The sequence below is a fragment of the Paraburkholderia bannensis genome, from assembly GCF_014200455.1.
In the GTDB taxonomy this organism is placed as follows: Bacteria; Pseudomonadota; Gammaproteobacteria; order Burkholderiales; family Burkholderiaceae; genus Paraburkholderia; species Paraburkholderia bannensis_A.
Map to the genome: position 1 here is coordinate 1 of NZ_JACHBW010000031.1, position 57671 is coordinate 57671.

Here is a 57671-nt window from a genome sequence, read left to right on the forward strand (position 1 = left end):
CTCACTCGCCAACATAAACCGCGCGACCGGCCTCTCCCTGACCTTCAGCGCCGGACCGTAGCCCCTACCGCGCGAGCGGTTTAGTCCTGCGACCCACTGCGGACAATCAACTTACTCCGCAGCGGACGTTGCTTATTGATTGCAAGGACGCGAAGAATCGCCGAAAGCAGCAACGCTCGATTTATTCCGAAGAATACGAGAGGGATGAAGACAACTCGCGGTGAGCATTCGCCTGAGCGAGCAACGTATTCGCCTTGCCCTCAAGGGCCTCGACAGCGTCCGCGCCTGCGGCGAACCGCGCTGGAGGCTCATGCTGTGCAGTCAACTCCACTAGCGCTGCGGCAAGCTTGGCAGGATCGCCCCCCTGCTTGCCGTTCATGCCCTTCCACGCGGCCACGGTCTCAGCGGTGCGCGAGGCGTAGTCTTCGATCGAAAGCTCTGCATAGGTAGTTGAGTCTGCGCTCAGGAGATCTGTTCGGAAAAACCCCGGCTCTACCAGCATAGTGCGAATGCCAAAGGGAGCAATTTCCTGTGCCAGCGACTCCATCCATCCTTCAATGCCAAACTTCGCAGCAGCATATGCGCTACAGAAGACGAGGCCCGTAATCCCAGCCACCGATGAGAGCGTGACCACGAGGCCAGAGCGCTGCTTGCGCATCACCGGCAACACGGCTCTCGTAACGTTCATCGGACCGAACAGCAGTGTTTCCATCTGGCTACGAACCTGGCCTGGGCTAAGCTCCTCGAAGAAACCACCATAGAAGTTGCCGGCATTGTTGACCAGGACGTCAATGCGCCCGAACTTTTGAACGGCAGATTCGACGGCGGCGTTGGCGTCGGCCGGACTGGTCACGTCAAGGGGCGCAATCAATAGATTGTCATGATCGCCGATAGCGTTCCTAACCTTTTGAACATCGCGGCCAGTCGCCACAACGTAGTAGCCGGCCACCAGCGCAGCCTTGACAATCTCTACGCCCATGCCGCGCCCGGCGCCGGTGACAAGCCAAACTTTCCTGGTATTCATTGCACTGATCCTTTTGTGTGTTTGATGCCGAACCGGAACTCAGGCATCGGGATAGGAAATTCAATTCGACAGGTCCAGTGTCGCGCGTATGAGCTCGGGGAGGTTGCCGAAAACGCCGCTCTTCTTGCCTAAACTGACGAAGTACGCGCAAAACTTCGAGGGCGCCGCCCCATTGGAGTAAAGTGATTCGATCTTATTGGCGGGGGACATTTCTCATGAACCAAAGGACTTCCGATCCGTTTAATGTGCCAAAGGTCCGCACGGACGGCCTCGCGCAAGCAATTGCTCGCTTTGCCCAGTCTGACGGCGACTACGCCACGGCGATATCAGCCCTTTCCCTTCACCGCAGAAAGAGGCCAACGGAGCCATTGCATTGCATCTTCAGTCTAGGATTGGGCGTAGTTGCACAAGGTCATAAGCAAGCGCTGATAGGAACGGAGGTAGTGAACTACGGCCCCGGTCAGTCGATGCTGGTGAGCATCGACCTGCCAGTGATCTCACACGTCACCGGCGGTAGTGCTGAAGAACCAATGCTCGGCCTGATGCTCACGCTGGACAGCAGCCAGATTGCGAAGACAGCTGCGGAAATGCAATTGCCGGATCCACCTCGAGCACCCGCTTTCACGCCCATCACGATCGAAACGCTTGATGCCGCGATGGTTGACGTACTTGTTCGCCTGATCGAACTGCTGGATCAGCCGGTTTTGGCTTCACAACTAGCGCCGCTCTATCAACAGGAGATAGTCGTCCGACTCCTCGCTGGCCCGCATGGCCCTCAACTGAGGCACCTTGCAGCCAATGGATCACCGAGCCAACAAATCGCAAGGGCGGTTGCGTGGCTGAAGCAGAATTTTTCGAAGGATATGCGGGTAAATGAGTTGGCCGCTCACGCACACATGAGTCCCTCGACGTTCCGTCAGCACTTCAGAAGCATCACCGGAACAAGTCCGTTGCAATACCAAAAGCAGCTGCGGTTGCAGGAAGCGCGGCAGCTGATGCTCAGCTTGGGTGTCGATGCGGGAATCGCCGCGATGCAAGTTGGCTACGAAAGCGCCTCGCAGTTCAGTCGCGAGTACAGCCGGCTGTTCGGCGCGCCTCCACAGCAGGATGTGAAGCGGTTGCGCCTACAGTAATGTGCTTGTTTGTAAATTGCAGGGTGCAATTGTTGACGATCTCGCACATGCTCTCGAACGGCCGAAAGTGGCCGGAACGGGGCAAACGCCAATGGCTGGGCGAATGCGATCCGATGACGACTGTACGTTAGGTCGGTCGAACGCGATTTCGCTGCCCAAGAAAGCGTCGTGAGTGGACTATTTATCTATGTTCGCCCTGCGCCACGACGCGGCCTTTGCAGTTCGCGCGGCATGCCATCCGATGGAAAGGTCTGCCAATTCAAGAATCGTGCTGTCGAGCTCCAGTATGTTTTGCAAACTCACTACGACTGCATCGCTTTCTTGAGTGGGTTCCGATCCGGATCCGTGAAATTGCCATGCTCCGTCCTCGGCATCATGCGAGACGTATGAGATCCAATCGCCAGCAAACACGACTCTCCGGCTTGCTATCACGGCCACGTTTGACGGGTCACTGAAAGTCGACATTTCGCTTACATTGCCTTGAACATTCGGACGCAGATTGTCACCGATTCACGGCCCGCAGTCGACCGGCCGGTTGTGGCCGACGCCGGAAGTCTTTTCGAGGCGGTCCGTACTAGATCATCCGTGTCGCCAGCGATCTCCCGAGTCACTGAACTACCCCAGTTCGCTAAGCGAGGAAAGTGTAGTGATCGGCGTAGGAGTCCAAGGGCGCAATCGGCAGCCATTGTTGAGGCAGGAAAGGCGAATCGATTGTGACGTGGTAGCCATGTCGCCATGCGATCTTTGCGTAAATCACCGCGGGGGTGGAGATAAGGTCCGCGGTGAATCCACTCTCGTCGTTCGATCGAGCTGAGACCGCCCTGGGCGCGACGATCTGGCGAATAGCATCCTCCATGGCGGGAATATCGCCCAGTGCGAGCGCTAGATAAAACTGATGGTCAACTAGATATTTCTTTTCCCCACTTGCTTTTGGTGGTTCTGCAAGAACGCGCTCGCACCGATTTTTCAACCGCTGCCAGTCCCCCTGAATGGCAATGATTGCCTGATAGGCCCAAAAGTCGTGGGTCTTGTGATTCTCGGCTCGGCGCGGATCATAGGCCGAATCAAAATTAGCGAACCAATTCAGCAGGAAATCGTTGTCGGACAATAAAGGTTGGAGCAGCGTTAGCATTTTCGCACCGGGAGAAAACGTGTCACTGACCATTCGATAGGCCGTCCGGGTCAGGTTGCCCGCGACATAAGACCATTGTTTCGTTGCAGTCAGATCCTGATGGCGAAACCAGGCAACCATTGCGTTGGCCGTTGCATGCGACCCGAGAAACATCAAACACGCCCGCGGATCACCGGTGTCGGTCTCGATAAAGTGAGTCAACTCGGGTAAATTCGTGGCCATGGCGTCTATATGCCGCTCGATATGCACTAGCCTCTTTGATCTTGCCTCAAAATCACGTGCGGTCACTCCGCTCTCCGACTAATTGAATATGCTTCGCTGGGGTTCTGAAATAGACCCTTGTGCGCCACTTCGCTTTCCGCATCGCCGTTCGATCCCAAGCGCATGAAACGGTACTGCGGGAAAACCCAGCCGACGATTCGCAAGGGCGCCCCGATTGTCGACAATTCAGATGAAGTTGTCGAACGACTGATGATGGCCGTTTGTGTGAGGTCGCCAACGGCCGCTTACTGACATTCCAGTCCGCAAATTTGAAATTGACTGACTGACCGGTATGGAGCAAATTGTCTGACCGGGGGGGGCGATTTCTGCCAGATGGGCATCATTTTGCTCGGGACGTAACCTCGAGAGGCCGGGCCGGCCCACTGGTGACGATCGCCTCTGGCTAACGTGCTTTATTTCCGTTTTCTGAAGCGCCCCCTGGGTGGACCGTTTGGAACGGGGGGCATCAAAGTGCCCAGAATCGTACGATCTCGAGTGCGTACATCCTGCGCTTGCAGACCGCGAACTCGCGAGCACAAGCGACGATCAGCCGTGATTGTCGCGCGTCGATGCGCGGCAAGATGAGGATGCAGGATACTTGCTTGGCGAAAGCCCGCCCAATCTCCGGGTTGCCTGGGGCGAAGCTCGTGCCGCGCCTCGGCCTAGGGATTGACGGCCGCCAGCGCCTGGCTGTTGTCCGAGTACAGCAAATTGACGAGATGGTCACACATCTCACGCAGCTGCTCCGGATCGTGGTTGATTCGCTCCATCACCGCGAGTCCGCGCGTGAAGGTAATTATCATTTTAGCCGTCGCTTCAGGGGACTGGGCAAGCGATGCGCGGATCTCGTCCCGCGACAGCGCCTCGACGATCGCATTTTCCAGATTCTTGAGCAGACCGCGGACACTGTCCTGAATATTGTCGGCGGATGCGTCCGCTTCGATCGCACTCCTGGTCGTCAGGCAGCCGCGGGGCGGGACATGCGCGGTCATGCTGGCAATTGAACTCTCGAAAAACTGCTGCAGTGCGGTATGCGCAGATGGCGCATTCAGTGCCGCGCGCGTCTCTTCAAGTACCCGTGTCGCATATCGATCGAACGCAAGCTGGAAGAGCTGCTCCTTGCCGCCATAAGCGTGGTATAGCGAGCCTCGCTGAACATTCGCTGCTTCTGCCAAGTCAGCCATGGAGGTCGCTTTCCAGCCCTTTATCCAGAAGATTTCCAGAACCCTCTCGAGTACTGCGTCTTCATCGAATTGCCGAGTCATTGCCATAGGTCCGTCGCCTCCTTAAAAAAATCGTTGACCTGGGTGTCAACGTTGACTATTCTGACAATTATAGTTCAAATCGCGACAGGTCAAAGGCCAAGTTCGCGGACAACCCGGTGGTGAGTTGGAAGGTCGAGCAGACCAGCACTTCTGACCAACGGTCGACCGACGAAACAAATGAACGACAACAAATAAGCAATCCTCAAATTCAGCTTTGTAGTGAACAGAGAAGACTCTCGAGAGTCAACAGGCGTTCCTGGTCGCGTTGCCACCCGTTCCTCATCAAGAGTGACGGACGTGAGCGGTGAATGTCGATTGGGCGAGAGTCGGTTCTGTGTGCATGGAAGTTCGGCAGTCGGCACGTATTGGGCAACTCGCAGCTTCGTGATGTTCTTCTTTTTATTTACATTCATAAGGAATGCATATTATGACGAACGCAGTCGAATCGACAGTCAACGCAGACTCGAAACGTGACCACACACCGTTGGCAGACTTCGATGCCGAGATTGCTGCGTGCCTCGAGGCATCGCATCTGACGACGGAAACGAACCGCTTCTTTGTGGAAGCCAAGGCGGTGAAGTCGATCGAGCCGTTGGCCGCACTGGGTATCGCGCACGGTTGGCGCGAGATCACCAAGGCGTTCATGTTCACGTCGCTTGCAGGTCTGGGCCTGATGGCGTCCCAGGCCGATGCCGAGGCCCATCCGAACACCAATCTCCTGACTGCGATCCAGACCGTATTCCAGGTCATTGGTGACGACCTGTCCAACGTCATGTCGGTGTTCAAGGAAGTTGCCCCGGCCGGGCCGGCCGGCATGCACTACGCATGGTGGGAAAGTGCCATTGTCGATCCGCTCAAGGCGACGTTGGGCGATGGGGCGAATGATACGTCGAACCTGCTCGGACCGGGTGGGAAGCGACTCATCGAAAATATGCGCCAGCTCGCGCATGACCCGCTCGGTGCTGCCGTGCAACTGCGTGTCGTGGAGGCCATCGCGCTGGATATCACGGTGGCGTTCAAGCGTGTTTTCTCCAGAGTCGACGTTGACGGCGGTCGCCTGTTCTCCCGGCCGGAACACTTCCAATGGATGGATTCCCACATCCACGCCGAGGTCGAACATCACAAGGCAGTGAGCGACGACGATACGGGCACCACGGCAATCGCCGATACCGCGGAGAAGCAGGCGCGCATGTTGCAGCTCACCCGCACTTATGCAGCGTACTGGAATATCGCACTGAACGAGTTCGCCGATTTTCTCCACCTGTCCGGAGCACGAGCGCCCGTCGCGGCTGCCGCGTGACCATCGCCGTCCTGCCGACGGGGTGCGGAGTCGAAGTATCCGTTATGTGAATGGCAATCGGGCCGTGCGCTACACCTGAACGTTTCACCGACGACGTGTCGATAGAAGGCATGGTCGCAGGACTTTGATGTCCGCCCCAACCACAATGCGAAAACAAGTACTGGAGCATGACGATGCAGAACGCTACCTTCAAGCAGCAGTTTCTTGATAAAGGGTACTTTACCGTTCCAAAAGTAATCGACGCTGCCGGGCTGGACATTATCCGCAAGGCGGCTGACGACTGCATGAATGACACCACGGATCCGGGGCGCGTGACTGAAGTGGATGGCAAGACGGTTCGCGGACTCCACGGAGCCCACCTTCGCAACGAAGCGCTCGCAACGTTGTGTCGGCACCCGACCCTTCTCGGGGCGGCGAAGTTCGTCCTGGGCGAGGACGTATACGTCCACCAGTTCAAGCTCAACATCAAGGCCGCGTTCGTCGGCGATGTGTGGGAATGGCATCAGGACATGACGTTCTACCATCGCGAGGACGAACTGCCGGAACCGCAATTCCTGACCGTCGCCGTGTTTCTGGATGATGTTACCGAGTTCAATGCACCGCTGACCGTGATACCCGGGTCGCATGTGGACGGCTTCAAGGAGAGCATCAAGCATACAATCGACACGTACGACAAGCAGAGCGATTGGCTTAGCAACACGACGGCCAAGCTTCGCTACACCGTCGATCGAAACGTGCTGCGCGAGATGGTGCGCCTGCATGGCATGGACGCCCCGAAGGGGAAAGCGGGAGACATCGTCGTTTTTCACGCGAATCTGTTCCACGCGTCGGGCGTCAATATCTCTCCGTTCGACCGGCGCGTCGCATTCATTTCCTATAACAGCGTGAAGAACCTGCCGGTTCAGACGCGTCCGCCGCGCCCGGAGTTTCTTGCAGCGCGTGATTACTCGCCGTTGACACCTCGTGAGCTCAGTGATCTGTCGCCGCACCGGGACTGCCCGCAAGACGGTCGTGTGCCCGCGGAAGTGGCTAGCTGAGATAGAGAGGGCTGAACCATTGCCCGACGATGAGCCGATGGCCTCGGACTCGTGCGTCAGGCTGAATATAGGGTGACGTGTCCCGGAGTAGTGCATGGCGCGTCACGTCGGCGAATCGGATGCCAGTCAATATAGTTAGGAAAACGAATGACTTTGCCCAAATCGCTAACCAACGAAGGTGAGCTTCCTCGAATATCCGTACGAGCATCGTACCTGCGCTTCCCGAGATGGACGCAACCGCTCTGGACGCGCTTGACTGGCAAACCTCTCCCGAATGAGCAGGCGTGGTTCAGGCCCCATCCGGCGCTCTCCCTCAGCATGGATGTCCTGTTGGCGATCGGGACGTGCGCGGTGCACTTGTATCTTTTGACGTCTTCCCGAGATTGGCTTCGCATCCTGGGTTACGTCGTTGCGCCGATGGCGATGGTGTTCCTGGTCGGATTGCTCCGGAAGATTCAGGTCGTGTATGCGCATCATGCAATACACGAGACGCTTTTCAAGCGTGGGAGCAGGATGAATGGCCTTGTGTCGAAAGGCCTGACCATCTTCGTCCTGGCGCAGAACGAAATCGAGTACGAACAGGAGCATCTCGACCATCATCGGCGTTCGGTCTTCACGACGCGGGATGATGCGGATGCGTCCTTGCTGCTCAACTTTGGAATCCGTCCGGGGCGTTCCATCGCCGAACTGAATCACAACCTGATCAGCACACTTTTTTCGCCGGTCTTCCACCTCTGGTTCCTCAACTCTCGTGTCATATCGAACCTGAGGCGACCACTGATCGAGCAGTGTGTCGTGGTCGTGTGGCTTGTCGTGCTCGTCGTCGTCATGCCCGCGTGCTTTGGCGTGAATGCAACCGCGATCGCACTGTGGCTCCCGTTGACTGTTCTGCATCAAATGAGCGCGCTGCTGCAGTTTTCGACGGAACACGTCTGGCTTGTGGGTGCCGCGCCAGGCGTCCAGCAGGGCGTCTACGCGGAACGCTGCCATGGGCGTTTTTGCGGCGAATGCGTTCCCGGCGTGGATGGCGATGTCCCCTCGACCCGGGTGTGGCTTCGGTGGTGGTGCAGAACATTGTTCGTGCACATTCCCATGCGCGTCGGCGTCCTGGTCGGCGACCTGCCGGCACACGACTGGCATCACCTGGCGAGTGCCGTGGGTCACAGCCACAGGAGTTGGCCTGACGCGATATTCGAACGTCAACGCGCGATCGATAGCGGAAATTCCGCTGGCATGGAAGAGCGCGAGCTGTGGGGCATCGAAAACATGATCGCGCATGTGTTTGTCCACATGTCTCAAGCGTCGGAGTTGCCCGCCGAATCGGAGTTGGCAGCCGGCACGTCTCCCGAAAATGGTTCTTGAGCAGTCGAGGCCGCTAGCCCGTATCGAAATTCTCGTATCAACCCGATTCAAACGACAGGTCGAAAAAGATGGCATACGCAGACAACGCAAGCAAGTTCGTGGCGGTGATCAACCGCAAGCATCCGGCTCCGGTCGTGCTGAATGCGCTGGCGCACACCGCATTTGGCCTATCCGGCATTGCGGGTGTCGGCAATCTCCTGGAGTACCAGAACGTCGTGTGTGATTTCGCAGCGAAGATCGACGAATCTCCGTTCATCATTCTCGAGGCCAAGAACAGTAACCAGCTTCGTGTGCTGCTTTCCAACGTGAAGGAAACGTCGAGCACAAGCATCGCATACAACGTTTTCACGACCTCAATGATTGGCGCATCCGCCGCAGCACAGATGGAAGCAACGCGCACGGCGCTCGAAGAGGCACTGGACTTCGTCGTGGTGGTGATCTTCGGCGCGCGAGAGGGGGTGGAGGCACTCACGAAGCGATTCTCGTTGTTCAAGCAGTAACCATGAAGCGTACCGACACACGTCGGATCATTTGATTACACATAGTGAGAACGACATGGGATCGATAAAGGCGGTACCGGCGGCTTCAGGTTATGCGGCAGACCTGGATGCAAAGAAAGGGTGGGCGATGGTCCTGGCTGCCGCTACGTTGTGGGGAACCACCGGGATCATCTTCAACATACTCGGAACGTCGGCCGGGGCCAATGCTGTTTCGATCAGCTTCTTGCGACTGGCGTTGTCGGTGCCGTTTCTGTTCTTGATGGGACGGGTCCATTTGGGAACATGGTTCATTAGATTGACGCCCAAAGGCCTGATTGTGCTTGCGGGACTCGGTCTGGGCATGGCGTTCTACCAGCTGACGTACGTGCTTGCGATCGAGCGGGTCGGCGTGGCGATCTCGGTGCTGATCAGCATCTGCGGCGCACCGATTTTCGTTGCCTTGATCTCGGTCGCCTGGCTGGGTGAACGATTCAATGCGCAAACGATGATTGCGCTGGTCCTCGCTATCGTGGGCACGGTGTTTCTGGTCGGTCTTCCCTCGGACGTCGTTCAGGATGTTCGGCAATTCTGGATCGGCGTCGCGATCGCGGTTGCCTGTGCGGTATGCCAGGCCTTTTATGTCCTGGCTGCCCGGGCTTCAGGAAAGATCTGCAGCCCCATGCACGCGGGCGGGATTGGATTTGCCATTGGCGCATTGGCGCTGTTGCCGTTCGGTCTTCACGAAGGGCTGCAACTCAATTACACGATGAACGGCTGGCTGATGCTGCTTTATGTGGCCGCGGTGCCGACGGCGATTGCACAGACCCTCTTCCTCGGCGGTCTCAAGGGGACGGGCGCCGTCGGTGGTGCGATCGCGAGCTTGCTGGAGCCGCTGGTTTCCACGGTATTGGCCGTTTTGCTGCTGCACGAGCGGATGACCTGGTACAGCATCGTCGGGGCCGTGATTCTGTTGAGTGGGATCGTGATCATTCAGTGGACACCAGCGGAGCGAAAGCCCGTGCCGAGACATGTCGAGTGAACGATTTTCGAAGAGCGAGCGTAAACGTCAGTCGGATGTCCACGGGAGAATCGCGATGAGTTTTTACGACCGTCATGTCTTCGTCTGTACGAATGGGCGCGAGAACGGGGAGGCGTGCAATGACCACGGGGCATCGGAAATTTGCCAGTATGCAAAGAAGCGGCTGGCAGAGGCTGTTTCCCAGCACGCCCCCAGGATTCGAATCAATCGTGCCGGTTGCTTTGCGCGGTGCAGTGATGGTCCGATCGTCGTGATCTACCCGGAAGCTGTCTGGTATACCTACGTCGATAAAACCGATATCGATGAGATCGTCGACGAGCATCTGGTCAACGGTCGAGTCGTCGAACGCCTGCGAATCGACCCGTAACACGATAAGCAAGCGAGTTCGGTGCTGGTCGCGTATCGGGATGTGGATACCGTTACGAGTCGAGTCGTTTGCTTTTTGTGGCGCGCTGCTTCAGCAGGATCGATACGATGGCAAACACAGAGGGCATCTTCTGGATGTCACGATCCTTGAGGTCGACAAGGTCGTCAATCGATTCGGTCGAGCGATGTTCGTCAGCATCCTGTTTGATGCCGCCTTCCTCCAGCAATGTTGGGGATGCCAGACTATCAATCGCCATAGCCACGCGAAATTCCGGGCGTCCCGGAGCACTCCGCGGGGCTTATTCAACGCCTGCCCGCACGCGCCGCGGCAAACTCGCGACCATGTGAATGAGGGCAGACGTCCAATAACCCTTAACGACACCGGAAGTTCGCTGACGGCGACGACGTACTGGCCACTGCCGCGTGACAGCTTCGCATTGACGGCGCTGCGACGGGGTCGCCCGCGGTGACTCAATACTGGGCGGCGTCTCCTTATCGGGCCGGTACAAGATTTACTTCTGGAATGGAACACGTTTCATTTCGTCGGACGAAACGCAAGTCTGATAATAACAATTATCAGACTTGACGATGTTCGCAAACGTTTAGAAATTCGCGCGGAACGGATCTGGATCGGGCGAGGGCAGGGCGGCGCGAGTTGCCGCCCTGAGACGCCGTCCTGCGTGCGCCGGTTTCCGATGGCGGCCACGGCCCGCCAGGGGGGCTCGGGAAAAATATTTTCAGTTCGCTCTTTCAATAGCGTCCCTTCTGCCGATAACAACAAAACCTGACAAAAGGAGCCACATCATGCCGTCTGCTGCCGACCCATCCACCGGGGTGCGCCCCGCCCGTCCGTTTGCGGGTTTCACTATCCGGCGCGCGGGAGCGTCCCGCAGGCGTACCGCACCGGCGGCTGACCCGTCGGACGCGCGTCGCCGGCGACGTGAAGACGAAGCGACAAAACTCCCGGTTGACCCGCCCGTTCAGCCAACGGGCAAGCTCCGACGCCTCGCGCAGCGGCTTGTGATGCCCGTCACAATCGCTGTGTCTGTGGCGATGGTCTGGCTCATCTGCTGGCCGCAACTTGACGGGCATTACACGGGCGCCGGTCATACCGTCGTCGACGTAGTCCCGGACGGGCACGAAACGCAGGTCACGTTCGCTGCAGACGGCCTCGCGCAGTCGCCGGTGCCGACCGGGCTCGGGCATGCCGGGCGCCAGGAGGGGGTCGCGCGCGGTTTTGCCGCAGTGAAATTCGGACAGGCTATTGACGGCTATACGCTGGAGTTCCGTCCATTGCATGGCGCTGGGTACGAACTGGCAGGGGGCTGCCGCCGGATCGCGCTCTCCAAACGTTCCCCGCTCAGCCTGTTTGTCGGCGCGCACCCGTACCTGACGATCCTGCTGGCCACGGCAGGCGTGCTTGCGATCGTGGGCTATCTGCTCAACGCGAAGGCGGAGCACGAGCCCCAGATCATCGCGCCGATGTGGCTCGCGTATTTCGGAGCCATGTCCGCTTCAGTGGGCGTGCTGCTCTGGGCCGGGCAGGCGGGCATCTTCGGCTTCGATGGCGAACCGCAGACAGCGCTTGCGCGCTGGATTCTCACGGCCGCCGACGCCCTCATCGACGTCAACGCGGAGGCGACCTACCTGCTGGGCCTGATGGCGATCGTTGTCGTGCCCCAGGCGCTCGCATACCTCGCGGCCGGGGTGCTGAGCGGCGCGGCGCAGCGCCCGCGGTACGTTGTCTTCACCTGGCGGTACATCTCGCTGTTCATCGCCAAGGGCTTCTTCAGTGCGTCGGCGGTATCGCTGGCCGTCGTCATGGCTGGCAGCTGGAACGGCTGGCTGGGTCCGGACATCCTGCACGTGTTCGGCTACGCGCTGGGCTCGATGTGCCTGCTTCTGGTGGGCGTGCTGGTTTTCGCCACCGTCCCCGTCACGCAGCCCGAGCCTCGGCCTGTCTCCCGCGTGGTCCGCAAGGTCCACAAGTGGATGCGACGCAAGCTGCGCAAAGGCAAGGGCGACGTCGCCCGTCAGCTCGAACGCGAGGCGCGCAGCGTTGCACCGGAACAGCACGGCATTCTGGCGGCTACCCGGCGCGCGCTCCGCCGCGGCCGGTGAGCGCGGGCCGCGTCGTGGCGCAGGTGTCCTCTTCGCGCGCGACGCGGACGCTAGAATCGGGGCGTCGCCGCCGTAGGACGCAACAAAAATGTCACAGCAAAGACCAAGACGTGGCGGCGTTGCGCGCCACTGAGGTGACATTGCTTCCACTCCGAGCGCCATAGAAGCGTCACTTCGACTCAGTCCGCATTAAATTCGACACTTGACATCGCCGCGAGGATTGCCGAAGGTTCTGAGCCTTGGTCTGCACGGAAGCAGTTTCGTGAAAAAACGCAGCTATATCGCTAACACCGGTTAGCGACTGGTCCGCACTTTGGGGGGCGATGTCGACGCGTGCATGCCACCGTGAGTGGTTGCTCTCGGACGCAACGTCAGGCGCTAGCCGGCCATGAGCGGTCGTTCGCCATTGCGCTGTGTTGGACATTCGAACGTCGGCTATATCTGAAGTCCCGGTCGTTGAAATACCGGATGCAGGCCTATCGCTAACCCATAGTTCGGCCGTTGGAGTCAGCGTATCCGATCAGGGTGGCCTGCCCCATCGGCGGAGAACGTCCAGAATCAATTCCATAGGACACACACTGTTGAAGCGCTGGTGATCGCGGTGTGCGAGAAAAAAGTAGCCCGTTACCTAGTTTTGCCATGACCGGCTACCAGAACGGGTTGTTTGAGTTGCTCGGTAATCTTGAACTGCTTGAACGCCAACCGCGCTTTGCGGATCTCCACGTCATGGCCTAGTTCTCCAATCCACTCAGCGACTTGTCGTTGTGAGGTTTCGCAGCGCACCCCAATGACTACTTCACGCAGCATCAAAAGCTCGCCAAAGTCGGCGTAATATCGCCCATCCTTGTCCTTGTCTTGCAGTTCTGCCATGACCCGATATTCGTTTTCGTACCGCCACGCCTCAAACTTCGTGAGCAGCATGGCCTTCACCATCTCTGGAGTGACTCCGGCGTTGGGCGCCGAAGGGTCAATGTTGAAGTCGAGTCGATTCGGCTCATAGCTAACCCGCATTGCGAGTTCATCAGGAATGTCGAACCCGAGACAGATGCCATAGTGTTTCGCGCCGTAATGCGCCCACATGACCGGATTTTGCCAGTCGGTCGAAAAACAAATCACGCCACGCTGAGTGGACAGATGCCTGCGCAATACTTCAGCAACCTTTCGATGCTTCCGGGTTGGCAAAATATGAGGTACCAGCTCGAATGGATCATTCAATTCCTCGAAGAGCGAGATTTTCAAGCGGCGCTCCTCGATGCTCTTCTTTGCCCACTTTTCGGCCGTCAGGTAGTAAAGCCGCATGCAGGGCCTCCCAATAGTGGAAAGTTCGTGGATTGTCGCAACTTCTGTAGGTACAAATGTCGCTTACGGCAAGACGATCAAATGTTAAAAATCCATATCTGCAGCACGATCCCAAGCCGATTGTTCATGCTCTATGAACGCTTTCATGTCCTCGGCTGAGGTCATCGCGGCCGCGTAGGTTCCATCGGCTGCGTAGGTCAGGATGATCGGCAATTCGGTATCATGCAGATACACCCGGGCAGGTTCGCGCTCATCAGACCAAACATAATCAATGAACAAATCGATGAGGATAAGGGCATCCTCTTCTCGGAATGCAATTCCCGCCCCTAGTCTGTATTTTCGGCTTCCTGCCTTGTGAGGCAAAAATACAGGAACTGCTCCTGCGCCTGAGTGAAATCGATATGCCTCGCCCCGCTTGCCAAAAGCACCATGTGCCGTGAAGTTGCGCAGCTCGTATCGGACTTCGCTCAATTTGTCGAAATACTGCTTCGCTTGTTTCTCGTTCAGATTGAAAACTGCTTTGTACTTCGCCGACCATTCTGCCTGAGCCAAGACGGTGATTTCGTCAGCTGTCGTAACACGGCCTAAGAGGATTGCGATGTGGATGAAGACGTGCTCCGTCCAACTATAGAACGCGTCAATTGCTGCAAGCGCAAGCCATCGCGCCTCTCGCCGTAACTGCGTGCTAACGTACATCGGCCCAACATAACCCACCGCTCCCGGTTTTGTAGCAATACGTTCATGGGCTCGCGCTTGTGCCGCGGCCGCTTTTGCCTTGAAGGTGTCAGCTAAAAATTTGTAGCGCTCAAACAGTTCGCTACTATTATTCGTCACATTCACGGCGGAGCGCGCGAGGGCCTGATTTGCCAGCCATTCAAAATAAGGCTCAGCCTTTTTTATGGCTTTTTGAATCCGAATAACGACCTCGCGAATCACATCTTCTTTGCTCTCGACGTCATCCGCGAAAACACCCAATCCCATTTTGCGATGCTCGATCAGGAACACGTGGCCCTTATATTCAACCGGTATCGACCACGCCACCTTGTCACCCTGTCCAAGGTTATGAAAGCCGAGCAATCCGACGAGAAGAAAATAGACCAGATAGTATTCAGGTAATGCGCGTCCGGCGTTGGATCGGCTACCACCATAAAGAGCGCGAAAATCGGTGATCTGTCCTGGTCGAACTTCGCCCAAAGCTCGACGAGCTGCGTCGCGTACAAGAACAAGGTCGGCCGAAAGCGTATACTCGTTGGTCATGGCTTTAAGTGTGCTGGACAATCTCTGCAAAACTATACAGCGTGATTCTCCGCCTGAGGCCGTATAGAAGTTTTCCTCGGTTCACGCGTTGTTATACCTTGATTCGGTGTGTGAATCGTCGACAGTTTTTGACGGCCAGAGCGGCAAGGTATCGGTCGGCGAACTCACGGACGGCCGTAAGGCCTCGGAAGTCGCCGTTGCGTGCGATCAAGGGTTACCGGCTGCAGTGGGTCGACAACGGCGGTTCGCGGGCAGCAGCGAACGTGCTGGCCATGGCCGCATCTCGGGCTTCACATTCACAGGACCGCGCCGGGTCCGGCGCGCGGTGACGCAATTATTGTCGCAACGTCCAGTATTAGCGTGAACTAGGCAATATGGGTGCGGTAGTTCCGCCGACGATCATCGGCTAAGGATTCCGAACCCAAGGCATGCTCCTTGCGGCTGTGGGCATCGTAAGGGTCGGTGCTTCCTCATAGGTGCGCTGCGGCAGAGGCGCACGATTCGAAACTCGACAGGCACCCGCATCCGCATGAGCATGCCGACAAGGGAGGTTGAGCGATGTCCACCGCCAGGCGACAGAGGTCCGCTTCTGCCGGGACAGGTAAAGTGGCCGATAGCGACTCCATGCTTGCGCGATACGCTCAAAAACGCAACTTCGAGACCACGCCCGAACCCGCTGCCCATAACCAGCCACCACGCCGGAAAAAGGGCGCACCGTCCTTTGTGATCCAGAAACATTGGGCCAGCCATCTGCACTACGACTTCCGGCTTGAAGCCGACGGCGTTCTGCTTTCATGGGCCGTACCGAAAGGCCCGTGTTTCGATCCCAAGGTAAAACGCATGGCGGTCCATGTGGAGGATCACCCTGTCGAGTATGCGGATTTCGAAGGTACCATCCCGGCGAAGCAATATGGCGCAGGTACTGTCGTCATCTGGGACCGGGGGACGTGGGAGCCGCAGGCAGACACCCAGGCGGGCATGGAGTCCGGAAAGCTCGTCTTCCAGCTTCACGGCGAAAAGCTCGCGGGCCTGTGGGAGCTGGTCAGAACATCGAAGCCCGGCGACCGGCAAGATAAGTGGCTGCTGTTCAAGAAGCGCGACGAATGGGCGCGGCCGCTGTCCGACTATGACGTCGTCAAGGCGCTGCCCGACAGTGTGGTGACGCACCCCTTAGGACTGCTCGAGGATCGTGAACCAAAAGTGACTGCGCCCAGCAAGGCTGACGCGGCGCTGCCCGAGCTCCCGGCAGCGGCGAGCGCTCCTCTGCCGGCGAAGCTTGAGCCGCAGCTTGCAACGCTGGCTGCGTCGCTGCCCTCAGGCGGTGACTGGATCACCGAGACCAAATTCGATGGCTACCGGCTGCTTGCCCGCATCGACGGCGGGGACGTACGGCTTTTTACCCGCGGCGGTCACGACTGGGCCGCGCGGTTTCCCGTTCTGGTCAAGGAGCTCAAGGCGCTGGACGTAAAGGGGGCGTGGCTCGATGGCGAGATCGTCATGCTGAAGGACGGCCTGCCGGACTTTTCGGCGCTCCAGAACGCGATGGACGCCCGCACGAACCGCGACATTGTCTATTTCCTGTTCGACCTGATGTATCTCGACGGCCTGGACCTCAAAAAAGTGCCGCTGTGGGCGCGCCGTGCCTGGCTCTCGGCGCTGCTTGAGAACGCCGGCGATCACCTGCGCCTGAGCGAGGCGTTTGACGCGCCCGCTGCTGCGGTGTTTGAAGCCGCATCCGGCCTCGGCCTGGAAGGATTGATGCTCAAGCGACGCGATGCCCCGTACGAGTCGGGCCGCTCGCAGTCCTGGCTGAAGGCCAAGGCACGTCTGCGTCAGGAACTGGTAGTGTGCGGCTTCACCGCGCGCGGCGGCAAGGACGGCGAGATCGGCAGCCTGCTTCTGGGCTATTACGACGACGCCGGAAAGCTGCACGACGCCGGTAGCGTTGGCACCGGCTGGAATTCCCGTACGGCGCGCGACCTCTGGGGACGTCTTGCCCCGCTGGAAATCAAGTCGACGCCGTACGACGTCACCGCGGCGAGAGCTCGCCGCTGGTCGAGGCGTGCATCGGGCGCCGAGCGCTGGGTTGAGCCGCACCTCGTCGCCGAGATCGAGTTCGCCGAATGGACTGCCGATGGCGTTGTGCGCCAGGCGTCGTTCAAGGGGCTGCGTCTGGACAAACCGGCGCGCGCCGTCGTGCGCGAGGGGGGCAAGACGAGCGCGCCGGCACGGCCGACAGCCGTAAAGATCACCCATCCCGAGCGTATCGTCGACGCATCCAGCGCAATCACCAAGGCCGACCTCGTACACTACTACGCGAGCGTGGCCGAGCGCATGCTGCCTCACCTGAAGGACCGGCCAATCGCGCTCGTACGCGCGCCGTCGGGTATCTCCGGTGAGCTGTTTTTCCAGAAGCATGCAGAGCGGACCGGCCTGCCGCGTCTGACCGTGCACGAGCGCGCCCTGTGGCCAGACCATCCGCCTCTGCTCTCGGTCGATACGGTCGAGGCGCTGCTTTCGGCCGCGCAGATGAACACCGTCGAATTTCACACCTGGAACTCGACGGTCGAACGCATTGAGCGGCCCGACAGGGTGATCTTCGACCTGGACCCCGGCGACGGCGTGAAGTGGGCGCATGTCCAGGAGGCTGCGCTACTGGTGCAGACGCTCCTCGGCGAGCTTGAGCTGAAAGCGTGGCTGAAGACGAGCGGAGGCAAGGGCCTGCATGTGGTTGTTCCCCTGACTCCGCGCCTGGGATATGCGGCAGTCAAGGAGTTTTCGCAGGCCTTCGTGCGGCACCTGGCGAAAACGATCCCGCAGCGCTTCTCGGCAACGTCAGGACCCGCGAACCGTATCCGCAAGGTCTACGTCGACTATTTGCGCAATGGCGTAGGCCAGACGACGGCAGCGGCGTTTTCGGCGCGGGCGCGCCCGGGCATGGGCGTGTCGATGCCGGTCGCCTGGGAACAGTTGCCAGAGCTCAGGAGCGGAGCCCAATGGAACGTTCAGACGGCGCGCGAGTATCTCAGCTTCCAGTCCGTTGATCCGTGGGCGGATTACTGGTCGCATGAGCAGTCGCTGTCGAATGCGATCAAGCGTCTTAAATAGACCGGCCGACGTCTGCGGCGGTGTGGAGACGACATGCCGTCGTGGGCGGAGAAGCGCATGCGAAAGTTGGTGAGCTTCTACGTGGGGAGCCAGAGGCGGCGAAATCGACACGTTCGCATCGGAACTGCACCGGGCGGTCGCGAGCGAACTGTTGCTTGTCGACCTGGATTGGGAGGCGTCTCGCCGCGCAGTGGTGCAGGCAGCATACCGTCGCCGTGTCGCTCGCGGCATGGCAAGCGCATGATCGGCGCTTTTTCGCGAACAACCGCGAACGAATGCCTCCGTCCGCGTAGACTGCTATGTCCTTGAGGTCGACTTCCTCTTGATCACTACATTTCCCCGCCAGACAAGTAATCCGGCGATCACCAGCGAAATAGCAAGCGTGATGTACAAGTAGAGATCCTCCAGTGATTCATCGCCGTAGAAGCCGAGCATTCCTCCGAGTCGGGCGTAATTTAGCGCCATCGATTCGGAGAAGGCGACGTGTCCGAAGCCCCACATGCACGCTGTAGTGATCGCCAAAACGAGCACAAGATTTAGAGCGGATTTGAGCAGTTTCATTTGACGTCGATCGTACCGTACGCGACGCCTTTGCCTCCGGGTAAAGGCATTGGCGTGCTTGCCTTCAGCGCTGCCCTTAACCGGGCAAATGCGCTCGGGTCCGCGAGCGTGATGCAGCCCTCGCTCAGATTTCGGGGGCCGCGTGGGTGCAGACGGAAATTCCCTCGTTTCACGCCGTCGATAAAGACCCAGTCGGACTGCGTACGTGCATTGTAGAGCGCGAACCAGGTGCTTCGGTCAGTCCCATAGAGATGGTCCAGCAGGAAGTCGCGGAGGTGCGTAAAAGGGCCGCCGGAACCACGATCGACAATGTAGTAGCGGCCAGTCGGCAACGGCCCGACGTTCGGGGTAGCGATAGCGCTGGCGTTATCCTTTCCCGCACCGTCCCCGGAAAAGGCCGCGAAATCTCCTACGCCTTGGCAAGTCAACTTCGACATCGACTGCCCGTTCAGTTCGAATGTGCAGGAAATAGCCACCAGTTCGCCTTTCGAGTGAGATGAATCATCCGGATTTTATCGCGGTCCTGATTTCAGGGAGCACGCGTTTGGCATAATGTGAGCCATTGTTTGAGATAAACTGACACCCGTTTCGCATAAAACAAAAAATCATTTCGGGTATCGTTAAATATTCTGTCTTCAATTTGTATAAAAGGTACTCACTGATCGTATGAGTTTGTTCGAAAAAATCCAAAGCGATCCGCCGAGCTGGGCAGGCGAGAAGATCGCAAGCTGGGAGGACGTATTCACGGACGAAATGGCGAACTTCGTCGTGCGCGAGACGGTTGAACGCGGTGCTTACGTCGACATGCGCGATGTGATCGGTCAGAGTGGGCACTATGAGGGTCAAACTTGGCTGGAGGCGGCGGTGAGCCCGCGCTATAAGCCGTCGAAAATGACCCGTGCGTTCGCTATGTATGAGAAAAATCCGGACTACTATTTCAACGGTCAACTTGTGGGGGATGACTGTATCGTTTTAAGTTCGCTTAACGGCAGCGGGTGGTACACCGACTCTGGTGGTAACCACCGAACTGTTGTTGCGAAGTTTGCGTGCGACAGTCTTTTCAGGGACGCCAAGGTAAAAGGCGAATATCCACGAATACATGGCGCTTTGACCCGAAAGTATGAAGTTGATCTGGAATCCAAAGCGTTGTACGGGGAACTATTAAAGTTCGCGGGCAAAGGCATTTCGATTTTACTCGAGCACAGCGAATCTTCTAAAACGACCTCCGTGGGCGTTACAGTCACGGCCTACGAAACCACGTTTCAGGTGAGCGATTTCAGGTTCAACAGTGCCGGCCGGTCGCAGAAGCTGGGCGCAGCCCAGTTCCGGAAGTTCGCCCGACATCTGTTGGCCAGCGATGGCAAGGTGTCCGGATGGGACCGTCTACGACATCTATGGAAGGGCGCTGTACGAGGGGAGTTCGACGGGTTGATTTATCCGGAATGAGGCAAGGACGCGAATTCTTGCGTCCGCCCAGGATCGTTGCAAAAGCACTGCAGCATCCGTGGTGGCGCCTTCACTATCTTCACTGTCCAGCGCCCGAAGCATTCGAGTAAGCGGCGATGTGTTCCTCGAGGTCCTTTGCCTGCATCGCGAGCCCCGATCTTTCAGCTTCGAGAAGTTGACCGAGCGGTGTCCGAAGTTGTGGGGTCGGGCGCCCGAGCCGGCTAACAACGAAATCGATTGCCGAGATCGCGTCGCGTAGCCGACCGCCGTAGACCGGCTCGTGGTGCGCGATACGGTTCCTCGTTTGATACACGCGCTCCAACTGCACTGCGATATCGGCTCGATGTTTTCACCGTTGTGCGAGACGCTCAGCCCGTCCAAAGAGTCGCGCTTCTCGATAATCGTCATGCCTTCGGCGGCATATTTCGGTATCCCTTTGTTCTCGGCGCAATTTTCCGGTTAGCCCGCGCTAGCCCGGGTGAGGCTTTGAGTTTCGGCCCGATATAAAACTTCTTCCAAATCAGAGACCTGCTGACTCCCACATCCGGACAGCCATTGTCTTGACGTCACCGAGCGTCCTCCAGCGCCGCGCCCTTTGAACTGGGGACGCAGGCATAGTTCGGGCCGGTCGTGGAAAGTCTTTTTATGGGCGGTCGCAGGGGAGGCGAGAGGCCCATACCCCCAGCAGACGTTGCCCTGCACGCGGCCAACGTCCATTCCCTGACTAGGGGAGGACGTTCAGCTCCAGACACTGAATTTCAATATCCAGAAACCGGCTCAGGTGTCCTTGCGCTGCTCAAATGTTTCGAATATATTGGAAATATGGAAGAGAAAGATATCATTCATGCCCTCGCGGCGCTTGCCCACGACCTGCGTCTGCGCGTGTTTCGCATGCTGATCGTGGCCGGACCGGATGGCCTGACACCCGGCACCATCGCGGCGCAGCTTGACGTGCCCAATGCGACGCTCTCCTTTCACCTGAAGGAGTTGATGCATGCGGGGCTCGTCACGCAGGAGCGCGATGGGCGCAGCCTGATCTATCGGGCAGCCTACGAGCAGATGAACGCAGTCCTTGGCTTTCTGACCGAGAACTGCTGCCAGGGGCAGGCCTGCCTGTTGCCCGGCAAAGATTCGTGCCAATGCTGACGGAGAAGAACCATGAAGCGGTTTCACGTCCACGTTGACGACATCGCGGCAAGCGTCGCGTTCTATTCGAAGCTCTGCGGCGCAGAGCCTGCGCGCATCAAGCCGAATTACGAAAAGTGGATGCTCGACGATTCCCGCGTGGACTTTGCGATCTCGACGCGCGGCTCGCAGGCCGGTGTCGATCATCTGGGTTTGCAGGTGGATGACGCAGCCGAGCTGGACGAACTCGCACAGCGTGCGCAGGAAGCGGATATGACGCTGCTCGACCAGGGGGAAACGACCTGCTGCTACTCGCGTAGCGACAAGCACTGGATCGTTGACCCGCAGGGTATCGCCTGACCTCTCTTCATTGAGCCTCCCCATGAACACCCCCAACATCGCGGCAGCACGCAGACGCGCGTCTAAGCCGGCCATCAGCTTCTTCGAGCGATATCTGACCATCTGGGTCGCGCTGTGCATCGTCGCTGGCATCCTGCTCGGCCAGGCGCTACCGGGCGTCTTTCAGGCGATTGGGCGCATGCAATACGCCCAGGTCAATCTGCCGGTCGGGCTGCTGATCTGGGTGATGATCGTGCCGATGCTGGTGAAGGTCGATTTCGGCGCGCTGCATGAAGTGCGTCAGCACATCAAGGGCATTGGCGTCACGCTCGTCGTCAACTGGCTCGTCAAGCCGTTCACGATGGCGTTTCTCGCGTGGCTCTTCATCAAGCACCTGTTCGCACCGATGCTGCCCGCCGCGCAACTCGACAGCTATGTGGCCGGGCTGATCCTGCTGGCCGCTGCGCCCTGCACGGCAATGGTGTTCGTCTGGAGCCGCCTGACGGGCGGCGATCCGCTCTTCACGCTTTCTCAGGTCGCGCTCAACGACAGCATCATGGTGGTCGCCTTCGCGCCGCTCGTTGGCCTGCTGCTCGGCATTTCGGCGATTGCGGTGCCGTGGGCGACGCTGCTTGCTTCGGTCGCGCTCTACATCATCATCCCCGTGATCCTTGCGCAGATCCTGCGCAAGATGCTGCTCGCGCGCGGCGCGGCGGCATTCGATGCGGCAATCGCGAAGATCGGCCCGTGGTCGATCGCGGCGCTCCTTGCCACGCTCGTGCTGCTGTTTGCCTTCCAGGGCGAGGCCATTCTGAAGCAGCCACTTTTGATCGTGCTGCTCGCCGTGCCGATCTTGATTCAGGTGTCTTTCAATTCGGCGCTGGCTTACTGGCTCAATCGCGCGGTCGGCGAGAAGCACAACATCGCGTGCCCGTCCGCGCTGATCGGCGCGTCGAACTTCTTCGAGCTGGCCGTCGCCACCGCCATCGGCCTGTTCGGTTTCAACTCCGGCGCCGCGCTCGCGACGGTCGTGGGCGTGCTGATCGAAGTGCCGGTCATGCTGCTCGTGGTGCGCATCGTCAACCGCTCGAAGAACTGGTACGAGTGCGTCTGAACGTTACGGAAAACAATGCAATGAGCAAAGTCACCATCTATCACAACCCGGACTGCGGCACCTCGCGCAATACGCTCGCGATGATCCGCAACGCGGGCATCGAACCCGTCGTCATCGAATATCTGCAAAGCCCGCCGTCGCGCGAGAAGCTCGTCGAGCTGATCGCGCAATCGGGGCTGAGCGTGCGCGAGGCGTTGCGCGAGAAAGGCTCGCCCTACGCCGAACTGCATCTGGACAACCCGGCATTGAGCGACGACGAGTTGCTCGACGCGATGATGGTGCACCCCATTCTTATCAATCGTCCCTTCGTAGTGACGTCGATGGGCGTGCGCCTGTGCCGTCCGTCCGAGCTCGTGCTCGAGATCCTGCCCGACGCGCAACGCGGTGCGTTCACGAAGGAAGGCGGCGAAGTGGTGATCGACACGGAGGGCAAGCGTGTCCGCTCCGGCAACTGATCTTACGACCGAGCTTCCGCAGGTCGATGCGGCGCTGTTTCGCATACCTGATATCCAGCGGCTTCAGGCAACAAAGGCTTCTTCGCACGCGCCCCGCATCCTGCTGCTTTTCGGTTCGCTGCGCGAGCGCTCGTTCAGCCGGCTGCTGAGCGAAGAAGCCGCGCGTCTGCTCACGGCGATGGGCGCCGAGGTTCGCACCTTCAGCCCAAGCGGACTACCGCTACCCGACGATGCGCCCGACACGCACCCCAAGGTCGCCGAGTTGCGCGAGCTAGTGCTGTGGTCCGAAGGCATGGTGTGGTGCTCGCCTGAGCGTCACGGCGCGATGACCGGCATCATGAAAGCGCAGATCGACTGGATTCCGCTTTCGGTGGGCGCAGTGCGGCCGACGCAGGGCAAGACGCTCGCGGTGATGCAGGTGAGTGGCGGTTCGCAGTCGTTCAACGCCGTCAATCAGATGCGCGTGCTCGGGCGATGGATGCGCATGCTGACCATCCCGAACCAGTCGTCGGTGGCCAAAGCGTTCATGGAGTTCGATGAGGCCGGCCGCATGAAACCATCGGCTTATTTCGATCGCGTCGTGGATGTCATGGAAGAACTGGTGAAGTTCACCTTGCTCACGCGCGATATCGGTCCGTATCTGGTCGATCGCTACAGCGAGCGCAAGGAGAGTGCCGAGGAACTGATGAAGCGGGTGAATCAGAGCAGCATCTGATTCGCGCCCTTGGCCATCATGCAGTGCACCGCGGTCAATTGGTAGCGCAATGCCGATGTTCGCTACTGGCCGGAGTTCTGCATCATTCCGGGGCTGAGCGCGCCCGCGAGATTTTAATGGTATCCACCTAAGCTCATTTCATCGTGATTCGGAGACGGCGTTTGTTGGCTGTACCGTGACGGGAGCGACGCGGATCGGACATTTCCGCAGTGGGAGCAATCGGATGGAATGCGGCAATCTAAAACGTCTGAAGACCGTGATGTTGGCGGTGATATCTGCGGGCTATATGGCGCAGACACGTTCGGTCCCAACGCAGTCTGGTGGGGTATCCGTTGGTGCCGCAACGCTTTCGCATGGTGAGGCACCTGCAATCGTGACGGATTTTGCGAAGCTTGTCGGAGAAAGCGGCGGCGCCGTGGTTCACATCAGGGCGACTGGGACACAGGCTAACACCGGATAGGGTGAACTTGAGGGCATGCTCATGGCGACTCCTATGCGCCGACGTTGCACGGGCAGGTTCGGATCGCGAGCGGCTCGCGGCAGCCTTGCCGCAAGCCATTGTTGACGAGCCCGAGAGGCGTCGCTTGGTGGGTAATCTGGAACGAACTGATTACGATAGTTAAATGCACTGTGACTCAGTTTGTTCGATTTCACGATTGGGCCATGCGCCCGATTCGCCGCGCGATTTCAACGCCCTCGGTCGTCAGCCTGTATCCCAAGCTCAGCGGCGGCGTCACGAACTCGACGAGGCTTTCCTGCAGAAGTCTTGCGATGTCAGGGTCCGGCAGCGTGATCTGGCCGGACCAGCTGAACAGTACCAGCAACATCGCCATTTCATGGTGACTGAGTAGCCGCTGCATCGCTCGCCTTGTCGTCAAAGGCTCGCACCATGGAGCCGACCGTTATGCACGAGATCGCCGCCCCGCGCGCGAACGCAGCGCCATCTTTACGGCTGGATCCGAAGTGACGGAGCGGCCAGGCTCTCGTGCTGGCTATAGCTTGCGATTGCAGCAACGTGCCCCGGCAGAAGAGGCCAGTTGGTTTTGCTGCTGGATCGTGAATCCTGTGCTGGTCGTGAATCCTCTATCAATGTAGGCGCGGCGACTTAAAGAAGACTTAAATCAAGCACGAGGGAAAATTTGGGGCTTATCCTCACATCTCGTGCGCCGAAAACAAGCCCGACGAGCAAGCGGGCAATTGAAACATGCGTCGCCATCGAGGACATGGGAAGCAGATATCTGCTGCTATTTCCCGGATGAATGGAAAATGAAATAAGTCATCATGTTGTGACGGAATACCAATGCTATCGGCGAAATCTCCACATTCTCTTTATCCCACGACCGCCAAAAAGTGGTGGCCTTCTGGCGATACGGGACCTACACTTTTGATGCAGGGTGCCTTTTCACGCGCAACCCGCCAGGTTCTGGAGTCCGTCATGAAGTCAAAAAGATACTGCGCCGTGCTTGCGATGCTGATATTGCTTGACGGTTGCCATTCAGCGTCGACGACGCCATCGTCGAATGGCATGGCAAATATGAACGCAGTGGGAACACAGCCTGTTCCCACTGCGACAACGATGACCGACGAACTTGGCGATCCGAATAGCCCGCTCGCAAAGCGAAGTGTGTACTTCGACTTTGACAGCTATACGGTCAAAAGCAGTGATCTGCCGTTGCTGCGAGTGCACGCGGACTACCTGCGACGCCACCCCATGCAGCACATTCTCATTCAGGGCAACACGGACGAGCGGGGCACAGATGAGTATAACCTTGCACTCGGTCAGCGCCGCTCAGAAGCGGTGTTGCACGAACTCGAATCGCTCGGTGTTACAGACTCACAAATGGAGGCAGTGAGCCTTGGCAAGGAGAAGCCTCTTGCGACGGGACATGACGAGGCCTCATGGGCGCAGAACCGTCGGGTCGATCTCGTGTACCACCGATAAATTCGAGCGGCCATTACAGGCAACAATTTTTTGACATGGACGTCAGCGAAGTGGAACGCATGACGTATGCGATTCGGACAGTCTCTCCAACTAATAGTTTCTTCAATTTTGTATAGTTGGATCCAGAAACAGAGGTTGATCCAAGCGTAGAGACGAAACGAACCTTTGTGGATAAGTTATGAGCTCAATTGCGTTCTCGCAATCTCCAACGCACCCGAGTGTTGGAGGCTCATTTGATACCGCCGTCTCTCCCCGGAACGGCGGTTTTTTTAATTACGTAATCCAGACATTTAACTCGCTGTCATGTTGAACCCGCAGTTGGCTGTCAGCCGGACACGCGCTTGCTGAGCATGCGCAAAAAAGAGGCCCCGGTCATATTTCCGGGGCCGTCGAAGGGCGATCCCGGCAGCAATCCTGAATTGACTGGCCTGCTGCGCAGCGAATCACCTGCGTGAAAAATCAAGGCTAGGTCGAGGCTGATCGTGACAACCAGTGAACATATTAGCTTTTATCGTCTATCGATTAGAATACCTAATTTATTAAATTGAAAGAAAATGAATTATATTCAGGCTCGGGACTGCCGTGTTCGAATTGGTGATTGGCAAAATTGATCAGATGAATTTCTGAGAAGATATGTAAGTGAAAATCGCCGGTGAAGCCCGATGTCCGGGCGGCAATCCGAATTTACGGTGCGAGCGATAGACGTTTCCGGGAACATTGCTCAGGCTGGTCGACGCGCTGTGGCTGCGTGCGCACCCGGACGATCCGCGTTCGAAGTGATCGGTCCGATCGCTGGAACCAACCTGGGAAAGCGTAAGCGTACCGTCAACCCACGGCCATCCAGGCCACTGTCCAGCGCGAAGGCGGCCTGATGTTGTTCGGCGATGCGCCTGACGATCGACAGGCCAAGACCACTCCCCGTAGCCGCGTGTCCTGCTCCCCGGTAGAAGCGCTCCCATACACGCTCGCGATCTTCCGCGGCGATGCCTGGGCCGGTGTCGCAAACCATCAGCACGGGCGCAGCATCCTCTCTGCGTGTAACAACATCGACGCGCGTATGCGGGCCAGCATATCGGATAGCGTTGTCGACCAGGTTGTTGAGCAGGATGCGAAGAGCGTCCTCGTTACCTCGAACGTGTACGGCAGATCCAGCGACAAGGCCGAGGTCAATTTCGTTTGCCTGGGCCAGACGCGCCCGCTCGCCGACAACCGAACGCGCGAGTGATGTGAGATCCAGGTCGGACATAGCCGGCGGCGTCGAATCGGGGCCGAGGCGAGCAAGTGTCAGGAGTTGCTCGGCGAGATGCGCGAGCCGCGCTGTACCGGTGCGAATCTGTGCGGTGATCAGGTCGCGCTCTTCTTCGTTGGGTGCTGTCGGCAGAAGATCAGTCTGCAGCGCCAGTCCCATGATTGGCGTGCGGAGTTCATGAGCGGCATCCGCAATGAAGTGGCGCTGGGCAGTAAAGGCGTTATCGAGACGTAACAGCAGATCGTTGAGCGAGTCGACGAGGGGTTTGACTTCTCCAGGAATCGCCGTGGTGTCTATCGTCTGCATGTTGTCAACATCCCGTCGCTTAAGGTTTGCGGCTATATCCCGAAGCGGACGCAGTCCGTAACCGATTCCGAACCAAAGGAAGAGGGCAAGCAACGGGACCAACGACAGCACTGGCCAGAGCAGGTGCATAGCGATCTCGGCCACCGCTTCCCATCGTGCACGTCTTGCCTGAGCCACTCGCACGAAGGTGTCGCCGTCGCGTGTGACATATGTGTGCCAGAGCTGCCCTTTGACAATAACGTCTGCGAATCCAGTGCCTGTTGGTGGGGGCAGTGCCGAGTCAAGATCGGTATTGAAAACCGGTGTTTCACCGCGCCAGACCTGGAGCAGTACAGCGTGCGATTGCTCTCCCGAAAGCCGGTCCTCGTTTGCGCCCTGCATGCCTTGCAGAGAAAGGTGCCCGTCAGGTTCGACCAGGACGTGCTGCGCGACCGCCTTCAACTGGTCATTTAGCAGTTCGTCCAGTTCAGTCAGCGCGCCACGGTAGGTGGCAGCGCTCGCCAGTAACCCGGTAAGCAAAGTCGCGGGGAGCAGCCACCAGAGCAGACGCCGGCGTAGCGATTTCAATCGATTTCTCCCATCTGGTAGCCGACTCCACGCACGTTACGGATTGCCTGCGTACCGAGTTTGCGCCGCAGGTTATGAATGTGAACCTGGATCGTGTTGCTGCCGATCTCCTCATTCCAGCCATACATGCGCTCTTCAAGCTGCTCGCGGGAAACCACGACGCCGGGTTGCTGCATCAGTTCGAGCAGCAGTGCGAACTCACGCGCCGTCATCGGGATTTCTACTTCGTGCAGCCAGACCCGATGCTGCGCCGGATCGAGGCGAAGCGGGCCGACGCGAAGGGTCGTTTGTGAATGTCCGGCCTGCCGTCGGCGTACTACGCGCATGCGCGCAAGCAGTTCATCAAGTGCGAAGGGTTTGACAAGGTAGTCGTCCGCACCGCTGTCGAGGCCCGCGACGCGGTCCGGAACCGCGTCGCGGGCCGTGATGATAATCACCGGGACGTCATCCTTGCGCTGACGCAGTCTCGCGAGCAGGGTAAGCCCGTCCTGTCCGGGCAGACCCAGGTCAAGAAGCACGAGCCCATACGAAGTAGTTCGCAGCGCCAGCGTGGCCGCATCGCCCTCCTGAGCCCAGTCTACCGCGAATCCCTCGCGTTGCAGTCCCCGCTGCAGGCCACTGCCAATCAGGGTGTCGTCCTCTACGAGAAGTATCCGCATCGAATCGCTCTTTTTTCCCCGGAATCAATGATGGTTATACAACGAGTCCCACCTTGCATTTGAGATGCGATGCCCCCCCTGCGACGTACCTGCAGCCGTCCCGCCGTAAGCTGCCTCAGCGTTACCGGCCGCAGGGTTCTGCGCAGCGACGCGCGCCTCCGCAGCCTGGATGTCAGAAGGGTACTGCGTTCGGCTTGGCTTGTAGCCGGCGTGTTGAAGCTGGGCAAGCTCTTCGCGGACCTGCGCGCGGGTCACAGGGTCGTTCGATGTCCGGGCAAAGCCAACGGTCGGTACGCCAATAATAAGAGAAAGTGCGACGACACCAGCAAGGGTTTTCATGATGGGTTCCTCCCTGATGGACCTGTCCTCAGTGCGGGCGGGATCACAATCGCCCGCCACAGAAGCGTGAGCCTGGATTCTTAAGAGACGATTAACGCCACGCGTTTTGATGCGTCGCTCACCACATCCTGGTTCAGGTGTCAGGCAATTAATGGTGTTCGTACAGGGGCATTGAGCTGCGGTGTGAGGTGCCTGTCCCGCCTGACTGTGAAGCACTGCCAGTGCTGCTACCCATTCCGGATGTCGACAGGCTGCCCGTGGCGTTTTCGGCTGCAACGCGAGCTTCCGCAGCCTGAATGTCATCTGGATAAGTCGCCCTGTTGCCCTTTGCGGGGTTGTAGCCCGCATTCTCAAGCTGCACAAGCTCTGCACGCACCTGCGCTCTGGTCGTATGGGTGTTCGATTGCGCAATGGCGAGAAGCGGTGCGAGCAGCAGCCCGATGCTGGCGATCCCGACGATGGTCGTTTTCATGTAAACCTCCATGTGTTGGGTGTATGTAAAATCTGCACCTTGAGTATGGCGAGGGAAACTTATGTGCGAGTTAACGAAGATTGATCTTGATTTATAAGCAATCCGAACATGCCAAATTCCAGCGAAATTTCCACGCGCCGCTCGAATATAGACGGGAGCCCGCGATGCGAATTGCGGACAACGGGAAAGATGGCAGATGTTGTTTGATTGCTCGCAGACCGGTCTAGAAGGTGTTATGCACTTTTGTTAAGGGCTGCAAAGTGGACGAGCATAAGCACGGAGAATACGACGAAATGCAAGCCAGCCAAGGTTTCGGGCAATCGCTCGTAGTCTCTGGCCAGACGACGGAAGCGGTTGAGCCAGCCGAAGCTGCGCTCCACCACCCAGCGGCGCGGCAACAGCACGAACCCCTTTTTCGCCTCCGCCAGTTTGATCACCTGAAGCTCAATTCCTTCGTCGAGTGCTGCCTGCGCAGGCTCTTCGCCGGTATATCCCTGATCGGCGAACGCCACCCTGACCGTCTGGCCGGTGGCCTGCTGAACCTGACGCGCCAGTTCTCCGAGCCTCATTGCCGTTTCGTGTGTACAGGATTGGTGATTTGAAATCTTGGGGTTTCCGTTGGGCCGCGAGCGCTTTGAGTAGTCAGGCTTCTTACGCGGTAAAACACAAGGAATCCTGATGGTGTTGCGATACCAGCTTGTTTTCCAGTCAATGAAAGCAGGTTGCGACAAGGCAACGCTCCGTTTTGGCGCTTGCCATGTGAAGTTTGCGTATAGCGTTTCGCTGGACAAGATTCCATTCGACAAATCGCTATTGCAGAGTCACGCTTATGGAGGAGCATTCGTCGGCCGGCATGGCTGATGAAATCGGAAGATGCGGATCTGATACCGGGGGTTTTCGTTCGATGCTGTCGTGGTAGGCCTATGGGCAAACCAGTGGGATGTCCGGGCGAGTTCTTGACCAAGGGCGGACATTCATTCGTGCGACCAGTTGGTGTCGCATTAAACGCTTATGGCGCGCTCCTCCTGGCGGACGACCGGTGCAGCGCATTATAGCGAGGCGTGTCGTGACACTGGCAGGCGCTCAATTGCTCTGACGCCAGATCGATAATCTGATCGACGCCCCGGGCCAACCGGTAGGTCCGCGTAGACGACATGATTGCTGGCAGCCGCTATTCAGATTGATCATTATGACGCCAGCAGTGTACGAATGTGGACTTTCTGTTCGATCCAGGGCATGTGTCGTGCCACAAGTATGGGTATTGAAAGAGCCGAAACTTCGTACGCGTCGAATCGCGCTGCCCGATTCTTTGTATCGCTGGCGTACGCAGCACACCCTACATAGACATCTACTTTTGCCTATGGGAGTGGCCGTACTTCTGAACTAGTCAGCTGGCCGTAGTGCTAAGAAAGCCTTCAGCCTGAGAGCGTAGGATGCAATCGTTCACAATAGCTCGAGTGCTTTATGTCGTCGAAAATACATCCCGATTCCGCCCATGATGAATGGTCCACATGGCTACTCGATCGCCGTCATGGTGGTGATCCAGAGTATGAGAATAATGTTCATTCAGAAGTTACTCAGTACGCAGACCGTATTCTTGACCTCGTAAATTTATCCCCCGGCATGACGCTAGCCGATGTTGGGACGGGTAGCGGCCTTGTAGGATTCAGGGCAATCGAGCGGGTGGGGGCAGCTGTCAGGGTGATCATGACCGACATATCTGCCGCGTTGCTCAGGCATACACGTGAAACGGCGAAGACTTTGGGCGTCGAAAGCCAGTGTTCGTTTTTGCGCGGCAGCGCAGAACATCTGGGCGGTATTGGTAACGAAACAGTCGACGCATTGACGATGCGAGCTGTATTGGCATATGTAGATAACAAGCCTCAGGCAATGAGGGAAATCTATCGCGTACTCAAATGCGGTGGCCGGTTTGCCATGGCAGAGCCGATTCTGCGCGACGAAGCACTCGAAGTCTGTATGCTCAGGCAACTGATCGATTCGCATTCAATCAATACAGACGATCCTTTCTTTCCACTTCTTCTTCGCTGTCGATCCGCACAATTCCCGGACACAGAGGACCGGCTGAAGTCATCGCCGATTACAAACTACGGCGAACGCGATCTCGTCCGATTCGCGATTGACGCAGGCTTTACAGACATCCATCTTGAATTGCACATTGATGTGCAAACCGAAGCGTCCCTTCCATGGGAAACGTTTATACGCACGTCTCCTCATCCACTTGCACCGACGCTGGAAGATATCTTCCAAAACCAGTTCACCCGCGATGAGCGTGATTATCTCGAAACCCGAATGCGCGCCATCTTCGAGAGCGGCAAACAGATGGGGGCAGCACGAATCGCCTATTTGACAGCACGGAAGCCGTGATCCGAACACTTCCTGTGTCGTGAGGAACGCTGTCGTATGTGGCTTGCTTCGAGCCGTAGCCCCGTATTGAACCGCGCTTGTCGGAGTAGTGCTTCAGCATTGACCGTGTTCGAGGCAGTGCTTCGAGGTGCCGCGGCACGGTTAGTGGTAATCAGGTGGTGTATAACATTACGCTCTGATGTTGATCAATTGGCCAATCGTCTGGCCGCTGGAGTTAACGGTTGGCGTCGAAGCTGGAGGTGTTGCGCGCGCGCCGCCGTCATCAGCGTCGCCGTCCATATCGGGCCCTACCTCGCCGGCTTCGCCGCCTTTGGGGATATTCTGCGTCTGGTAGTACTGTCGCGCAACGCTATTGTTGCCGATGGAAGAGATCGTCATAATTTTTCCTTCGAGAAAATGAGCACAACGTTGTGCTCACTCGCGTTATCGACCATTTTTTTAGCGACTTGAGTTTACTTTTTTCATGATTGATTTCTTTAAAAAATCAACAGAAAAATGACAAATAACATGAAAAATGATAGCCACTTAAGGAAACCTTCACATTGTGTGTATAAGCGAAGCAAATTATAGGTATTGATTTTTTAGATTGGATGATGGCGTCGATCTGACTTCAACCGGCGAACAATCGCGGACCATTAGATGCGCGGGTGACATCCATCTCCTGGGATTTTTGCGTTGACTTTGCGTTTGTATCCCGACGGTAGCTTCATTGAGATAACCGCAACTCATACGACCATCATGCATTTTGATGCACAGGGCATCGATCGCAAATGCCCTCAGTTTTTCTTCAGCTTCCCGGGGTATGATGTGTCTGATAAAACGCGACTCTTGTGTGCATGTTCTGCGAAGCTCGTCCACACTTTACCTGTACGCACCAGGATCAAGAACCTGCAACATAGAGGGGGCTAGTGATGAACGCCACTGCTATCGTTGAATTCCGCGCGCATCTTCTGGTTGCTTCGCTGATTGCAACGCTTCTCCAGGGACTGGTTATAGGTGGCATGCTTGTTCTCGAGATGCCTGAAGCCTGGTTTACCTCATCAGTCTTTCGCGCTGCCTCCATTTGTGTCGTAGTTGCTGGCGTGGCGGTGGTGCGTTACGTTGCTGCGGTTGCCTTTTGGGGCGCCCATCGGCGAGGGCATTTGTCGTTGGATGCGGCGGGGCATAATCTCATTGCAATTTCAGATATGTGCCCTTATGCGCAACTTGTTCTGCTTCATGTGCGACTGAATCGCCGGCGCTACGGAGTTGTTGTCTGATCCTGAACTGTGTTTGCATGATCGCGTGCCCGCAATGCGCTGAGCGCGGTTCTTGAGCCGTGTATGAAAACTACGGGGCGGACTCATTGACCAAATTTTCTGGATCCCTTCGAGAACTTCTTTCCAGCTGCGGCAGAAGATGCCGCATGCGCATCTTGCCCTCCGTCGCATCGAGGCGCCGTGTCGCTGTATCCCTTGCTCTATTTGCAGCCCTGGGTCTGGTCTTGCTGTGCGCGAAAAAAATTGAGACGCCAGACTTCAGTAGCATGTTATTGCTTGTGCTTGCCATTGCGTGCGGAATCGGCGTCCTTGGTGCACTCAGTTACACCATTTTTGCGACTTCGCAGATTGTCCGGTTTTTTTCCCGGAAATCGGCGGTGGCGAACTGCTTGCCTGATGTCACGGTTCTGAAACCGTTGCACGGAGACGAATGGCAGCTTGACGAGCATCTCGAGTCGTTTATCGACCAGGATTATCCAGGAGAGGTGCAATACATTTTCGGCGTGCATGATGGGGAGGATAAGGCACTGGCTGCCGTAGATCTCCTTCGCCATCGCTATCCCGGGAAGCAGATATCCGTGGTGGTCGATGCCCGGTTATATGGACCCAACCGGAAGATAGCGAATCTCGTCAATATGCTTGAGCGCGCAACCAGTGATGTTTTGTGTTTCGCTGACAGTGATGTTCTCGTTGCTCCCGACTATTTGCGTACGGTTGTCAGCGAACTTCAGGTGCCAGGAGTTGGTCTGGTTACTACGGTATACCGAGGGAGTTGCTCCGCATCCTTCTGGGCGCGCGTGGCTGGCGCGCTGACCGATTATCACTTCCTGCCCGGCGTGATCACAGGACTGGCTCTTGGTCGCGCCCGGCCCTGTTTCGGACAGTCTATTGCGATGACTCGGGGGACGCTTGCGGAGATCGGTGGTCTCGTCCAGTTTGCGCATCACCTTGCTGAAGACCATGCAATCGGAGAAGCTGTTCGGCGTGCGGGCAAGCGTGTGACGGTTTCGCCGAAAGTTGTCCTGCATGCCTGTACCTATGGAACTTTCCTCGGTATGTTCCGCCACGAGTTGCGTTGGAGTCTCACGATACGCGCCGCTGATCGCTGGGGGCATGCTGGTGCCATACTGATGCATCCACTTCCACTGGCAATCCTCGCCACTATATTTTCCCAAGGCGCAGCTATATCGTGGATCGCGCTCGGTGCGTCGCTTGGAGCGCGTGTCGCGTTGATCTACAAAATGGATCGTGCGACCCATCAGAGGACGAAAGGGATATTCTGGCTGCCCCTATGGGACGTCCTGCAGTTTGTGATCTACATTGCGAGTTTCTGCTCATCCTCTGTGGTCTGGCGCGGAACGCGTTTCCGTGTTGACCGTAGTGGCATGCTTTCACCCGATGGTGAAAGATGAGTCAGGACCTTCGAACGATGTGAGCTGCAGCCTGGCAAGCCGCGCTGGCATTCTGACGCTGCTCCCTCGCGGTCCCTGCCGACACCGTGCTGGAAGTCCCGCATCTAAATCGAGGTGGCTGGACTCGTGGTGAGGTGGGTGCCATGCGGCGTTGCATCCATCGTCGCGGTGATCGGCAATTCTGGATTGCCGAATATTGTGCGCGTGATTCGCCGTAGCGTCCAATGAAGCTGCATTGGACAGTGGGCTAGCAGCGTTTAACTCCCGGTGATGGTAAGTTGCCTAAAGAAATTCTGGCGCGACGATCTGTCGTTTACCATGGGGCCATGCGTTGTGCGATACGATCGCGGAAGACAAAGAAGTGCATCATTGCGCCGACAATATGCAGGCAGATGAATGCGAAGAGTGCCCAGGCGAGGACGCCATGCACATCGCCCATCTCGTGGCCAAAGGTGGAGCCAGCAGGCGAGAGGCCCGGCAATGGAATGGCATAGAGCAGGGTGACTGCCCAGCCACGCGAAGAGGCGTTGATCCAGCCAAGTAGCGGCACAATCAGCAAAAGTGCATAGAGCGCAAACTGCGTCAGCGAGGAAACAATGCGCAGCAGCCGCGAAATGTCGGCCGGTGGCGGCCGATGCGTCAGGCGCCACGCCAGCCTGCAAAGCATCGCGGCCAGGAGTGCCGTGCCAACCACGATATGTGCGCTGATCAAACCGACCGGCCGTGTGTCACGATGCACGTCGGGCATCGTCCAGCCCAATACGAATTGCGCGCAGACCAGCAGGACAATCAGCCAATGGAGAAAGCGTGCGACACGATCGTACTTTTCGGTAGTCTGCATGCTGTATTCTCCTCTGCCTCGTTGGGACCGTAACGCCGTGATTCTAGAAATATTCCGTTAAGAGAAGCTTAAGAAAGCGTAGCCGACGAGGGTGTGTTGGTTCGCTTCGCCTGACCGGACACTTCAATTTCCTGTGGCCCTTGAACGGCAGGAAATGCTACGAAAACACCCAGACCGCGCCCGTCCAGTCCTGTGCCGAATCGCAGGGTACCGTTGAAGTACCGCACGATGCGCTCGACGATCGAGAGTCCGAGACCGCTGCCAGGAGACTGGACGCCCGTCCCACGATAGAAACGATCGGTCAGTCGCGCGATATCAGTCTGGGCGACACCCGTGCCATCATCGAGCACCGCCAGACATTGTGTGTGCCCCTGATCGATTGTGATCACCTCGACGCGTCCATCTGGGTGGCCATACTTGATCGCGTTATCGACCAGATTCTCAAGCAGTATTCCAATCAGTACCGGGTCGGCCTGGATCGCGTGGCGGGAGTGCGGCTTCCCCTGCAATGCGATACCTTTGTCGCTCGCGCGCTGGGCGTGTCGCATGACCGCTTCATCAATCAGATCATGAGTATTGAGGATGCGGGCGGGAATGTGCTCCTGCTCATCCAGTCGTGCAAGCAGCAGCAACTGCTCAGCAAGTCGTGCACTGCGATCCACCCCCTGTACGACGCGTTGCATGGCCAGGCGCTGCAACGCCGGGTCGGATGTCGTCAAGGCAACCTGGGCCTGAACCTTGATCGCCGCGAGAGGAGTCTTGAGTTCGTGAGCCGCATCAGAGGTGAATGCGCGCTCCCTGACAATCGACTGCCTGAGCTGCGAGAGAAGACGGTTGATGGCTCCGACCAATGTCTCGACCTCGGCAGGTATCGACGCGATGTTAAGCGGCGTCAGCGAATGTTCATTGCGCGCCCGGATTGTCGCGGAGAGCACGCCCAGCGGTGTCAGGCTGCGCCCGATGACGTACCAGAGCATCACAGCGAGAGCAGGAAGCGCCAGTAGTAGAGGCCAGACAATCCGTATTGCGGCTTCCGTCGCGAGATCACTGCGGGTATTGGACAATTCCATGACCTGCACGTTGCGTCCGCTTTTCGGGTCACGGAACTGGTACAGCCGCCACGGGGTTCCACCAACATTGACGGTTCCCGGTCCGTCGTTGTCCCTCATTGCCGCGAACGTAGAAGGTGCTACTGGAAGGTTCGATACGATGCGGTGGCTCGCATCGGTCAGGGCAAAATGAATGTCCCGTGGAAGTCGATCGCTATCGGACCGGGGGCTTTTTTGTCGCCCAGGCCACGAGAGTTCGATCTGTGCATTGATGGGCAGCGAGGCAAACTGCTCGATATCTGCGGCGTCGAGCCGGGCGATAAACATCGCATATTCCACAAGGCGTGCATCTTCCCATTCCTGGACCTCGCGCGATGCGTACCGGAAACTGCCAAAGACGGCGAGCCCCCAGACGGCGCTCACGCAAAGCAACACGAAAAAGGACAGGCGGCGGCGAATGGAGTGGGCGGTCATGGTTTTTCAACCACATAGCCCACGCCGCGTACCGTGCGGATGAAGTCGGTTCCGAGTTTCTTGCGCAGGTTTGATACGTGCACTTCAATCGTGTTGCTTTCAACCCCGTCCAGCCATCCGTAAAGGTGGTCTTCCAGCACGCGCTTCGCTTGCGGAACACCCTGATGGGTCAGCAGTTGGTGAACAATCGTCCACTCTTTTGCCGTGAGCACGACGCGTGTTTTATTACGCATCACAGTCCGCGATGGAACATCGACTTCAATTTCACGCCACACGATCGTTTCCTGGCCGCGCCCCTGTGAACGTCGCACGAGCGCGCGGCAGCGGGCGAGCACTTCGGACAGTTCAAACGGTTTTGCCAGATAATCGTCCGCACCGGCGTCCAGGCCGCGGACCCTGTCTGCGACCGTGCCGCGTGCGGTCAGGACGAGTACCGGGATATCGTCGCCTCCCTCCCGGAGCCCGCGCAGGATGTCGCTGCCGGATTTGCCGGGCAATCCCAGGTCCAGCACGACCATCAGGTAATGGGTGGTGGCAAGTGCCATCGTGGCCGCGTGGCCATCGCGCACCCAATCAAGACTGTAGCCGGCCTCGACAAGGCCGATCTCCAGACCGCTGCCGATCAGGTCATCGTCTTCAACGAGAAGTATTCTCATATGCAAGTGAAACGTATTCGCGTCCGGATAGCTGCTTCAATCGAAAATCCTTCAATTGTAGGCGACAGGCAATGGTAGTTCTGCGCAGTCAGGCGTGGCTGCCTGCTTCAGGTTACCTTCATGGATTCCCTGTAACCTGAGGCGACCGGGAATTATGTCGGCGCAATCAGGCATCGTTTCTGGATTAGTGAATATGATGTGCTGATTCCATTCGCGTCGATACGGTTACAGCGACTCCGGCATCGCGGCGCGGAGACGGACTCACTGGTTAGGTTTTATCCGGCGTTGCGGCAAAGAACGTGGCTTTCGCATCATTGAATCCGCAATCTCTGTCCCTTAGCTACATTAACAATCTGGACTGTTCCGCTCTTGTGACCATGATCCCAGCGTGGTCATATGTCGCTATCGGGTGCGATACTGGATCGTATCCAACTCCACGAAATAGACAAAAGGTTTGAGATGAGGGTGAGGACTTGACTACTGGAAATGAACGGGACGTGACCCGCTCTATCTGTGCTGCGTTAAAGCGGGCTCGCATGCGGCCCACATCAAGTCGGATCGCAGTGCTAAAGGTTTTTCTCGATTACCCCGATCAACATATGACGGCCGAAGAGATATTCCGGCATGTTCCGGCAGGAACAGAGCAGTGCAGCCTTGCGAGCGTGTACCGTTCGCTGGCTCAACTTGTTACCGCAGGTATGGTGATTAGTTCGTGGGTTGGTGAGAACAGGGTTGTTTACGAGTCCAATCCCGGTTTTCCGCATTCGCACATCATTTGCAGCATGTGTGGGGCGATCGAGAATTTCACGGACTCTTCGCTATCTGATCAGCAGGAGGCGCTTGTACGGGATCGAGGCTTTGATTATCTGGGCTGCAATGTGTTGCTCTTTGGCCGGTGCACGCACTGCAAGGTAGATAACAATCACTCACGTATTCACGGCCGTCTTGCTGGCAAGGCGCGTAATCGCATTCATGGTAGTGGGGCTATGGATTGTTCAACGTGCGCTTGCAGGGATGTGAGTAGAGAGAGGGTCTTTCGACAGGGCATCCGGTTGTGTGAGTCCGGGCCATCGGCGAGCAGTGCCGTCCGCGATATGATTGTGGGATTTGTGAGATCGAGCGCTTTACATCGCCCGCATTTTCTTCTTATGATCTGGTGTGTTCCGAGGGCACCATGACGTGGTCCGCAGCAGGATCATAAAACCTTTTGCGCCTGTCATGGAACGTGAACATTCGCAAGAGTGCGGCATAAGCTGCCCGGCGAATTTAAACCTGCGCGCCGTCGCAGGTTTTTTTTGATTGCGGGGCAAACGTTTTCCTGTGAATTGCATATCTCTTTCGTTCAACAACGTGTCTTGGTCATGGTATTTGAAAGCGTGATTTTGGATCTATCTCCGTGAATATGCTTTCCGGCTAAAGTGAGACGATTCGAATCGCTGCGTGAGAGGGCGATGCCGCGGTACAAACTGGCATCGCAGCATCAGGAATCGTAAAGCGGCACGCAAAATCTGGATCGTCTCGAGTTGTGGCACAGCCTCGGCCGCATTCGATCGAGTCTCAGTAGTGGTTGATAACGCGTCGGCGCCGGGAACGCCAGGAGCTCTTGTGCGTTGCCCCGTCGAGCGCGTTACTGCAACGTGGCCTGATTGTGCCTGAGCGTCGTCGAACCTTTAAGGCCTCGAACTCGATCTCTCAATCGCCCTGCGCCGGGCGGTCACCGCTGCGGCGCGGGAGTTTTCCGCCACTTCCACACAGCCGCCAACGAAGCTTTCGCAAGACTGGAACGTCAAGAAGCCGCGATTTTCCGAGCGAATGACGGCGCGGCTTGTACCGTAGAGGGGAGACTTGGGCCCGCTTCTTGCGGAGCCTTCCAAGGATCATCGATCAACGCTCTTCCCTGGGAGCCCACATGCGCCTGCTAAACCGTCTGGCTGTTTCAATGGTTTTGCCTCTGGCCTCATGCGCACTCGGACCATCAAGCCCAGGCGATCCGGGCTTCGGGGCTTCGCCTCCCATCCCGTCCCCTGAATCGTCGCTGCTCCCGATGGTCAACATCGCGCCCGTTCAGGCGCGCCCCCAAGGTTTCGTGCCGACCGTTCCTGATGGCTTTCTCGTCACCGAGTTTGCCGCTGGGCTCGCCCATCCGCGCTGGCTTTACACGCTGCCCAATGGTGACGTACTGGTAGCGGAAAGCGACGCGCCCAAAGAGCACGATGAGGGCAGTGGCCTGTTCGGCTGGGTGAGAAAGCAGGTCATGAAGCGCGCAGGTGCCGGCGTGCCGAGCCCCGATCGCATTGTGCTGCTGCGCGCCGCGCACGGTAGTGGCGTTGCGACGACCCAGACGATGTTCCTGCGCGGCCTCCATTCGCCGTTCGGCATGGCGCTCGTTGGCAATCAACTCTACGTTGCCGACACGGATGCTCTGCTGCGTTTCGACTACGTAACGGGCACCACCCGGATTACGAGTTCCGGCGTCAAGGTTGCCGACCTGCCCGCCGGGCCGATCAATCATCACTGGACCAAAAATATCCTGGCCGATCGATCTGGCAAACATCTGTACATCACGGTGGGATCGAACAGCAACGCAGGGGAAAATGGAGTTGGCGCCGAAGAAGGTCGAGCGCGCATTCTCGTGTACGACATCGCGACGGGCCAAATGCGGCCCTTTGCGACTGGCTTGCGCAACCCTAACGGGCTTGCGTGGCAGCCAAACAGCGGCGCATTGTGGACGACGGTCAATGAGCGGGACGATCTCGGCAACAATCTGGTCCCCGACTACATGACAGCCGTAAAAGATGGTGCTTTTTATGGTTTCCCTTACAGCTACTACGGCCAGCACATCGACACCCGTGTCACACCGCAACGGCCCGATCTGGTTGCCAGGGCAATCGTGCCGGACTATGCGCTAGGGAATCATACGGCGTCGCTGGGTCTCGTCTTTTACGACCGGACGCTTTTCCCGCCGCACTATCGTGGAGGCGCATTTGTCGGCCAGCATGGATCATGGAACCGGAAACCACGTACCGGCTACAAGGTCGTGTTCGTACCATTCGTCGATGGAAAGCCTGTCGGCGTACCTGAGGACTTTCTGAGTGGCTTTCTGACGGAAGACGGTCACGCCGTGGGCCGACCCGTTGGTGTTGCACTGGATGCCGCTGGGGCGTTGCTCGTGGCCGACGACATCGGTAATGCTGTATGGCGAGTAGCACCGCGAATCAATGATAAATCGGCTGCCGATGCGCCTGCAGGTAAATGATCTGCCAATTTCCTCTGAAGTCAGATGGACGCAGGACTATCGTGTAGATCAAACCGTTCCACCAGTCAAAACAGCCAGATCGTACGCGGGCGAATCCGTGGACGCTGATGTGTCGCACGTTGAGTTGGCAAGCGAAAGATCGCGACCCTGGCAACCCGGTTCTGTCACCGTGGTACGTGTTTCGCCCTGCGTACAGTCCGTCGGGGCAGGGGAAGAATGCGTGGAAGAATATTGCTCCCTGAGAGCAGCCGGTGCACTAGCGATCCCAGCACGTGCAAACCTATCAGTGCAGCCAGGCTGTAGGCCGCAATCATGTGAAATTGTCCTAACCAGTGTGCTAACTCCCGGCTTCTGGACAGCAGCGTCGGCAACGAGAAGAGTCCGAAGAAACTGGCTGCATGTCCTGCGGCATTGGTTTTTAGCCACCCGAGCAGAGGAGCCACGATCATCAGTACATACAGCAGGCGATGGACTGCAGCTTCTACGAAATTAGCGAGCGTATCTACCTCGTTTACGGAGGGCGGTAACCGGTCTCGCACGCGCAACCGGTTCATGAGGCGGGTGAGTGCCAGGGCGAGAATCGCAATGCCAACCGACTTGTGAAGGGGGAGAAGTTCCTCCCTGTCGTCGAGCAGCCACCCGATAACGAGGTTGCCGATCAGTGCGATGGCCAGCAGCCAGTGCAGAAGGCTAACTGAAAACGGATAGCGCGCAGAGTCTTTCAAGTGTCAGGCTCCCGGTCGATTTGACGTGTCATCAGCCAAGCAGGTCGTGGTAGTGTTTCCTCGTCGCGTCGATCTTGCGCAGAGCGTTCCTGGCAGTCGTCAGGTCGTTTGAACGAATGGCCTGATCAACCTCGGCGAGTTCGCGCCGTAGAGTCTGCATGCCTTCGTCGTAGGTGGGTTGGTCGTCGCGGTAAGGTTGATGACTGGCTTGCTCCACATCACTTTCCAGGCGGCCCACGTAACTGCTCAGCGCGGGCATAGTCGTGCTGGCCATCGCCCCCTGCATGGCGAGCTTCATATCCCTCATCAGCATCTTGATCTCCCCGGCCTGTGCAAATGGCGAGACCGCGAGAAGTGCCGCGAACAAGAACAGGCTGGCGCGAAGGGGGAGCGATGTCTTGGACATGGGCGTTCAACTGGCGTTGTTAATTCGATTCCACGATCGTACGGGGGACACGGTTAACGCAGTCTTAAGGACGCGGTGCGTCTTTGGGAGCGCGGCACGGCGCTCACCAACTGGAACGAAGATCACTCTCAATCATGAGTAGCCAGTCCGTAATCGTCGAGGCGGGAGGTTCTGGCTCGCGTCGTCGTTTATCAATACCGAAGCCGTGTTGGAAGTCAGTATCTCGGATCGGGTTCGTGCTTTCGCAACTCGTGTTACTTGGACCCGTGTACGTGCGCATGACGCTCGACTGGAATCTGCTCCTTGAACAGCAAAAACTGAAATTGCGGCGGCACCTCAGACAATCCAGACGCAACGATGCTGGCCCGGTCGTGTCCTGACCCGGTGACACTGAGCAGGTCGCAAGAGGGCACGTGCGTCCCGCACCTCATAAGGACGCAGGCGTCAAAGCTCCGCTTCTGCTGCGCAACCGGAGCAAAAAATCGGTGCACGGTCGCTTGTCTAAGCTGTCACTTGATCAATCATTCTATCTTTATATAGTATATTTATTGATATATTGTTCATGTTTGAATTGAGCTGATGACCCAATGGATCCGAGCCACTCCATCATCGACATGGCCAGCTGGCAAGCTCGCGCTATAAACGCGTGTGTGCCGCTAAAGGTGTTCGCCAATACAGATTGCCTGCTGTCGATGTGTCGCCTACCCAGAGAGAGCCGTCAGTGGTCGCGTTCGAGGAGGAGCTTCGGTTCCGGCAGCCGACCCTGTTCCAGCCGTTGGGCCCGCTCCGCGAAAGCGGCCCGCGGCAACCTGCCGCGAGTGCAAGAACTTCTTTTATTCGGTGGCGAGCCCGTAAGCGCTCGCCGATATGTCTGTGCTTTATGAGCAGTTTTGCGCCAATCCTCTGGGGGACGAATCATGTTGATTGACTCCACACATTTCACGCCCGGTCTCTCCCTGGCCGGGGGACTCATCATCGGCCTTGCGGCGGCTGTACTCGTGCTGTTCAACGGTCGCATCGCCGGTATCAGCGGTATCTTCGGTGGCCTGTTGAGCCTGCCACGCAACGACAGCGGCTGGCGCCTCGCCTTTGTCGCAGGTCTCGTCATCGCCCCTATAGTTGCAGGCCTCCTCGGCAAGCCTGCAATTGCGGACATCGAGGCGAACTGGGGCGTCATCCTGGTTGCAGGATTTCTGGTGGGGCTCGGCGCCCGCTATGCCAGCGGCTGCACCAGTGGCCACGGTGTGTGTGGCATTTCGCGCGGGTCGCTGCGATCGCTCGTCGCCACGCTGACCTTCATGGCGGCGGGACTTCTGACTGTCGTCGTCCACCAGCACCTGATTGGAGGCTGATATGGCAATTCTCATCGCACTGCTTTCGGGACTGATTTTCGGCGTTGGACTGATGGTCTCCGGCATGAGCAACCCGGCCAAGGTGCTGGGCTTCCTCGATATCGCCGGTCGTTGGGATCCGTCCCTCGCGTTTGTGATGGTGGGCGCCATCGTCGTGGCTTCGCTCGCATTCTTCGTTGCGAGACGCCGCAAGCGCTCGTTACTGGGCGTGGCTGTGCAGTTGCCGGCAAGCACGACAATTACGCCACGGCTCGTCCTCGGCAGCGCGACCTTCGGAGTCGGCTGGGGCCTGGCGGGCTTCTGCCCGGGGCCCGCGCTGGTCGCACTGGGCGCCGGCTATCCGAAAGCCATTGGATTCGTGGCAGCCATGGTGGCGGGCATGCTTATATTCGAACTCGTCGAACGAACGAAATCGGGCATGCAACGGGCGTAAGCAAGGCGCACAAGTACCGCTCCCGGCTGGTCACAATGGACCCCGAGCCGTTGAGGTAGGCGCTAATTGAGATGCCGCGACTAATAACGACAGCAGCCAGGGATAGCAACGCAGTATGAATGTCGAGACGACGTTCGAAACGAATGCGCAGTTTGCCGAAACCGGCAAACCTGGCGTGCGTGCGCTCGACTACCCAACGATGTCGGCCGAGCCGCTCGCGGGCTTCCACGCCACGACGGGCAATATGAGCCGTGATGCCGCGTTGCCTCAGGTAACGACGGCAGCGCGCAAAGTCATAACCTTTGTCTGCATGCAACTTGTCCGGGCGTTTGCGTGGCTGTCCGTTCAGGCCCGGCACCGCAGGAATGGCATCAAGTGTGGGCTCGAATGCCATCGAGTCGCGCCGGTTGGCGCCCGTGACCGTGATGGACAACGGGACGCCGCGCGCATCTACGACGATGTGCCGTTTCGATCCCAGCTTGCCACGGTCTGTCGGGCTGGGGCCAGTTTCCTGGCCCCCCGGGGGCTGGAAACACTGGCAGCATCAAGACTCGCCCGTTCCCAATCAATCTGGTCATGCTCACGCAATCGGCGAAGCATCGCCAGATGCAGTTTCTTCCACACGCCTGCTGCTTGCCAGTCGCGTAGCCTTCGCCAGCAGGTCATGCCGCTACCGAAGCGCAATTCTTTCGGCAGGTCTTCCCATGGAATGCCTGTTTGCAAGACATACAGGATGCCGTTCAATGCTGCGCGGTCATCCACCGTTCGGCGTCGTCCGCCTTTGGGCGACGGCGTGAACACCGGAATCAGCGGTTCCAGCGCCGCCCACAATTCGTTGCTGATTTTTCGTCTTGCCATGTCCCCATGGATATGGCGTCCGCGGCTTGATTTCCAGGTTGTGTTAGCGACTCTTAGTTTTTGAGTGATTTTCCGGAGAGGCTGAGCTTTGCCAGTGAAGGCTTCTCCTTTGCCCGACTGTTCGCTAACCGGCCAGCAGGGGTGCGCCGACAATTAGTGTCGGCGTCGTGTGATGTAAGCGGGATGCTACAAAAATACCATTTTACATAACGCAATTTATCAACTTTTAATTTTGGAGAGGTTATGCCGATAAGGCATGGCAATCGTGATGCGTCACACCAGCAATATTATGTCAATTTTTACGTCGCTGATCAGGTACTTTTCTTAGCTGCTGCGCCTCCGGGCCGGAATCCCGATTTCTACCGTGGCACGGATGATTTTGCGCCGCTACGCTTGAGCGCTCTCGTCATCGACGCGGAGCTGCCTGATGGATCACTGGCGACTGGCATATCTCGGGATCCGGCAGGTGCCGCGTGAGCTGAGCGAGTTCGAACTCAGCACTTTCTTTACTTTTTCAAAACGTGAACGCGCCCAGATCGATTCCCGGCGCACCGATCTTTACCGGTTGGCCATCGCGCTGCACGTTGGCTTCCTGCGAATGACCGGGCGACCGCTTGATTCATACAGGCAGATCCCAACCATTCTCTGGCGGCATCTTGGCCAGCAGCTTGATGTCCAGCCTCCGGATGTCGGGACGCTCAGGTCGATCTACGACGGGAACTTCAAGACGCTGTCCGACCACCAGGGCTTCGCGAAAACCATAGTCAACTTCCGGTCGATCGCTGAGCATCAGCGTCGGTATGTGATCCGCTGGCTCAAGGAGCAGCTCACCGGGCGCCCTGAGCGTGGACAACTAACGAGCGATCTGAAGCGCTGGTTTTACGAGCATCGTATCGTGATACCGCCGGATCGCCAGCTGAGGCAGTTCGTCATTCAGGCAGTACACGATATCGAAAGCACACTACACGAGACGCTCGCGGTGGCGCTCGGCATCGACAGGCTCGACAGTTGGGCGCGTATCCTGACTCAGCCGCATGGAGACCACGCCAGTCTGCAACGGTGGCTGTGGGCTGTCCCGCTTCGCGGCTCGACGCACCAGATGAATGAGGTGCTCGACAAGATCAAGCTGCTCACGATGTACGGAGTAGCTGACTGCTGGCCTGGCGAGTGTAACGATGCGATTGTGCGGCATTACGCGCGACGCTGCGCCAGTCGGCCGCCGTCGATCAGCAAACGGATCGAGCCGCACGGACGAAGGCTTGAGGCGGCGTGCTTCATGCGGTATAGCCTTTGTACAGCAACCGATCAGGTCCTCACGATGTTGCGTCGCTGGGTCCTGAAGGTCGTCAATGACGCGTCGCGTGACGTCGAAACCGCCAGATTGAAAGCGGCAGATCAGCTCCGTGAATTCGCCCTCGCCGTAAAGTGCGGTGGACTAGACTAAATCTGACAGTGGTTGGTTTCTCATGCTGGCGCGCATCGCCGCGGAGGGCGTAGCCCGTAGCGGCGATGCGCGCCGCAAACAGCAAGGAGTCCGCCATGACTCAGGAGCAGAAGGTAATTCGTGCCAAGGTCGGCATACTTGAGTTGGCCCGGCAACTCGGCAACGTCAGCCAAGCCTGTCGCGTGATGGGTTACTCGCGCGACAGCTTCTACCGATTTAAGGAACTGTACGATCGAGGCGGTGAGGCTGCGCTGCAGGAGATTTCCCATCACCGACCGTTGCTCAAGAACCGCGTAGATCCGCAGATTGAAGCCGCCGTTGTCGAACTGGCCCTCGAATTGCCAGCCTACGGCCAGATCCGTATCGCCAACGAAGTCCTCAAACGACATGCCCTGTCCGTTTCGCCCCAAGGCGTCCGTAGCATCTGGTTGCGCCACGATCTGGAGACCATGTCGAAGCGCCTGAAGGCCCTGGAAGCCAAATCCGCCCAGGAGGGTTTGGTGTTGACCGAGGCGCAACTCGTCGCGCTCGAACGTGCCAAGCACGAGAAGGAAGTGCACGGCGAATTCGAGTCAGAATGTCCAGGCTACTGCGGCGCGCAGGATACGTTCTATGTTGGCAACCTCAAGGGCGTAGGCCGTGTCTACCAGCAGACTTTCGTCGACACCTACTCGAAAGTTGCATTCGCCAAGCTCTACAATCGCAAGACGCCATTGCCGGCGGCGGACCTGCTCAACGATCGCGTTGTCCCGTTCTTCGACGGCTTCGGTATCCCGCTGCTACGCGTGCTGACAGACCGCGGCACCGAATACTGCGGCAACCCAGAGCATCATGAATACGAGTTGTACCTGGCTTTGGAAGACATCGACCATACCCGAACAAAGGCCAAGTCGCCGCAAACCAACGGGATCGTCGAGCGACTGCACAAGACCATGCTCAACGAGTTCTACCGCATCGCTTTCCGCAAGAAGATCTACGAATCGATCGCCACCTTGCAGACGGACCTTGATGCGTGGCTCGACCAGTACAACAATGAACGGGAACATCAGGGACGGTGGTGTTACGGCAAGACGCCGATGCGCACCTTTCTCGATTCGCTGGAACTCGCCAAGGAGAAACTCATTCCCCATTGATCGCTTCGTCTCTATCGGCCCGACTACCTGTCAGATCGAGTCCCGGCTAATACACTTTATGACGGTCAAAAGTTTGTCGAAGAAGCCGTTTCGGTGCTCGCGCCATTCTTTCAAGCCAAGCTGAAATAAGTTGCCCCGAGGGGGATGCCCCGGCTCCCCCGCATCTGGAGTCGATCCATGAGCCACATCAAGACCGTCACCTATCAGAACCTGGGCTGGGAAACCGCAGCCGACATCTACCTGCCGCCCGGCTTTGACGATACGAAGAGGTACCCGGCCATCGTCAGCACGCATCCCATTGGTAGCTGCAAGGAGCAGACCGCCGGCAACGTCTACGCCAAAGGCCTGGCCGAGGAAGGTTTCGTCGTGCTGGTACATGACGCGAGCTTTCAGGGGGCCAGCGGCGGTACGCCGCGATTCATCGAAGATCCGGCCATCCGCGTTTCCGACATTCGTTTTGCGGTCGATTACCTGCAATCGCTGCCCTACGTGGACGCCACCCGCATCGGCGCAATCGGCGTGTGCGGTGGCGGTGCCTACACCGTGCATGCGGGGATCACCGACCATCGCCTCAAGGCGTTAGTCTCCATCACCGGTGTGAACTACGGCCGTCTGATCCGCGAAGGCTTTGCCCAGTTCAAGCCACTCGAACTCGCCGGAAACATCGCCCAGATGCGCACGGCCCAAGCCCAGGGTGCCGAACGTGACGTGGCGAACCTGCTGCCCGAATCCGTGGCTTCGGCCCGGAAAGCCGGGATCACTGACATCGACGTTCTGGAAGCAACCGACTACTACAAGTCCGCACGCGGTCAGCAGCCTAACGGTGCCACCAGCCAGTTGATGTCGTTCAGCGGCGCGGCAATGGGCTGGGATGCCTTCACGAATGCCGAGGTTCTACTGACTCAGCCGCTGATGGTGGTGATCGGCGACAAGCCCGGTGGCTTCGGCGCCTTTCGCGACGGATGGGAGATCTACAGCCGCGCCGCCTCGGCGAACAAACACATCATCGTGATCGAGGGATGGTCGCATTACGATCTGTACGACAAGCCCGAACCTGTAGCCATGGCGATGGCGAGGGTTGTGCCGTTTTTCAAAGACAACCTCTAAGCTTTCGCAGCATCGGTTGCTGCCGCCTTCTATCCGGCGAGGTGGCTCAATGGGTCATTGAGCCACCGCCCCATCTGCCTGATATGCAAGACAGATGGATGAATCTTGCCGCGTCCCTGTTGCGTCACCTTCCGATGCTTCAAAGCAAGCGCTAGTTGTCCGCTTGTCGACGTCTTGCGGACACCTAAATCGGACGCGTAAATGCCCGGTTGTGGCCGACGACCGCGCGGCCACCGCCTCGGCTGGATGTTCGATGCGAAAGGCATAAAGCACCCCGTTACGGTCATACCTTGCTTTTCACCATGATGACCGCTACCTGGTAAGGTCCGGCCGATGGATTTACGCCGACGCAGCACGCACACGCTAGCGATCGAACTTACAACCTTACGGCCCGGACCTTGCGACAAGTCTTCGATGGCTTGCACGGACGCACGATCTGCGCAGCATGCTTGTCCCAACCCAAAAGTCGATCCTGGCAGTCGCTTTTTCGCAATGAGCGGGCGACTGCGGGAGCATACCTCGAACCGAAAGCGACATTCCGGTAACGATCAACTCACGGGCGATGCTCGACAGCGAGCCCGCTTCACGATATGCGTTGACAGTCCTAGTTTGGCACTGTATCGTGAGTCTTGAAATATTCAAGAAGCTCGATTGCTGATCACCATTTTCCGCCTCCTCTGCGCGGTACTCGTTATCCTCTCCTCTTCCTTGAAGTTTTTGTCGCTCCGCAACGGAGCTGTTATTTTTATCTCAAGGAATTCTCATGGATACCGGTACTGTTAAGTGGTTCAACGATAGCAAAGGCTTTGGCTTCATCACTCCTGACGCTGGCGGCGACGATCTCTTCGCTCACTTCTCGGAAGTTCGCGGCGACGGTTTCAAGACGCTCGCAGAAAACCAGAAGGTGACCTACGAGACGAAGCGCGGCCCGAAGGGTATGCAGGCCGCGAATATCTCGCCGCAGTAATGTATTTCAAGGGCCGGTCTACCGGCCCTTTGCATGTCTGCCTGACCAGTATCCCCGCGGAGCCGTGCGCTCCCGATCTGATCGCCGCATTCGTCGCGCGCGTCATTTGTCTTTCGACACGATCCGTCTCGCTTCATTTTCAATTTATTTTGCCTTTACGATATAGAAGTCGTACGGGTGTTGTTCGGTTATTGCTTATGCAAAATAATAAACATCTTCACCACTACAACGGTTATTCAGTCTCCCCTTCTGCACATCGGTTGCCGGACGGCTGGTTTGCCGCCAACCTTCTGCTCGTCAGGGGGGATGCCCTTGAGGCTGATCCGGTTTCCTACAAGTTCCACGCACTCGACTATTTCGATAATGAAACGCAGGCCCTGGGACACGCTACGACCTGGGCGCGTGACTGGGTCGACAGCCGCGGATAATGGCCAATACACGTGCATAGTAGCGGCGGGATGGACGGCGGCGAAGCTCGACGAGCCGTCGGTGCAGAACGCGTCGGATCAGAACAATACACAGCAAGAGCACCTCTGCCTGCATGAACTGATTTCATTGCGGCGACACCGCCTGGCGCCTGGCCAGTAGGCCGGTGGAGCTAGGCGCGAACGATGCCCACCGCATGATGTGAGAAAGCCCGTCATGCCTGTCACATCTGCGCCAATCACGCTGCTCACACAACGTCGCAATGAAGCGCCTCAAAGCTGCTCAAGCTCGCGCTCTCCAGAACGTCACTCAACCGGATCACGGGATCCGGTCGCCTGATCGACACAACGCTATTCCCGTCAATCGCAACACAAGGAGCAGAGATGGCGTTATTGGTCATGCAGGTCGCGGTGAGCGGAGAACTGGTCGAGATTTTCGAAATGCCGGTTGATGATGTCGACGGCCACCGGATGCTCGCCGCCGCCAATGAGGACGAGCGGGTGATTCATCCCTCGGGACAGGCGCTCGAAGACGGTGAAGTCTGGATCGATCTGATCGACGGAGATGGCGAGACGCTGTTCGACCAGGTGGCGTGTTTTCACCGGGCGGATGCCTCGGACGCTTTGCAGATTCACTTCGGCATGCATGTCGATGTCGTTAGAGATTGCCTCTCAAAGTCGAACATCGCATCGCTCCATGCAAGGCACCGTCTGGCAGCCCAAGCCTACTTTCGCAAGGTTGACCGTCTTGTCGACTGCTCGCTGGTAGGTTCCAGGCAGAGCAATCGCCGGCGTGTTGGTGACGCCAGTGTCATGGATCTCGTGATAGAGCTTCGCCGGAGGCTGGATGGTATTGTCACCCAGCTTGCACTGAGCGAGTTGCCAACGCATGTGCAGGCCGCGGCACGGCAACTGAAAGACGCGACAAAGAGCTACGTGGGTGCGGTGCAGAGCCTGTGAAGCAGCAGACTGAGTTGCATTGTGGAATGTGAAGGAACAGCATGCAGAGAACGGTGGGGTATCGCGGGTTTGAGATTGATGTCGACCTGGTGCCGACTTCCGAAGACATGTTTGACGCGTGGTTTCGCATACAGGGACCAACGCACGCCCGGGTGGTATTGGCGCGAGGCCTGCGTATCAAGGTTCGCGGCGGGCCGTTTTCGCGCCGTTGGGCATACTTCGTCGCGGAGATCGCCGGTCAGGCGTCAATCGACGTCATCCTCGGTTCCGACGACTAGTTGGCGCCGCAGAAAATGCGAAGAGCAGACTTACCTGCGAGCTTCGCCGCTTGTCATTAAGACAAGCATCGGACACGATTGGAAAGGAAAGAAGTTTATGGACGAACGCAAGCGGGACAGCATGATTGCCTACCTCCGGCACCGCATGGAGGACTTCGGCATCAGCCCGGACGATCTTGCCACCGCACTCGCAGCCGTACCGGAAGCTGAGCGCTACCGCAGCGCGAATGGCGATAGCTGGAGCGGCGAAGGGTCTATGCCTCAATGGCTGAAGCAGGCCATCAGTGCCGGGCAATCCATCGGACACTTCGAGCTATCGTCGGAGGCAGTTGTCAGGCCGCCCTCGCACGCAGGCGCAGACTGGACGAACGACCCATTCGCGGGCAGTCCGCTCGCGCGGATGAGCCCCCGTTAGTTAGATACTGCCCGCAGCACGGTTGCCCGGGCCGTGCATTTATCGTGAAGCTTTTGCTATAGCTCTCGCTGCGCAGATTACCGGCGCGAACTGGTTTTCTTACCGCGTTACTGGTACACGTCCGAAAGCGACCGCTTGATCCTGCGGCTGTTATTCGCCGATACCGTTGCAGGCGCGCAGGTCAGCGCCAATCTGTACTCGCTCTTCGAGACATGCAAGGCCAACGGTGTCGAGCCGTATCGCTATCTCGTCTGGCTGTTTGCAAAATTGCCGCTCGCTACGACCGCTGAAGATCATGCAGCGCTACTCCTCTGGGCCATGCAGACGCCCCGAGGGGCGTCGTTCATTGATCGCTTACCAATCGTAAGTATCGTGAACGGGCGCCAGCCTTTACCACAAAGATTGAAGACTCGGCATGCGCCCCCAGGCAAGCCGGGTCTGAAGAGCGCGCAAGGTAGGTATCGAGCATCTCAGCGAGCCGCCAGATCTGGCAGGGACCATGGCATAAACCATCGAAGCCAGCCTCGCGCGCCGCTCTCGTTCCGCCCTTTACCGCAGGATCAGTGATTGCGATCAGTAGCGTATGAGCCAACCCGGGATCATGGGAGGCAGATCCTACGAACCGAAGATCATCTTGCGTCGCGAGGCGCATGTCGATCAGAAGTACGCTGGGCCGCCAATGACCCAGAATCAGCTCGACGTCCGAATGTCCGTATGATGCACGGCCCCGAATTCCTCGCTTCGCAGTCGTCCGGCAATCGTTGCGCCGGTCGCATCGTCACGGTGCAAAAACGACAATCAGTCGCGCTTTGCTCTTGTGCGGGAGCGGCTTGTGATTCCAGAGGACGATCGCTTCCGCGTCCTCCCATTGAGGTCGATTCATATCGGGGATTCGCGCTATTCGACACAAAGCGTCGCCGGCCGCAAAAAGGGCCGGCGACGTCCGATGCTTCTCTCAGGTTCCGGCGTCTTTTGATTACGCCGATGTCAAATGAATTTGACATGCAGGCATTTCAGTGTCAATAGGAAACGAAATAGGGAATTTCCCAGTCGCTTAAATAATCGGACTGGACTTGCGATGGCGTGAGAGCAAGCCGCTGAGGCGAGCCAGACGCCCGTGCGCGGCGGACTCACGCGCGGACTCAATCACGTAGCGATAGGACAGCACCAGAACCGACCGAATCAAGCGTCGCAAAGCAGCCTCTTATATTCCCGCCTGACCACGCGATAGCAACCGCATGCTTGGGCTTCGATACTGTGCCGGTCAAGAACCTCGACGCGACGCCCGTCATAGCGGATCGCGCCCATGCTCTGCAGGCGTTCCGCGACCTCGGATACAGTCGCAGGACGAACGCCCAGCAATTGGGCGATCAGGTCGTCCGTCACGGGCAACGCATTGGAGTCGAGCCGGTCGAGGCTCAGTAAAAGCCAGCGGCAGAATTGCTGGAAAACCGGATGGTGGCGATTGCAAATGGCAGTCTGCGCCATCTGCGTGATCAGCGCCTGCGAAAAGCGCAGGACGAGATCCTGCAACTGTCCGCCGCGCGCCAGTTCGTTCCTAGCGAAATCGACATCGAGACAGTACGTAAGCCCCCCGGTCTGCACAACGGCGCGAGTTGAAACCGGCTCGCCGCCCAGGAAAGCCGCGAGCCCAAGAAGCCCGTCGCGCCCAATGACTGCGATCTCCGTCGTTACGCCGCCGTCGGACACCTGCAACATGGAAAAGACCGCCGTGGCCGGCAGATAGATGCGTTCAAGGCGATCGCCCGGTTCATAGACGACCGTGCCGGGCTGAAGCGCCATGCTCGTCAGATGCGGCCCGATGCGGGCCTGATCTTCGGCTGGCAACGCTGCCAGTAGACCATTGACGTAAGGGGTATTTACTTTTGCATCCGCGCTGCTTTCGAGCAACGCCAGGCGTCCCCGTGAAACCCGCGCAACCAGCGCCAGATGCTGCTCTTCGAGCAGCGCCCGATTCCGATGGGGTAGCAGGCTGAGCACCGCTGAACGTAGTGTGTCCTGTCCGAGTGCGTCGAGAATGCGTAGCTTGGCAAGCGTTCCCAACTCACTTTTGCCGGTGCGCCAGGCGGAAATCTGCGCGCGCGTCAGGCCAAGGCTTTCTGCGACTTGTGCATCGCTGCCAAACTCGCCAAGCAATTTCACCTCGTCGTATAACGCGTGCCAATCATTGGTCATTCAAACCGAATCCAAGGGTGTCAAATGTATTTGACGCGCTCGGAGTGCCATGAAATACTTGATCCGCCGTGAGCGCGGGGACTGTTTCTGAAAACGGTTTCGTTATAGCACAGGTTGTGCCGATCTCAACACGTTGAGACTCTCTCCGGTAACTCAAAGTCGAACACCGAATTTACGCAGATTCCAAAGCCCTTGACCGATCCAATTCGATACGTCGCGTTGCCCCACACGCTGGCGACCAAGCAAACGGTGACCATTCCTTCCGGGCCCCTGGACGACGCCCAGTTCGCAGCTCACGAGCTGGAGTTCGTGCGCCACCTTTTTGGATACGCTGACTTTTTGCGCAATTGCTCGCGCGAAACGCCAGTGTCGGATGCATTTCTGCCGGTGCTGGTCATGCTGTTGGAAATCATCGATCTCAATGCGCCGCTTGAAGCACGCCGTTGCGTCAGCCAGTTGAAGCAGATTCTGGAAATTACATTTCCCGACGTCGGCCCCGGCTCACTGCCTGACGTACCCGAAAATGCCGCTGACGTACAAGACTGGCCCTCGCCATAGGAGCAGGCGCAAGTGCATTTAGCGTCAGTACATGCGCTGACATTGTTGAGGCCAGGAGGGAAATGAGAGCCAACCCAGAGGTGGGCTCACTCGTTCGGAAAGTGATAGTGGGTAGCCGCGCTCCCTTCCGAAAGCACGGCCCCCTAAGAACGGAGCAAGCGACTTTCACCGCACTCCGCTCGCGTACAGCATTAACAGGTTGCAGAAATACACCCCCAGCGGAAGCGGCGCTCCTCGATTTACTCGCTCGCCGGTCGCAAACTTTCGCATTGTGCAATCTCAACGCGAATTCAACGTTCTTTCGGCGGTTTGAGGCTAATTTTTGGCCTCATTGCCGCGATCACCGCCACTATGGACGGACTTGTGCCAGCGATCGCATGCGCACAAGGTTGTACGCCGCCATGTTCAACACGAACATCTGGTCCACCTTCTTCAAGCCTCGCACCATCACCTGGCGCATGCGGCCCACCGTCTTGGCCCAGCCGAAACCTTGTTCGATCAACTTGCGCTTTTGCTGCGAAATGGCGTAGCCCGCGCTCGATGCAATCGTATCGGGCACTGCCGAACGCCGCCCCGAGGTGTTTTGCGCAACGTGCGGTGTGACCATCATCTGCTGGCACGCCTCGATGAATTCCTGTGCGTCGTAACCCTTGTCCGCGCCCAGTGTGATTTCTGCATCCGGATCGTCTGCCGCTTGCCGTGCGTCGTGGATCATGATCTTGGCCGCCTCACGCTCGGCATGCCCGTCGGCGCGTGTCACGCGCGCGTTGACCACCAGGCCGTGACGGTTATCGGTCAGCGTATGGCCCATGTACCGCAATTCGCTAGCCGTTTTGCCTTTGCGATAGAGCTGCGCATCTGGATCGGTCTTCGACTGATGTGTCTCGTTGCTACGTTTTTCCCCCTTGAAATCGCCCGCGCCGCCACCGTCGTTGTCCTGATCGCCCCCATTCTTGCGTATGAAGCTCTTGTGTCCAGCCCACGCCTGGATCGGCGTGCCGTCGACGCTGAAATGTTCACCCGAGAGCAGGCACTTCTTCTCGGCAATGGCCACCACTTCGTTGAAGAATTCGATGACGGCGTCGTGTTTGATCAGGCGTTCTCGGTTCTTCGTGAAGACCGTGGGCACCCACACCTCGTCATCCATTGCCAGGCCGATAAACCAGCGAAAAAGCAGGTTATATTGAACCTGCTCCATCAGTTGGCGCTCCGAGCGAATGCTATATAGCACCTGGATTAGCATGGCTCGCAGCAACTTCTCTGGCGCGATGCTCGGCCGTCCACCTTTTATGTCCGCTTCGTACATCTCGGCGAACAGTCGATCCATCCTCGCCAGCGCTTCGTTCGCCATCACGCGGATCGAACGCAATGGATGCGACTTGGGGACGAAGTCATCCAGCTTGCGCACGGAAAACAGACTCTCGGTGAACATGTCGGCGCCGCGCATGATTTCCAGTTGGCAAGTGGTGGTTCATCTATCAACGCTTCACGAACTCTGCGCGATGACGTGTTTCAGCGGTACTTCAGCAACCTGTTAAGCGCCGTACTGACGCCGGTCTTGCCTGACCACACAAGCCCTTCGCGGGCGTCACATTGTTGATTCGTCCCAACGCGCGGACGAAGGGCTCTGAACCGTAGCGATACCGGTCTCTCACAAGCTTCCCTTCGATGAATCTCTAATGCGGACCCGCGACAATTGCACCACACGGAAGTCAGCACCGTTTCAGGTTGGGGGCAAAGTTCGAACCCCTATGCGAACGATTACAGTCCGCCATTCGCTTCCTCCGCGTTCTCTTACCCGCTCCCCCAACAGCTTGCCTCGCGGCTCGCCTGCCACGGAATCAATGCTCCAGGTCCGTGGCGGAGAATCGGGCTTATCACGTTCCCGTTTCTGCCGAACCCGCGACGATCCAAACTGCGCAGATCGTCGTGGGACTCTCCGTTTAGCGCCCGTCTATTTCCCGGCAGCGTTGTGACGACGCACTCCTATCTCAGAATGGAGTAACCTGCTGCGTGGAGCAGCCCCCTGAAACACCGGACACGAGCGGCCGCGCCCGTGCAACAGAAAAGCCCTGCACAGCCAGCAATGGGGCGGCCTGACGTGCGCTTTCGAATGCGTATCATCCAGGAAGGCACGATCGCGCTCGGGCCAGGCAAGGTGTCGCTGCTCGAAGCCGTTCGAGAGCATGGTTCGATCTCGGCGGCGGCGCGCAGCATGAACATGTCGTATCGCCGGGCGTGGCTGTTGATGGATGAACTCAACCGCGCGCTGGGATCGCAGGCTACCGTCTCGGAGCATGGCGGGCAGAGTGGCGGTGGCAGCACGCTCAAGCCTGGGGGCGAAGAGATCATTCGCCTCTATCGCAGCATCGAGGCGCGCGCCGCAACGGTGTGTGCGCCCGACATCAAGGCGCTCGTCAAACTCCTGAAGACCTGAGATGCGATTGCGGCGCGCTGCCGCGTGCTACCCGTGGCGCAAGCAGAAACGCGAGACGGGCACGGCGGCGAGCGTGGGCGTTGTGTTCGCATGCAGCCGCATCATCAGTTCGACGAAGCTTGCAAGACTCGCCGTGCGCAGCGGGTGCCACGTAACCCGATGTCGTTCGCACACGCGCTTAAGCGTGCTCATCGAATCGTGGTCTATGCAGTCCACGGGAAATACCGCGAGATCCGCGTTAGCGAGCATCGCGGCGAGCAGGCCTTTGCGGTCTTCCACCCCGCCGTCGTGCACAGCCAACTCGCCTCCCGCCGATTCCACCCAGCGCCTGAGCGCGCGATTCGAACCCGGCCGGCCGCCTACGTAGACGATACGGCGCCCCTTGAGTGCATTTTCGGGGAGTGCACGCTGGGCCTCCGAGCCTTCGTAAGCTTGTGTCGTCTGCTCCATGGCATGCACCTCGGCACGCAGGACTTTGATCAATGCGTGGGCTTCGTCGAGTTGCGCGCGCAGCGTCTGGAGGGCTGTGGCGTCGGCGTTGGCGCGCTGTTCTGCGGCCTCGCGGCGGCTCGTCTGGAGCGCGAGCCGCGCGTCGCGTGCGGCTTGCGCTGCCTCTAGCGCTTCGAGCTGCACGTGCTGCGGCATCGCTTCGCGTGCCTGGCGCTGAACCACAACCTGTGCCGCTTGCGCTTGCAGCGCGCTGCGCGCAGCGTCGCGCTCGCCGCTCATTTCATGCAGCCGGGTCTGCTGGCGCTCGACCTTGGCCTGCAGTTTCGCGTTCTCGGCTTCCAGCGCCACGAGGCGCCGCAGGTCGGCACGATTGGCAGCGCCCACCAGGTGCGAGAGCATGTGCACCTCTCCGAACACGACCTGGCGCACTTCCATCGTCGTCGCGGGATGAGTCATCAGTGCCCAGTAGGCCGGCGGAATGTCACCGTTCGCGAGCGCATCCTTCCAGAGTGCGAGCACGGCCTCGGCTTCCCGTGCATAGGCGAAACGGCGGACCGCGCCTGCGTAACGCGTGTCGAGCGCTTTTTGCAGCGCCTTGCCGCCCGCGCCGCCTGCTGGCGCCAGTTCGACGGCGGCGTGATGGATGTCGAGATCGCTGGCGCGCTGAGCGTCGAGCATCGTGTACTTCGGCACCAGCTTGCGCAACTCATGCGTGCTCAAGCA

At 58.1% G+C, this 57671-nt stretch carries 53 protein-coding genes and 5 pseudogenes (1 of these 58 running past the window's edge); 34 read left to right on the forward strand and 24 right to left on the reverse strand.

Going from position 1 to position 57671, the window contains the following annotated elements; all coding sequences use genetic code 11:
* Positions 1-181 precede the first annotated feature (181 nt).
* A complete protein-coding gene (locus F4827_RS32230; RefSeq protein WP_183732597.1) occupies positions 182-1024 on the reverse strand; it encodes an SDR family oxidoreductase in 843 nt (280 codons plus the stop codon).
* 215 nt (positions 1025-1239) lie between these two features.
* On the opposite strand from F4827_RS32230, the gene F4827_RS32235 reads away from it, so the two are divergent.
* Positions 1240-2157: an AraC family transcriptional regulator gene (locus F4827_RS32235; RefSeq protein WP_183732594.1), complete on the forward strand. Its 918-nt coding sequence runs from the start codon at positions 1240-1242 to the stop codon at positions 2155-2157.
* Between the two features lie 628 nt (positions 2158-2785).
* On the opposite strand, the gene F4827_RS35925 is transcribed toward F4827_RS32235, so the two are convergent.
* Positions 2786-3577, reverse strand: coding sequence for an Imm49 family immunity protein (locus tag F4827_RS35925; RefSeq protein WP_183732591.1), 792 nt, complete (start codon positions 3575-3577; stop codon positions 2786-2788).
* A 635-nt stretch (positions 3578-4212) separates the two neighbouring features.
* Positions 4213-4821 (reverse strand): TetR/AcrR family transcriptional regulator, encoded by a 609-nt coding sequence (locus tag F4827_RS32245; protein ID WP_183732588.1) that lies wholly within the window; start codon positions 4819-4821, stop codon positions 4213-4215.
* A gap of 421 nt (positions 4822-5242) precedes the next feature.
* Between F4827_RS32245 and F4827_RS32250 the strand changes: the two genes are divergently transcribed.
* The 6 genes from F4827_RS32250 (at position 5243) to F4827_RS32275 (ending at position 10399) form a co-directional block, all read left to right on the forward strand.
* Positions 5243-6115: a DUF6202 family protein gene (locus F4827_RS32250; protein WP_183732585.1), complete on the forward strand. Its 873-nt coding sequence runs from the start codon at positions 5243-5245 to the stop codon at positions 6113-6115.
* A gap of 173 nt (positions 6116-6288) precedes the next feature.
* On the forward strand, positions 6289-7152 hold the full coding sequence (locus F4827_RS32255) for a phytanoyl-CoA dioxygenase family protein (protein WP_183732582.1): 864 nt from the start codon (positions 6289-6291) through the stop codon (positions 7150-7152).
* 318 nt (positions 7153-7470) lie between these two features.
* On the forward strand, positions 7471-8514 hold the full coding sequence (locus F4827_RS32260; protein WP_221303901.1) for a fatty acid desaturase: 1044 nt from the start codon (positions 7471-7473) through the stop codon (positions 8512-8514).
* A gap of 98 nt (positions 8515-8612) precedes the next feature.
* Positions 8613-9014 carry a DUF2000 family protein gene (locus F4827_RS32265; RefSeq protein ID WP_183732576.1) on the forward strand — a complete coding sequence of 134 codons (402 nt, stop codon included), beginning with the start codon at positions 8613-8615 and terminating at the stop codon, positions 9012-9014.
* A gap of 55 nt (positions 9015-9069) precedes the next feature.
* Positions 9070-10032 (forward strand): DMT family transporter, encoded by a 963-nt coding sequence (locus F4827_RS32270; protein WP_183732573.1) that lies wholly within the window; start codon positions 9070-9072, stop codon positions 10030-10032.
* Between the two features lie 55 nt (positions 10033-10087).
* Positions 10088-10399, forward strand: coding sequence for a ferredoxin (locus F4827_RS32275; RefSeq protein ID WP_183732570.1), 312 nt, complete (start codon positions 10088-10090; stop codon positions 10397-10399).
* Positions 10400-10451: 52 nt separating this feature from the next.
* Here F4827_RS32275 and F4827_RS32280 read toward each other — a convergent pair whose 3' ends face one another.
* Positions 10452-10661 carry a hypothetical protein gene (locus F4827_RS32280; protein WP_183732567.1) on the reverse strand — a complete coding sequence of 70 codons (210 nt, stop codon included), beginning with the start codon at positions 10659-10661 and terminating at the stop codon, positions 10452-10454.
* A gap of 760 nt (positions 10662-11421) precedes the next feature.
* On the opposite strand from F4827_RS32280, the gene F4827_RS32285 reads away from it, so the two are divergent.
* Entirely contained in the window at positions 11422-12519 is a 1098-nt protein-coding gene (locus F4827_RS32285; RefSeq protein WP_183732564.1) for a hypothetical protein, read from the forward strand.
* Positions 12520-13143: 624 nt separating this feature from the next.
* Here the strand turns inward: F4827_RS32285 and F4827_RS32290 are convergent.
* Entirely contained in the window at positions 13144-13818 is a 675-nt protein-coding gene (locus F4827_RS32290; protein ID WP_183732561.1) for a DUF2971 domain-containing protein, read from the reverse strand.
* A gap of 84 nt (positions 13819-13902) precedes the next feature.
* Positions 13903-15075: a hypothetical protein gene (locus F4827_RS32295; RefSeq protein ID WP_183732558.1), complete on the reverse strand. Its 1173-nt coding sequence runs from the start codon at positions 15073-15075 to the stop codon at positions 13903-13905.
* Between the two features lie 558 nt (positions 15076-15633).
* Between F4827_RS32295 and ligD the strand changes: the two genes are divergently transcribed.
* Complete coding sequence (gene ligD, locus F4827_RS32300) at positions 15634-18183, forward strand: DNA ligase D (protein ID WP_183732555.1); 2550 nt, start codon at positions 15634-15636, stop codon at positions 18181-18183.
* Between the two features lie 297 nt (positions 18184-18480).
* On the opposite strand, the gene F4827_RS32305 is transcribed toward ligD, so the two are convergent.
* Positions 18481-18744: a hypothetical protein gene (locus tag F4827_RS32305; protein WP_183732552.1), complete on the reverse strand. Its 264-nt coding sequence runs from the start codon at positions 18742-18744 to the stop codon at positions 18481-18483.
* Entirely contained in the window at positions 18741-19181 is a 441-nt protein-coding gene (locus tag F4827_RS32310) for a DUF2778 domain-containing protein (RefSeq protein ID WP_221303902.1), read from the reverse strand. The genes F4827_RS32305 and F4827_RS32310 overlap by 4 nt, the downstream gene beginning before the upstream one ends.
* Before the next feature lie 229 nt (positions 19182-19410).
* On the opposite strand from F4827_RS32310, the gene F4827_RS32315 reads away from it, so the two are divergent.
* The 6 genes and pseudogenes from F4827_RS32315 (at position 19411) to arsH (ending at position 23938) form a co-directional block, all read left to right on the forward strand.
* Entirely contained in the window at positions 19411-20190 is a 780-nt protein-coding gene (locus F4827_RS32315; RefSeq protein WP_183732546.1) for a hypothetical protein, read from the forward strand.
* A gap of 822 nt (positions 20191-21012) precedes the next feature.
* Positions 21013-21336 carry a helix-turn-helix transcriptional regulator gene (locus tag F4827_RS32320; protein ID WP_183732543.1) on the forward strand — a complete coding sequence of 108 codons (324 nt, stop codon included), beginning with the start codon at positions 21013-21015 and terminating at the stop codon, positions 21334-21336.
* Positions 21337-21348: 12 nt separating this feature from the next.
* Positions 21349-21672, forward strand: a pseudogene (locus F4827_RS32325) (VOC family protein); the annotation flags it as partial.
* A 25-nt stretch (positions 21673-21697) separates the two neighbouring features.
* Positions 21698-22768: an ACR3 family arsenite efflux transporter gene (arsB, locus tag F4827_RS32330; protein ID WP_183732540.1), complete on the forward strand. Its 1071-nt coding sequence runs from the start codon at positions 21698-21700 to the stop codon at positions 22766-22768.
* A gap of 20 nt (positions 22769-22788) precedes the next feature.
* Entirely contained in the window at positions 22789-23223 is a 435-nt protein-coding gene (gene arsC / locus F4827_RS32335; RefSeq protein WP_183732537.1) for an arsenate reductase (glutaredoxin), read from the forward strand.
* Entirely contained in the window at positions 23204-23938 is a 735-nt protein-coding gene (arsH, locus tag F4827_RS32340; protein ID WP_183732534.1) for an arsenical resistance protein ArsH, read from the forward strand. Before arsC ends, arsH begins: the two co-directional genes overlap by 20 nt.
* A gap of 650 nt (positions 23939-24588) precedes the next feature.
* On the opposite strand, the gene F4827_RS32345 is transcribed toward arsH, so the two are convergent.
* Positions 24589-24765, reverse strand: a complete 177-nt coding sequence (locus F4827_RS32345; RefSeq protein WP_183732531.1) for a hypothetical protein — start codon at positions 24763-24765, stop codon at positions 24589-24591.
* Between the two features lie 608 nt (positions 24766-25373).
* Here F4827_RS32345 and pal point away from each other — a divergent pair.
* Positions 25374-25880 carry a peptidoglycan-associated lipoprotein Pal gene (pal, locus tag F4827_RS32350; RefSeq protein WP_183732528.1) on the forward strand — a complete coding sequence of 169 codons (507 nt, stop codon included), beginning with the start codon at positions 25374-25376 and terminating at the stop codon, positions 25878-25880.
* Between the two features lie 721 nt (positions 25881-26601).
* Here pal and F4827_RS32355 read toward each other — a convergent pair.
* The 5 genes and pseudogenes from F4827_RS32355 to F4827_RS32375 all read right to left on the reverse strand — a co-directional run.
* Positions 26602-28002 carry a HAMP domain-containing sensor histidine kinase gene (locus F4827_RS32355; RefSeq protein WP_183732525.1) on the reverse strand — a complete coding sequence of 467 codons (1401 nt, stop codon included), beginning with the start codon at positions 28000-28002 and terminating at the stop codon, positions 26602-26604.
* Positions 27999-28661 carry a response regulator gene (locus F4827_RS32360; protein WP_183732522.1) on the reverse strand — a complete coding sequence of 221 codons (663 nt, stop codon included), beginning with the start codon at positions 28659-28661 and terminating at the stop codon, positions 27999-28001. Before F4827_RS32360 ends, F4827_RS32355 begins: the two co-directional genes overlap by 4 nt.
* A 24-nt stretch (positions 28662-28685) precedes the next feature.
* A complete protein-coding gene (locus F4827_RS32365) occupies positions 28686-29000 on the reverse strand; it encodes a DUF4148 domain-containing protein (RefSeq protein WP_183732519.1) in 315 nt (104 codons plus the stop codon).
* A 148-nt stretch (positions 29001-29148) separates the two neighbouring features.
* Positions 29149-29472 carry a DUF4148 domain-containing protein gene (locus F4827_RS32370; protein ID WP_183732516.1) on the reverse strand — a complete coding sequence of 108 codons (324 nt, stop codon included), beginning with the start codon at positions 29470-29472 and terminating at the stop codon, positions 29149-29151.
* Positions 29473-29705: 233 nt separating this feature from the next.
* Positions 29706-30029: pseudogene (locus F4827_RS32375) on the reverse strand (transposase); the annotation flags it as partial.
* A 907-nt stretch (positions 30030-30936) separates the two neighbouring features.
* Between F4827_RS32375 and F4827_RS32380 the strand changes: the two are divergent.
* Positions 30937-31857, forward strand: a complete 921-nt coding sequence (locus F4827_RS32380; RefSeq protein ID WP_183732513.1) for a class I SAM-dependent methyltransferase — start codon at positions 30937-30939, stop codon at positions 31855-31857.
* 168 nt (positions 31858-32025) lie between these two features.
* Here the strand turns inward: F4827_RS32380 and F4827_RS32385 are convergent, their stop codons facing one another.
* Complete coding sequence (locus F4827_RS32385; protein ID WP_183732606.1) at positions 32026-32235, reverse strand: hypothetical protein; 210 nt, start codon at positions 32233-32235, stop codon at positions 32026-32028.
* Positions 32236-32768: 533 nt separating this feature from the next.
* On the opposite strand from F4827_RS32385, the gene F4827_RS32390 reads away from it, so the two are divergent.
* Both F4827_RS32390 and hpnI read left to right on the forward strand, forming a co-directional pair.
* Positions 32769-33116, forward strand: a complete 348-nt coding sequence (locus F4827_RS32390) for a hypothetical protein (protein ID WP_183732510.1) — start codon at positions 32769-32771, stop codon at positions 33114-33116.
* Between the two features lie 146 nt (positions 33117-33262).
* The gene (hpnI, locus tag F4827_RS32395) at positions 33263-34528 is read left to right on the forward strand and encodes a bacteriohopanetetrol glucosamine biosynthesis glycosyltransferase HpnI (RefSeq protein ID WP_409258884.1); all 1266 of its coding nucleotides are present in this window, start codon (positions 33263-33265) and stop codon (positions 34526-34528) included.
* Between the two features lie 313 nt (positions 34529-34841).
* Here the strand turns inward: hpnI and F4827_RS32400 are convergent, their stop codons facing one another.
* From F4827_RS32400 to F4827_RS32410, 3 genes are all read right to left on the reverse strand, one after another.
* Complete coding sequence (locus tag F4827_RS32400) at positions 34842-35369, reverse strand: cytochrome b (protein ID WP_183732507.1); 528 nt, start codon at positions 35367-35369, stop codon at positions 34842-34844.
* A 68-nt stretch (positions 35370-35437) separates the two neighbouring features.
* The gene (locus F4827_RS32405; RefSeq protein WP_183732503.1) at positions 35438-36892 is read right to left on the reverse strand and encodes an ATP-binding protein; all 1455 of its coding nucleotides are present in this window, start codon (positions 36890-36892) and stop codon (positions 35438-35440) included.
* The gene (locus F4827_RS32410; protein ID WP_183732500.1) at positions 36889-37548 is read right to left on the reverse strand and encodes a response regulator; all 660 of its coding nucleotides are present in this window, start codon (positions 37546-37548) and stop codon (positions 36889-36891) included. Before F4827_RS32410 ends, F4827_RS32405 begins: the two co-directional genes overlap by 4 nt.
* Before the next feature lie 536 nt (positions 37549-38084).
* Between F4827_RS32410 and F4827_RS36085 the strand changes: the two genes are divergently transcribed.
* Positions 38085-38726, forward strand: coding sequence for a Fur family transcriptional regulator (locus F4827_RS36085; protein WP_409258887.1), 642 nt, complete (start codon positions 38085-38087; stop codon positions 38724-38726).
* Positions 38727-39457: 731 nt separating this feature from the next.
* On the forward strand, positions 39458-40804 hold the full coding sequence (locus F4827_RS32420) for a sorbosone dehydrogenase family protein (RefSeq protein WP_183732493.1): 1347 nt from the start codon (positions 39458-39460) through the stop codon (positions 40802-40804).
* Positions 40805-40968: 164 nt separating this feature from the next.
* Here F4827_RS32420 and F4827_RS32425 read toward each other — a convergent pair whose 3' ends face one another.
* Positions 40969-41529, reverse strand: a complete 561-nt coding sequence (locus tag F4827_RS32425) for a cytochrome b (protein ID WP_183732490.1) — start codon at positions 41527-41529, stop codon at positions 40969-40971.
* Positions 41530-41560: 31 nt separating this feature from the next.
* Positions 41561-41935: a cytochrome b562 gene (locus tag F4827_RS32430; RefSeq protein WP_260175526.1), complete on the reverse strand. Its 375-nt coding sequence runs from the start codon at positions 41933-41935 to the stop codon at positions 41561-41563.
* A gap of 917 nt (positions 41936-42852) precedes the next feature.
* Between F4827_RS32430 and F4827_RS32435 the strand changes: the two genes are divergently transcribed.
* Both F4827_RS32435 and F4827_RS32440 read left to right on the forward strand, forming a co-directional pair.
* The gene (locus F4827_RS32435) at positions 42853-43287 is read left to right on the forward strand and encodes a YeeE/YedE family protein (RefSeq protein ID WP_183732487.1); all 435 of its coding nucleotides are present in this window, start codon (positions 42853-42855) and stop codon (positions 43285-43287) included.
* Between the two features lies 1 nt (position 43288).
* Positions 43289-43720, forward strand: coding sequence for a DUF6691 family protein (locus F4827_RS32440; protein WP_183732483.1), 432 nt, complete (start codon positions 43289-43291; stop codon positions 43718-43720).
* Positions 43721-43802: 82 nt separating this feature from the next.
* Here the strand turns inward: F4827_RS32440 and F4827_RS32445 are convergent.
* Positions 43803-44578: pseudogene (locus F4827_RS32445) on the reverse strand (IS5 family transposase); the annotation flags it as partial.
* Positions 44579-45005: 427 nt separating this feature from the next.
* Here F4827_RS32445 and F4827_RS32450 point away from each other — a divergent pair.
* The 9 genes and pseudogenes from F4827_RS32450 to F4827_RS32490 form a co-directional block, all read left to right on the forward strand.
* Positions 45006-46004: pseudogene (locus F4827_RS32450) on the forward strand (DUF4158 domain-containing protein); the annotation flags it as partial.
* 113 nt (positions 46005-46117) lie between these two features.
* The gene (locus tag F4827_RS32455) at positions 46118-47155 is read left to right on the forward strand and encodes an IS481 family transposase (RefSeq protein WP_183732480.1); all 1038 of its coding nucleotides are present in this window, start codon (positions 46118-46120) and stop codon (positions 47153-47155) included.
* 177 nt (positions 47156-47332) lie between these two features.
* Entirely contained in the window at positions 47333-48262 is a 930-nt protein-coding gene (locus tag F4827_RS32460; RefSeq protein ID WP_183732477.1) for an alpha/beta hydrolase, read from the forward strand.
* Between the two features lie 763 nt (positions 48263-49025).
* A complete protein-coding gene (locus F4827_RS32465) occupies positions 49026-49229 on the forward strand; it encodes a cold-shock protein (protein ID WP_111934417.1) in 204 nt (67 codons plus the stop codon).
* Between the two features lie 197 nt (positions 49230-49426).
* Positions 49427-49657 carry a hypothetical protein gene (locus tag F4827_RS32470; RefSeq protein WP_035547925.1) on the forward strand — a complete coding sequence of 77 codons (231 nt, stop codon included), beginning with the start codon at positions 49427-49429 and terminating at the stop codon, positions 49655-49657.
* A gap of 381 nt (positions 49658-50038) precedes the next feature.
* Positions 50039-50614, forward strand: coding sequence for a hypothetical protein (locus tag F4827_RS32475; protein WP_183732474.1), 576 nt, complete (start codon positions 50039-50041; stop codon positions 50612-50614).
* 41 nt (positions 50615-50655) lie between these two features.
* Complete coding sequence (locus F4827_RS32480) at positions 50656-50892, forward strand: hypothetical protein (RefSeq protein WP_183732471.1); 237 nt, start codon at positions 50656-50658, stop codon at positions 50890-50892.
* Positions 50893-50989: 97 nt separating this feature from the next.
* A complete protein-coding gene (locus F4827_RS32485) occupies positions 50990-51307 on the forward strand; it encodes an H-NS histone family protein (RefSeq protein WP_183732468.1) in 318 nt (105 codons plus the stop codon).
* Between the two features lie 150 nt (positions 51308-51457).
* A pseudogene (locus tag F4827_RS32490) lies at positions 51458-51628 on the forward strand (transposase domain-containing protein); the annotation flags it as partial.
* A gap of 861 nt (positions 51629-52489) precedes the next feature.
* Here the strand turns inward: F4827_RS32490 and F4827_RS32495 are convergent.
* Entirely contained in the window at positions 52490-53503 is a 1014-nt protein-coding gene (locus tag F4827_RS32495; RefSeq protein ID WP_183732465.1) for a Crp/Fnr family transcriptional regulator, read from the reverse strand.
* A gap of 192 nt (positions 53504-53695) precedes the next feature.
* On the opposite strand from F4827_RS32495, the gene F4827_RS32500 reads away from it, so the two are divergent.
* Positions 53696-54061 (forward strand): hypothetical protein, encoded by a 366-nt coding sequence (locus F4827_RS32500; protein ID WP_183732462.1) that lies wholly within the window; start codon positions 53696-53698, stop codon positions 54059-54061.
* A 349-nt stretch (positions 54062-54410) separates the two neighbouring features.
* On the opposite strand, the gene F4827_RS32505 is transcribed toward F4827_RS32500, so the two are convergent.
* Positions 54411-55508, reverse strand: coding sequence for an IS5 family transposase (locus F4827_RS32505; protein ID WP_183732459.1), 1098 nt, complete (start codon positions 55506-55508; stop codon positions 54411-54413).
* Positions 55509-56174: 666 nt separating this feature from the next.
* On the opposite strand from F4827_RS32505, the gene F4827_RS32510 reads away from it, so the two are divergent.
* The gene (locus F4827_RS32510; RefSeq protein ID WP_183732456.1) at positions 56175-56498 is read left to right on the forward strand and encodes a LysR family transcriptional regulator; all 324 of its coding nucleotides are present in this window, start codon (positions 56175-56177) and stop codon (positions 56496-56498) included.
* A gap of 27 nt (positions 56499-56525) precedes the next feature.
* Here F4827_RS32510 and F4827_RS32515 read toward each other — a convergent pair whose 3' ends face one another.
* Positions 56526-57671: the 3' portion of a DUF2325 domain-containing protein gene (locus F4827_RS32515; RefSeq protein ID WP_183732453.1), read on the reverse strand. Its footprint extends 183 nt past the window's final position; 1146 of the gene's 1329 nt are visible here — the last part of the coding sequence; its start codon lies off the right edge, out of view; it ends in the stop codon at positions 56526-56528.

Bases quoted from the DNA above. Each gene is read 5' to 3' on its own strand.
- F4827_RS32230 (WP_183732597.1), bottom strand. From the start codon at position 1,024: ATGAATACCAGGAAAGTTTGGCTTGTCACCGGCGCCGGGCGCGGCATG.
- F4827_RS32235 (WP_183732594.1), top strand. From the start codon at position 1,240: ATGAACCAAAGGACTTCCGATCCGTTTAATGTGCCAAAGGTCCGCACG.
- F4827_RS32245 (WP_183732588.1), bottom strand. From the start codon at position 4,821: ATGGCAATGACTCGGCAATTCGATGAAGACGCAGTACTCGAGAGGGTT.
- F4827_RS32250 (WP_183732585.1), top strand. From the start codon at position 5,243: ATGACGAACGCAGTCGAATCGACAGTCAACGCAGACTCGAAACGTGAC.
- F4827_RS32255 (WP_183732582.1), top strand. From the start codon at position 6,289: ATGCAGAACGCTACCTTCAAGCAGCAGTTTCTTGATAAAGGGTACTTT.
- F4827_RS32260 (WP_221303901.1), top strand. From the start codon at position 7,471: ATGGATGTCCTGTTGGCGATCGGGACGTGCGCGGTGCACTTGTATCTT.
- F4827_RS32270 (WP_183732573.1), top strand. From the start codon at position 9,070: ATGGGATCGATAAAGGCGGTACCGGCGGCTTCAGGTTATGCGGCAGAC.
- F4827_RS32275 (WP_183732570.1), top strand. From the start codon at position 10,088: ATGAGTTTTTACGACCGTCATGTCTTCGTCTGTACGAATGGGCGCGAG.
- F4827_RS32285 (WP_183732564.1), top strand. From the start codon at position 11,422: ATGCCCGTCACAATCGCTGTGTCTGTGGCGATGGTCTGGCTCATCTGC.
- F4827_RS32290 (WP_183732561.1), bottom strand. From the start codon at position 13,818: ATGCGGCTTTACTACCTGACGGCCGAAAAGTGGGCAAAGAAGAGCATC.
- F4827_RS32295 (WP_183732558.1), bottom strand. From the start codon at position 15,075: ATGACCAACGAGTATACGCTTTCGGCCGACCTTGTTCTTGTACGCGAC.
- ligD (WP_183732555.1), top strand. From the start codon at position 15,634: ATGTCCACCGCCAGGCGACAGAGGTCCGCTTCTGCCGGGACAGGTAAA.
- F4827_RS32305 (WP_183732552.1), bottom strand. From the start codon at position 18,744: ATGAAACTGCTCAAATCCGCTCTAAATCTTGTGCTCGTTTTGGCGATC.
- F4827_RS32310 (WP_221303902.1), bottom strand. From the start codon at position 19,181: ATGTCGAAGTTGACTTGCCAAGGCGTAGGAGATTTCGCGGCCTTTTCC.
- F4827_RS32315 (WP_183732546.1), top strand. From the start codon at position 19,411: ATGAGTTTGTTCGAAAAAATCCAAAGCGATCCGCCGAGCTGGGCAGGC.
- F4827_RS32320 (WP_183732543.1), top strand. From the start codon at position 21,013: ATGGAAGAGAAAGATATCATTCATGCCCTCGCGGCGCTTGCCCACGAC.
- arsB (WP_183732540.1), top strand. From the start codon at position 21,698: ATGAACACCCCCAACATCGCGGCAGCACGCAGACGCGCGTCTAAGCCG.
- arsC (WP_183732537.1), top strand. From the start codon at position 22,789: ATGAGCAAAGTCACCATCTATCACAACCCGGACTGCGGCACCTCGCGC.
- F4827_RS32345 (WP_183732531.1), bottom strand. From the start codon at position 24,765: ATGTTGCTGGTACTGTTCAGCTGGTCCGGCCAGATCACGCTGCCGGAC.
- pal (WP_183732528.1), top strand. From the start codon at position 25,374: ATGAAGTCAAAAAGATACTGCGCCGTGCTTGCGATGCTGATATTGCTT.
- F4827_RS32360 (WP_183732522.1), bottom strand. From the start codon at position 28,661: ATGCGGATACTTCTCGTAGAGGACGACACCCTGATTGGCAGTGGCCTG.
- F4827_RS32365 (WP_183732519.1), bottom strand. From the start codon at position 29,000: ATGAAAACCCTTGCTGGTGTCGTCGCACTTTCTCTTATTATTGGCGTA.
- F4827_RS32370 (WP_183732516.1), bottom strand. From the start codon at position 29,472: ATGAAAACGACCATCGTCGGGATCGCCAGCATCGGGCTGCTGCTCGCA.
- F4827_RS32380 (WP_183732513.1), top strand. From the start codon at position 30,937: ATGTCGTCGAAAATACATCCCGATTCCGCCCATGATGAATGGTCCACA.
- F4827_RS32385 (WP_183732606.1), bottom strand. From the start codon at position 32,235: ATGACGATCTCTTCCATCGGCAACAATAGCGTTGCGCGACAGTACTAC.
- F4827_RS32390 (WP_183732510.1), top strand. From the start codon at position 32,769: ATGAACGCCACTGCTATCGTTGAATTCCGCGCGCATCTTCTGGTTGCT.
- hpnI (WP_409258884.1), top strand. From the start codon at position 33,263: ATGCGCATCTTGCCCTCCGTCGCATCGAGGCGCCGTGTCGCTGTATCC.
- F4827_RS32400 (WP_183732507.1), bottom strand. From the start codon at position 35,369: ATGCAGACTACCGAAAAGTACGATCGTGTCGCACGCTTTCTCCATTGG.
- F4827_RS32405 (WP_183732503.1), bottom strand. From the start codon at position 36,892: ATGACCGCCCACTCCATTCGCCGCCGCCTGTCCTTTTTCGTGTTGCTT.
- F4827_RS32410 (WP_183732500.1), bottom strand. From the start codon at position 37,548: ATGAGAATACTTCTCGTTGAAGACGATGACCTGATCGGCAGCGGTCTG.
- F4827_RS36085 (WP_409258887.1), top strand. From the start codon at position 38,085: ATGCGGCCCACATCAAGTCGGATCGCAGTGCTAAAGGTTTTTCTCGAT.
- F4827_RS32420 (WP_183732493.1), top strand. From the start codon at position 39,458: ATGCGCCTGCTAAACCGTCTGGCTGTTTCAATGGTTTTGCCTCTGGCC.
- F4827_RS32430 (WP_260175526.1), bottom strand. From the start codon at position 41,935: ATGTCCAAGACATCGCTCCCCCTTCGCGCCAGCCTGTTCTTGTTCGCG.
- F4827_RS32435 (WP_183732487.1), top strand. From the start codon at position 42,853: ATGTTGATTGACTCCACACATTTCACGCCCGGTCTCTCCCTGGCCGGG.
- F4827_RS32440 (WP_183732483.1), top strand. From the start codon at position 43,289: ATGGCAATTCTCATCGCACTGCTTTCGGGACTGATTTTCGGCGTTGGA.
- F4827_RS32455 (WP_183732480.1), top strand. From the start codon at position 46,118: ATGACTCAGGAGCAGAAGGTAATTCGTGCCAAGGTCGGCATACTTGAG.
- F4827_RS32460 (WP_183732477.1), top strand. From the start codon at position 47,333: ATGAGCCACATCAAGACCGTCACCTATCAGAACCTGGGCTGGGAAACC.
- F4827_RS32465 (WP_111934417.1), top strand. From the start codon at position 49,026: ATGGATACCGGTACTGTTAAGTGGTTCAACGATAGCAAAGGCTTTGGC.
- F4827_RS32470 (WP_035547925.1), top strand. From the start codon at position 49,427: ATGCAAAATAATAAACATCTTCACCACTACAACGGTTATTCAGTCTCC.
- F4827_RS32475 (WP_183732474.1), top strand. From the start codon at position 50,039: ATGGCGTTATTGGTCATGCAGGTCGCGGTGAGCGGAGAACTGGTCGAG.
- F4827_RS32480 (WP_183732471.1), top strand. From the start codon at position 50,656: ATGCAGAGAACGGTGGGGTATCGCGGGTTTGAGATTGATGTCGACCTG.
- F4827_RS32485 (WP_183732468.1), top strand. From the start codon at position 50,990: ATGGACGAACGCAAGCGGGACAGCATGATTGCCTACCTCCGGCACCGC.
- F4827_RS32495 (WP_183732465.1), bottom strand. From the start codon at position 53,503: ATGACCAATGATTGGCACGCGTTATACGACGAGGTGAAATTGCTTGGC.
- F4827_RS32505 (WP_183732459.1), bottom strand. From the start codon at position 55,508: ATGCGCGGCGCCGACATGTTCACCGAGAGTCTGTTTTCCGTGCGCAAG.
- F4827_RS32510 (WP_183732456.1), top strand. From the start codon at position 56,175: ATGCGTATCATCCAGGAAGGCACGATCGCGCTCGGGCCAGGCAAGGTG.